The 57,671-nt window shown below is 57.3% G+C and carries 44 protein-coding genes and 11 tRNA genes (1 of these 55 running past the window's edge); 34 read left to right on the top strand and 21 right to left on the bottom strand.

Annotation, left to right across the window (positions count from 1 at the left end; genetic code table 11):
- From csrA to argH, 20 genes are all read left to right on the top strand, one after another.
- Positions 1–101: the 3' end of a carbon storage regulator CsrA gene (csrA, locus tag ACSEXW_RS17115; protein WP_438447383.1), read on the top strand. 142 nt of this gene lie to the left of the window's left edge; 101 of the gene's 243 nt are visible here — the last part of the coding sequence; its start codon lies off the left edge, out of view; the stop codon is at positions 99–101.
- A 192-nt stretch (positions 102–293) separates the two neighbouring features.
- Positions 294–2,003: a flagellin N-terminal helical domain-containing protein gene (locus ACSEXW_RS17110; protein WP_438447382.1), complete on the top strand. Its 1,710-nt coding sequence runs from the start codon at positions 294–296 to the stop codon at positions 2,001–2,003.
- Positions 2,004–2,082: 79 nt separating this feature from the next.
- Entirely contained in the window at positions 2,083–2,460 is a 378-nt protein-coding gene (locus tag ACSEXW_RS17105; protein WP_438447381.1) for a DUF8042 domain-containing protein, read from the top strand.
- Between the two features lie 69 nt (positions 2,461–2,529).
- The gene (gene fliB, locus ACSEXW_RS17100; protein WP_438447380.1) at positions 2,530–3,774 is read left to right on the top strand and encodes a flagellin lysine-N-methylase; all 1,245 of its coding nucleotides are present in this window, start codon (positions 2,530–2,532) and stop codon (positions 3,772–3,774) included.
- Between the two features lie 150 nt (positions 3,775–3,924).
- Positions 3,925–4,314 carry a flagellar protein FlaG gene (locus ACSEXW_RS17095; RefSeq protein WP_438447379.1) on the top strand — a complete coding sequence of 130 codons (390 nt, stop codon included), beginning with the start codon at positions 3,925–3,927 and terminating at the stop codon, positions 4,312–4,314.
- Between the two features lie 26 nt (positions 4,315–4,340).
- Positions 4,341–6,131 (top strand): flagellar filament capping protein FliD, encoded by a 1,791-nt coding sequence (gene fliD, locus ACSEXW_RS17090; RefSeq protein WP_438447378.1) that lies wholly within the window; start codon positions 4,341–4,343, stop codon positions 6,129–6,131.
- A 30-nt stretch (positions 6,132–6,161) separates the two neighbouring features.
- The gene (gene fliS / locus ACSEXW_RS17085; protein WP_438447377.1) at positions 6,162–6,545 is read left to right on the top strand and encodes a flagellar export chaperone FliS; all 384 of its coding nucleotides are present in this window, start codon (positions 6,162–6,164) and stop codon (positions 6,543–6,545) included.
- The gene (gene fliT / locus ACSEXW_RS17080) at positions 6,538–6,873 is read left to right on the top strand and encodes a flagellar protein FliT (protein ID WP_438447376.1); all 336 of its coding nucleotides are present in this window, start codon (positions 6,538–6,540) and stop codon (positions 6,871–6,873) included. Before fliS ends, fliT begins: the two co-directional genes overlap by 8 nt.
- A 358-nt stretch (positions 6,874–7,231) precedes the next feature.
- Positions 7,232–7,429: a cold shock domain-containing protein gene (locus ACSEXW_RS17075; protein ID WP_438447375.1), complete on the top strand. Its 198-nt coding sequence runs from the start codon at positions 7,232–7,234 to the stop codon at positions 7,427–7,429.
- A 207-nt stretch (positions 7,430–7,636) separates the two neighbouring features.
- Positions 7,637–8,188, top strand: a complete 552-nt coding sequence (gene hpf / locus ACSEXW_RS17070; protein WP_438447374.1) for a ribosome hibernation-promoting factor, HPF/YfiA family — start codon at positions 7,637–7,639, stop codon at positions 8,186–8,188.
- Between the two features lie 185 nt (positions 8,189–8,373).
- Entirely contained in the window at positions 8,374–10,875 is a 2,502-nt protein-coding gene (gene secA, locus ACSEXW_RS17065) for a preprotein translocase subunit SecA (RefSeq protein ID WP_438447373.1), read from the top strand.
- A gap of 116 nt (positions 10,876–10,991) precedes the next feature.
- A protein-coding gene (gene prfB / locus ACSEXW_RS17060) for a peptide chain release factor 2 (RefSeq protein WP_438447372.1) occupies positions 10,992–12,117 on the top strand; the annotation gives its coding sequence in 2 pieces (ribosomal slippage) (positions 10,992–11,063 and positions 11,065–12,117; 1,125 coding nt in all).
- Positions 12,118–12,252: 135 nt separating this feature from the next.
- Positions 12,253–13,155, top strand: a complete 903-nt coding sequence (locus tag ACSEXW_RS17055) for a YitT family protein (RefSeq protein WP_438447371.1) — start codon at positions 12,253–12,255, stop codon at positions 13,153–13,155.
- A gap of 184 nt (positions 13,156–13,339) precedes the next feature.
- Positions 13,340–14,392, top strand: coding sequence for an N-acetyl-gamma-glutamyl-phosphate reductase (gene argC / locus ACSEXW_RS17050; protein WP_438447370.1), 1,053 nt, complete (start codon positions 13,340–13,342; stop codon positions 14,390–14,392).
- A gap of 27 nt (positions 14,393–14,419) precedes the next feature.
- The gene (argJ, locus tag ACSEXW_RS17045) at positions 14,420–15,640 is read left to right on the top strand and encodes a bifunctional glutamate N-acetyltransferase/amino-acid acetyltransferase ArgJ (protein WP_438447369.1); all 1,221 of its coding nucleotides are present in this window, start codon (positions 14,420–14,422) and stop codon (positions 15,638–15,640) included.
- 19 nt (positions 15,641–15,659) lie between these two features.
- A complete protein-coding gene (gene argB / locus ACSEXW_RS17040) occupies positions 15,660–16,469 on the top strand; it encodes an acetylglutamate kinase (RefSeq protein WP_438447368.1) in 810 nt (269 codons plus the stop codon).
- 38 nt (positions 16,470–16,507) lie between these two features.
- Positions 16,508–17,704, top strand: a complete 1,197-nt coding sequence (gene argD / locus ACSEXW_RS17035) for an acetylornithine transaminase (protein ID WP_438447367.1) — start codon at positions 16,508–16,510, stop codon at positions 17,702–17,704.
- A gap of 77 nt (positions 17,705–17,781) precedes the next feature.
- A complete protein-coding gene (argF, locus tag ACSEXW_RS17030; protein WP_438447366.1) occupies positions 17,782–18,732 on the top strand; it encodes an ornithine carbamoyltransferase in 951 nt (316 codons plus the stop codon).
- Positions 18,733–18,841: 109 nt separating this feature from the next.
- Positions 18,842–20,080, top strand: a complete 1,239-nt coding sequence (locus tag ACSEXW_RS17025) for an argininosuccinate synthase (RefSeq protein ID WP_438447365.1) — start codon at positions 18,842–18,844, stop codon at positions 20,078–20,080.
- Positions 20,081–20,212: 132 nt separating this feature from the next.
- Positions 20,213–21,628 (top strand): argininosuccinate lyase, encoded by a 1,416-nt coding sequence (gene argH, locus ACSEXW_RS17020; protein ID WP_438447364.1) that lies wholly within the window; start codon positions 20,213–20,215, stop codon positions 21,626–21,628.
- A gap of 114 nt (positions 21,629–21,742) precedes the next feature.
- On the opposite strand, the gene ACSEXW_RS17015 is transcribed toward argH, so the two are convergent.
- The 3 genes from ACSEXW_RS17015 to ACSEXW_RS17005 all read right to left on the bottom strand — a co-directional run bounded on the left by ACSEXW_RS17015 (position 21,743) and on the right by ACSEXW_RS17005 (position 24,818).
- Entirely contained in the window at positions 21,743–22,627 is an 885-nt protein-coding gene (locus tag ACSEXW_RS17015) for a DUF4097 family beta strand repeat-containing protein (RefSeq protein WP_438447363.1), read from the bottom strand.
- Between the two features lie 3 nt (positions 22,628–22,630).
- Positions 22,631–23,182: an HAAS signaling domain-containing protein gene (locus tag ACSEXW_RS17010; protein WP_438447362.1), complete on the bottom strand. Its 552-nt coding sequence runs from the start codon at positions 23,180–23,182 to the stop codon at positions 22,631–22,633.
- A 103-nt stretch (positions 23,183–23,285) separates the two neighbouring features.
- Positions 23,286–24,818 (bottom strand): VanW family protein, encoded by a 1,533-nt coding sequence (locus ACSEXW_RS17005; RefSeq protein WP_438447361.1) that lies wholly within the window; start codon positions 24,816–24,818, stop codon positions 23,286–23,288.
- Between the two features lie 273 nt (positions 24,819–25,091).
- Between ACSEXW_RS17005 and ftsE the strand changes: the two genes are divergently transcribed.
- The 5 genes from ftsE (at position 25,092) to ACSEXW_RS16980 (ending at position 30,971) form a co-directional block, all read left to right on the top strand.
- Entirely contained in the window at positions 25,092–25,778 is a 687-nt protein-coding gene (ftsE, locus tag ACSEXW_RS17000) for a cell division ATP-binding protein FtsE (protein ID WP_438447360.1), read from the top strand.
- Positions 25,768–26,685, top strand: a complete 918-nt coding sequence (gene ftsX / locus ACSEXW_RS16995; protein ID WP_438447359.1) for a permease-like cell division protein FtsX — start codon at positions 25,768–25,770, stop codon at positions 26,683–26,685. Before ftsE ends, ftsX begins: the two co-directional genes overlap by 11 nt.
- Positions 26,686–26,758: 73 nt before the next feature.
- Positions 26,759–27,976, top strand: coding sequence for a murein hydrolase activator EnvC family protein (locus ACSEXW_RS16990; protein WP_438447358.1), 1,218 nt, complete (start codon positions 26,759–26,761; stop codon positions 27,974–27,976).
- 80 nt (positions 27,977–28,056) lie between these two features.
- Positions 28,057–29,514, top strand: coding sequence for a S41 family peptidase (locus tag ACSEXW_RS16985; RefSeq protein WP_438447357.1), 1,458 nt, complete (start codon positions 28,057–28,059; stop codon positions 29,512–29,514).
- 173 nt (positions 29,515–29,687) lie between these two features.
- Positions 29,688–30,971, top strand: a complete 1,284-nt coding sequence (locus tag ACSEXW_RS16980) for a PDZ domain-containing protein (RefSeq protein WP_438447529.1) — start codon at positions 29,688–29,690, stop codon at positions 30,969–30,971.
- A gap of 54 nt (positions 30,972–31,025) precedes the next feature.
- Here ACSEXW_RS16980 and ACSEXW_RS16975 read toward each other — a convergent pair whose 3' ends face one another.
- Complete coding sequence (locus ACSEXW_RS16975; RefSeq protein ID WP_438447356.1) at positions 31,026–31,811, bottom strand: flagellar motor protein MotB; 786 nt, start codon at positions 31,809–31,811, stop codon at positions 31,026–31,028.
- Positions 31,795–32,589, bottom strand: a complete 795-nt coding sequence (locus ACSEXW_RS16970) for a flagellar motor protein (protein WP_438447355.1) — start codon at positions 32,587–32,589, stop codon at positions 31,795–31,797. Before ACSEXW_RS16970 ends, ACSEXW_RS16975 begins: the two co-directional genes overlap by 17 nt.
- A gap of 277 nt (positions 32,590–32,866) precedes the next feature.
- On the opposite strand from ACSEXW_RS16970, the gene uvrB reads away from it, so the two are divergent.
- The 4 genes from uvrB (at position 32,867) to ACSEXW_RS16950 (ending at position 40,377) form a co-directional block, all read left to right on the top strand.
- On the top strand, positions 32,867–34,864 hold the full coding sequence (gene uvrB, locus ACSEXW_RS16965) for an excinuclease ABC subunit UvrB (protein WP_438447354.1): 1,998 nt from the start codon (positions 32,867–32,869) through the stop codon (positions 34,862–34,864).
- 50 nt (positions 34,865–34,914) lie between these two features.
- Positions 34,915–37,800, top strand: a complete 2,886-nt coding sequence (gene uvrA / locus ACSEXW_RS16960; protein ID WP_438447353.1) for an excinuclease ABC subunit UvrA — start codon at positions 34,915–34,917, stop codon at positions 37,798–37,800.
- A 496-nt stretch (positions 37,801–38,296) separates the two neighbouring features.
- The gene (locus ACSEXW_RS16955; RefSeq protein ID WP_438447352.1) at positions 38,297–38,470 is read left to right on the top strand and encodes a carbon storage regulator; all 174 of its coding nucleotides are present in this window, start codon (positions 38,297–38,299) and stop codon (positions 38,468–38,470) included.
- 230 nt (positions 38,471–38,700) lie between these two features.
- Positions 38,701–40,377: a flagellin N-terminal helical domain-containing protein gene (locus ACSEXW_RS16950; RefSeq protein ID WP_438447351.1), complete on the top strand. Its 1,677-nt coding sequence runs from the start codon at positions 38,701–38,703 to the stop codon at positions 40,375–40,377.
- A gap of 47 nt (positions 40,378–40,424) precedes the next feature.
- Here the strand turns inward: ACSEXW_RS16950 and ACSEXW_RS16945 are convergent, their stop codons facing one another.
- Together ACSEXW_RS16945 and ACSEXW_RS16940 are read right to left on the bottom strand one after the other, a co-directional pair.
- Positions 40,425–41,477 (bottom strand): aldose 1-epimerase family protein, encoded by a 1,053-nt coding sequence (locus ACSEXW_RS16945; RefSeq protein ID WP_438447350.1) that lies wholly within the window; start codon positions 41,475–41,477, stop codon positions 40,425–40,427.
- A gap of 140 nt (positions 41,478–41,617) precedes the next feature.
- Positions 41,618–43,228, bottom strand: a complete 1,611-nt coding sequence (locus ACSEXW_RS16940; protein ID WP_438447349.1) for a nitrite/sulfite reductase — start codon at positions 43,226–43,228, stop codon at positions 41,618–41,620.
- Between the two features lie 312 nt (positions 43,229–43,540).
- Between ACSEXW_RS16940 and ACSEXW_RS16935 the strand changes: the two genes are divergently transcribed.
- Positions 43,541–43,750, top strand: a complete 210-nt coding sequence (locus tag ACSEXW_RS16935) for a DUF2759 family protein (RefSeq protein ID WP_438447348.1) — start codon at positions 43,541–43,543, stop codon at positions 43,748–43,750.
- Between the two features lie 148 nt (positions 43,751–43,898).
- On the opposite strand, the gene ACSEXW_RS16930 is transcribed toward ACSEXW_RS16935, so the two are convergent.
- Positions 43,899–44,867, bottom strand: a complete 969-nt coding sequence (locus ACSEXW_RS16930; protein WP_438447347.1) for a sugar phosphate isomerase/epimerase family protein — start codon at positions 44,865–44,867, stop codon at positions 43,899–43,901.
- 327 nt (positions 44,868–45,194) lie between these two features.
- Complete coding sequence (locus ACSEXW_RS16925) at positions 45,195–46,580, bottom strand: phytase (RefSeq protein WP_438447528.1); 1,386 nt, start codon at positions 46,578–46,580, stop codon at positions 45,195–45,197.
- Between the two features lie 181 nt (positions 46,581–46,761).
- On the opposite strand from ACSEXW_RS16925, the gene ACSEXW_RS16920 reads away from it, so the two are divergent.
- Positions 46,762–47,622, top strand: a complete 861-nt coding sequence (locus ACSEXW_RS16920) for an AraC family transcriptional regulator (RefSeq protein WP_438447346.1) — start codon at positions 46,762–46,764, stop codon at positions 47,620–47,622.
- 64 nt (positions 47,623–47,686) lie between these two features.
- Here the strand turns inward: ACSEXW_RS16920 and ACSEXW_RS16915 are convergent.
- The 11 genes from ACSEXW_RS16915 to ACSEXW_RS16865 form a co-directional block, all read right to left on the bottom strand.
- Positions 47,687–47,757, bottom strand: a tRNA-Gly gene (locus tag ACSEXW_RS16915).
- An 8-nt stretch (positions 47,758–47,765) separates the two neighbouring features.
- Positions 47,766–47,844, bottom strand: a tRNA-Leu gene (locus tag ACSEXW_RS16910).
- A gap of 15 nt (positions 47,845–47,859) precedes the next feature.
- Positions 47,860–47,931: transfer RNA gene (locus tag ACSEXW_RS16905), tRNA-Gly, on the bottom strand.
- A gap of 9 nt (positions 47,932–47,940) precedes the next feature.
- Positions 47,941–48,025: transfer RNA gene (locus ACSEXW_RS16900), tRNA-Leu, on the bottom strand.
- Between the two features lie 126 nt (positions 48,026–48,151).
- Positions 48,152–48,224 (bottom strand) — tRNA-Lys (locus ACSEXW_RS16895).
- 4 nt (positions 48,225–48,228) lie between these two features.
- Positions 48,229–48,304 (bottom strand) — tRNA-His (locus ACSEXW_RS16890).
- Positions 48,305–48,325: 21 nt separating this feature from the next.
- Positions 48,326–48,408, bottom strand: a tRNA-Tyr gene (locus tag ACSEXW_RS16885).
- Between the two features lie 16 nt (positions 48,409–48,424).
- Positions 48,425–48,497: transfer RNA gene (locus ACSEXW_RS16880), tRNA-Thr, on the bottom strand.
- Between the two features lie 14 nt (positions 48,498–48,511).
- A tRNA-Asp gene (locus ACSEXW_RS16875) sits at positions 48,512–48,588 on the bottom strand.
- Positions 48,589–48,632: 44 nt separating this feature from the next.
- Positions 48,633–48,706: transfer RNA gene (locus tag ACSEXW_RS16870), tRNA-Met, on the bottom strand.
- Between the two features lie 13 nt (positions 48,707–48,719).
- Positions 48,720–48,808: transfer RNA gene (locus ACSEXW_RS16865), tRNA-Ser, on the bottom strand.
- A gap of 236 nt (positions 48,809–49,044) precedes the next feature.
- Here ACSEXW_RS16865 and ACSEXW_RS16860 point away from each other — a divergent pair.
- Positions 49,045–51,543, top strand: a complete 2,499-nt coding sequence (locus tag ACSEXW_RS16860; RefSeq protein WP_438447345.1) for a U32 family peptidase — start codon at positions 49,045–49,047, stop codon at positions 51,541–51,543.
- Positions 51,544–51,615: 72 nt separating this feature from the next.
- On the opposite strand, the gene ACSEXW_RS16855 is transcribed toward ACSEXW_RS16860, so the two are convergent.
- Entirely contained in the window at positions 51,616–53,202 is a 1,587-nt protein-coding gene (locus ACSEXW_RS16855) for an MDR family MFS transporter (RefSeq protein ID WP_438447344.1), read from the bottom strand.
- Positions 53,203–53,371: 169 nt separating this feature from the next.
- Here ACSEXW_RS16855 and ACSEXW_RS16850 point away from each other — a divergent pair, with 169 nt between their 5' ends.
- Together ACSEXW_RS16850 and ACSEXW_RS16845 are read left to right on the top strand one after the other, a co-directional pair.
- Positions 53,372–56,569, top strand: a complete 3,198-nt coding sequence (locus tag ACSEXW_RS16850) for an efflux RND transporter permease subunit (protein WP_438447343.1) — start codon at positions 53,372–53,374, stop codon at positions 56,567–56,569.
- A gap of 17 nt (positions 56,570–56,586) precedes the next feature.
- Positions 56,587–57,492: a TetR/AcrR family transcriptional regulator gene (locus ACSEXW_RS16845; RefSeq protein WP_438447342.1), complete on the top strand. Its 906-nt coding sequence runs from the start codon at positions 56,587–56,589 to the stop codon at positions 57,490–57,492.
- Positions 57,493–57,671 lie beyond the last annotated feature (179 nt).

The following is a 57,671-nucleotide window of genomic DNA, read 5'->3' as shown; positions in this document are numbered from 1 at the left end:
ACGAGGCCATCCAGCAATCCAATCAGGAAGCGGCGAAGAGCCCTCTGAATTTAAGCGCGTTGAGTGGAATTCAACGAAAAATGAAGGAAAACGGGGAATAATGATAGATACGGCCCGAATGGACGAGGTAACCTTCGTCTATTCGGGCTTTTTGGCGTTTTTTGCGGTTTAATATAGGGTGATAGAAGGACGATATAGTTAATAGACGCTAATCGAATAGGGCGGCCGACCTACGAATAGCTAAACCACATGGATGTGGGAATCTTACTTAACTTCAGGGAGGAAGAAAGAACATGAGAATCAATCATAACATCGGTGCGTTGAACACCCATCGTCAGTTGGCTACCAACACGGCGAACCAATCCAAATCCATTGAGAAGCTGTCTTCCGGTCTCCGCATTAACCGTGCGGGCGACGACGCTGCAGGTCTTGCGATCTCCGAGAAAATGCGCGGTCAAATCCGCGGCTTGGATCAAGCGGCTCGTAACTCCCAAGATGCTATCTCTTTGATTCAAACCGCTGAAGGCGCGTTGAATGAAACTCATTCCATCCTGCAGCGTATGCGTGAGCTGGCTGTTCAATCCTCTAACGATACGAATACAGAAGACGACCGTAAGGAAATCCAGAAGGAAGTTAACCAACTGACTTCTGAGATCAACCGGATCGGTAACACCACGGAGTTTAACTCCAAGAAGCTGCTCGACGGTTCCCGCTCGATCACCATGACACCGGTTGCTGCTACTACCATCACCGTTGCGAAGTCTGCTACTTACAACCCGACACATGCGAAGGGTGTTACCTTCACCGGTACTGGCACGGCTCCGACTCTTACTTCCGCTGATGGTTCCAACACCGTAGCGTTCACCGGCTCCGCCGGCGCGTTCGACTGGAACAGCTTGAAGAACACCGTCTCCAACAAACTGACCATTACCAAGGTCGGCACTGAGATGACGGTAGACTTCTCCGGCGAAGATTCCGCGGGCGATAAGCTCTTGATCAATGCCGACAAACTGGTATTTGATACATCTGCTAACAAGTTTACTTATAACAACAACGGCATTCAGTTCGAAGTATCCAAAGCGGACTTCGACGCAATGGCCAACAACGACAAGATTGATATCGAACTCGGCACTGGCGGTGCAGCACTGACTGACGCCACCGGTACTGTAGGAACCAAGAACGACTGGACAACCAACACCAGTGCAGGCGTTAACGCGGCTGTAACGGCTTCCGGTATCCAGGTAGACAATACCTCCGCGAAGTACTTGGCTGACGTATCCCAAATCACCATTACAGGTGCAGGCCTTGGTGCAGCAGCTGGTACCATCCAAGTCGACCTGAAGAACGCAGGTGGAACCACTCTTATCTCCGAGAAGTTCACCTTCTCTGCTTCCCAAGCGAACCAAACCTTCACCTATGACAACAACGGCGTGAAGTTTGGTATCGACATCAAGGACGCAACAGCATTCGCCTTGACCCAGAAGTTCGCTACAGAGTCCAAGACCGTAACTCCTGCTTCGACAACTGTTGCTTCTGACAAGTCCCTGTTGTTCCAAATCGGTGCGAACCAGAACCAATCCATGTCCCTGGACATCAACGACATGCGTTCCGGCGCCCTGGGCATTACCGGTACAGGTGCTGGCTTCTCTGGCTCCAACAATGTAACAGACGGCACCAACAACGCTGCAGTTGAGAAGGCACTGGATGTAACCACTTCCGCTACTGCTGCTGCTGCCGCCATTACGAAGATCGACGCTGCAATCGCGAAGGTCTCCAGCGAGCGTTCCAAGCTGGGTGCGAACCAGAACCGTCTGGAGCATACCATCAACAACCTGAGCACTTCCTCCGAGAACCTGACTGCCGCTGAATCCCGTATTCGCGACGTAGACATGGCGAAGGAAATGATGGAGCAGACCAAAGCTTCCATCTTGGCTCAAGCTTCCCAAGCGATGCTGGCACAAGCCAACCAACAGCCGCAAGGCGTACTGCAATTGCTGCGTTAATCCTTACCCGCTTATTAGAGACCTTAGCTTGCCTAAGGTCTCTTTTTACTAAAATAAGAAAATGACATGGAGCAATCCTATGGAGAGATATATCGATATGCTTCAGAGAACGCTGGAACTTTCGGACACATGTCTGGAAGGTTTTTTATATGTTAAGGATCAGCTGGACGGAATCTACCAGGAACAGGCAACGATTCTTCTTCAAGATGCAGTGGAAGCCTTCTATAAGATGAAATTCGCGCTGGACATTATCGAAAATCAGCTTGAGGAAAATGCTCTTGACGATTATACCTCCGACATCTCCCTGGTCATGGAGCATGTTATTACGAGTCTGGAGCAGAACAACCCGGAGCTATGCGTGTATTTGTTGGAGAGCTCCGTTATCCCTGCTTTCATAACGTGGAAGAAGGAGCTTGATCGGCTTCTCCTTCCGATCTGCCATCAGTATTTACATTAGATGCTGTTATGTACCATTGAACAAGATGTCTCCGGGAAGGTACAATTCATATAAACGTGAATAAAGGAAGTGAGAGATTTGGAACGGAAGCGAGTCGTACTAGTTCCGCAATATATGCATCAGTTTTCTTGTATCGGTAGTGAATGCGAAGACAGCTGCTGCAGCGGATGGCGGGTTGAAATAGATGAAGCGACCTATAAAAAATACAATCGGATCTCGGACCGGGAGCTTTCGGCACTTGTCGATAAGAATGTGACCCGAAACCGTTCCAATTCCAACACGTTTCGTTATGCGAAGATCGTTCTGGACGAGAAGCAGCGTTGTCCTTTCTTGGATGAACAGAGCTTGTGCCAAATTCAGCTGAAGATGGGGGAAGATTATCTATCCCACACCTGCGCTACTTATCCGAGAACAGTGAATAAGGTCTATGGCAAATGGGAGAAAGCTGCAACCGTTTCCTGCCCCGAAGTTGCGCGGTTGGCACTCTTAAATCCCGATGGCATTGAGTTCGATGAGATCGAAGAGCCGATGGATCCCCGTAATGTGGTACAGCATGAAATTGCACTAAGCACGAAAAGTGATTCCATCCAGACGTACTTCTGGGAGCTCCGGATCTTCACGATCCAAACCTTGCAGAATCGAACTTATTCATTGGCGGATCGTCTGGTCATTCTGGGATTCTTCTTCCAAAAGGCACAGCAGTATGTGAATGAAAAGCGTGTAAACGAAATTCCCGCTCTGATCGCCAAATACACCAACTATATTGAAGAAGGTATTTTTGGCGAACAGCTGAAGGACATTCCAGTAAATTACGCTGTCCAAATGCAACTGCTGAAGGAGCTTACAGATATTCGGTTTGGTCATCAAATCACCAGCACCCGTTATATCGAATGCTTTAGTGAGGCTCTTTTTGCAATGGGTTATACAGCCGAGGCGACGGTTGAGGAAATTACTGAGAAGTACAAAGTATGCTATGACCAATATTATTATCCCTTCTTCAAGGATAAGGAATACATCCTGGAGAATTACCTGGTCAATCATGCCTACAAAAAGCTGTTCCCCTTCACCGTGAAGGGAAGCCTGTTCGACAATTATGTGATGCTCGTACTGAACTATGCGCTAATTAAACTCCAACTGATTGGAATGGCCGGGTTCTATAAAGAGAACTTCAACTTAGAGCACGTCATTAAGCTAACTCAATCTTTTGCCAAAGTGGTCGAGCATAACAGCCAGTATCTGAATACGGTTAAGGATGTTTTGTCGGAGCTTGAATTTACCACGCTTGCTTATATGTCGATACTGATTAAGAATTAATATGATGGATCAGACTCCGGGCCCCCGGGGTCATTTTTTTTTATGAATTACAGAGGATAGATGGTTGTTGAATTTGCTTCTAAAGAAAGTGTGTGGGTTGACCGATATAAAAAGTAACTAGTACCTATTTTATTAAGCGGGGGTAATTCCATGGCTGCAGACTTTTCTGTCGGGGGAATCGGATCTTCTCGGGGATTTGATTTCAAACCGAAACCAAATGATGCTTCCACACAATCAGACCAAGCGCCGTTACATAAAACGTCCACCATCAGGGAGCTGAAATCCGCCGAGCATAACGGCGAAATTCTCTCGATCAGCGATGAGCAGCTGGTCAAAGCAGTCGAAAAGGCGATTAAAGCTTTGGAAGGGCCATACACCAGCTTCGATATCTCGGTCCATGACGAGACGAAGCAGCTCATCGTGAAGGTCATGAACAAGGAAACAGGCGAAGTAATCCGGGAAATCCCGAACGAGAAGACATTGGACATGGTCGCCAAAATGATGGAAGTGGCCGGCATTCTCATAGACGAACGCCGATAAAGGAAACATAGGGGAGGACATTCACAATGGTTCAACGCGTAGGCGGCTTGGCCTCCGGGATCGATACGGACTCGATTATCAAAGAACTCATGACGTCTAGACGAGCACCGGTGAATAAGCTGGTGCAGAAGAAGCAGGTTATGGAATGGCAGCGTGAAGACTACCGTTCCATGAACTCGAAGATTCTGGAGTTCCGGAACAGCAAGGTGTTCGACTTCAAGAAAGAGGGCACGGTCTCGGAGAAGAAGGTGGCTGCATCGGGAGCAACCGGAGTCGTAACCGCTTCTGCGAATGCAAGCTCCGTCACGGGCACCTACAATATAGAAGTCAGCCAATTGGCTACGACGACGACCAGAATCGCTGACCCGGCATGGGAAACCACCCAAGACTCGAGTGCCTTCTTGAGTGCTGGACTGCCCACACTGATCACGGGAAGCGACAACAAGGTCAAAATCAAAGTGAACGGTACGGAGTTCACCTTCGATAAGGCGACGGATACATTGGATTCGGTTATCAGCCAGATCAACAGTAATCCGGCTGCCAAGGCAACGCTGTATTACGATTCCGCCGCGCAGAGGATCTCCGTCACATCCAAGGAAACGGGGAGCACCGCGGGCGTTATCATCGAAGATGTGAGTGGCGGCAATCTGGCTCAGCTTCTCTTCAACAAATCCTTTACAGTGAAGCCTGTTGTTGCGGATGGGTATGCAGCCGGCAATCCTCTTAAAAGCGGAGTTCTCGGTCTTAACGGCGGAGATGCCGGGAATTACACGATCAATGTGAACGGAGCCGACGTGGTGGTGAGCGAGAACGACACCATGACGGACCTGATTACGAAGATGGCCTCCCAAGGGGTTACGATGACCTATAATGCCGCAAGCAAGACCATCTCCATCGACGGTGGAACAGCGGCTATCAAGGACGTCAAAGGCAATCTGGCGGCCAAGCTTTTTAACAGTACCGGTCAGGATGCATTGGTGAAGATTAATGGAATCAGCTCGGTTCAGTCCAGCAATACCTTTAAAGTAAACGGTCTGGATCTGACACTGAACGGGCTTAGCCCATCGAACGGTTCCGGCGGAGTTGTTGCTTCCACCATTGAAGTCAAGTCCGACGTAGACAAGATTGTGGAGAACATCAAGAACTTCATCGAGGACTACAACTCCATACTGAAGACCTTGACCGATAAGATCAACGAGAATAAGTACCGCAGCTTTACTCCGCTTACAACGGAACAAAAAGCGAATATGAAAGACAAAGAAATCGAATTGTGGGAAAGCAAGGCGAAGAGCGGACAGCTGAAGAATGACAGTATCCTGTCCCAACTGGTAAATGAAATGCGCAATGCGGTTGTAACATCCGTTAACACCGGGAGCACGAAATATAAAACCTTGAGCTCCATCGGGATCACGACCGGCACCTATCAAGAAAACGGGAAGCTATACCTATCCGACGAGTCCAAGCTTCGGGAAGCGCTCGAGAAGGAGCCGGAAGCGGTCAAAGCGCTGTTCACGGTAGATGATGACGGCGCTCAGCATAAAGGTTTTGCCGAGAAGCTGTACGACATTACGTTTAATGCAATCAGCTCCATCTCCACTAAGGCGGGGACTTCGAAGTATTCCTCCTCCGATACGTTCAAGCTGAACGCCGACAGCTTAATGGGCAAGGAGCTTACGTCTCTGGATAAAGAGATCACCAACTGGAACAAGCGCTTGGTGGACATCGAAGACCGGTACTACAAGCAATTTACCGCAATGGAGACGGCGATTAATAAATATAACTCTCAGTCTACGTACCTTTCGAATAGCTTAAAATAACCAGTTAGACAAACGACAGGAGGTCGCAGGATGATTCCCTCTCCTACTAACAAATACTTGGAAACAACGATTCAAACCGCTACACCGAACCAGCTTCTGATTATGTTGTGCGACGGAGCGATTCGTTTTTGCCGTCAAGGTATTGATGCCATCGAGAAGCATGATGTGGAGGGGGCCAACCGCAACCTGTGCAAGGTGCAGAATATCGTGTCGGAGTTCGCGTTGACCCTGGATCGAAGCTCTCCCGTTGCAGAGAATCTCCTGAAGCTCTACGAGTATTTCAATGCACGCCTGATTGAGGCGAACATCAAGAAGGATCCGGAGCCGGCTAAGGAAGTACTGGGGTACCTGCTGGAGCTGAAGGAAACCTGGATGCAGGCGGCGCTAACAGCACGGGCGGCATCTCATGGATGAGCTGTTGAAGGATCTGGAGGAGCTTACGCTCGAGATCGCAGAGAAGCTGCAAGAGCTGGAATTTGAAGACCTGCTAGAGTTCGTGGACCAGCGCGAGGAGCTGCTCACGCAGCTTCGCGAGGCGGACAACGGGCAGCAGCCTCTTGCCGGGTATCAAGACCGGATCCGGAGGCTGCTAAGCCACGACGATGCGATTCTGGCCCGCATGCTGGAGCTCAAGAACGAAGCTTCCGCAGGATTGGCCAAGATCGAGCAGGGCAAACGCCAAAAAAATCGATATGAGTCCGCCTATGCCGCGGACAGCTATTTCTTTGATCAGCGGAAGTAACATCATCCGGCCGGTTCTATTTCCTATGGAGATAGAATCGGCTTTTTTTCTATGATTCTCTTAGAATTTCTGTGTATAACTAGCAGAATGTGTACATTTAACCCACACGGAACCTGTGGATAATGTGTATAACTCTGTGGATAGTCAATGAAATCAAGCTTTCTTTCCATAACCCCATGTGAATATATGGAGGATAATGTGTTTATACCGGAATTTTAAGAAAATTTAGCCGAAATCGTCTTCTTTTGTCGAACGTGCCATGGTTAGATTTATTACAATTGACATCGGTTACATCCGGTGGTATAGTCAGGTTGTGAGCAAGACTCACAGTCATTTGAACACGAAGGGAATGTTCTGCATGCAAGGTAAAGTGAAATGGTTCAACGCAGAAAAAGGTTATGGCTTCATCGAGCGTGAAGACGGTGGCGACGTATTCGTTCACTTCTCCGCTATCCAATCCGATGGTTTCAAGACCCTCGAAGAAGGCCAAGAAGTTGAATTCGACATCGTCGAAGGCGCTCGCGGTCCGCAAGCAGCTAACGTGGTAAAACTGTAATCAACCGATCCGTTGCGATCGATTGAATAGATGGTACCATAAGCAGGGAAGCACCCCGATAAGAATCGGGGTGCTTTTCTGTCCACACGAAAATGTATCCGTTTACAACCTTCACATTCCGTTCAAGAATTATTTACCGGATGGTAAAGGAATTTTGAACGGGGCGGCGAATTACAATATACTAGAGAGAGAAAGGAGGAGTTATCCATGAAATTTAACATCAGAGGCGAACGCATTGAGGTAACGGAAGCTCTACGTGAATACGTGGAGAAAAAGATTGGCCGGCTCGAGAGGTATTTCGAAGCTCCCCCTACTTCTGAAGTAAGTGTCACATTAAGCGTCGTACGCGACAAGCAAAGCGTGGAAGTCACCATCCCGTTCCCGGGCATGCTGCTTCGCGCAGAGGAGAAGGCTGCTGACATGTACGCCTCCATCGATTTGGTGGTGGACAAGCTGGAGCGCCAGATCCGTAAGCATAAGACCAAGGCCAACCGCAAGGTCCGCCAAGAAGCAGGCTACAAGAACCTCTTCAAGGAAGACATTGTTACCCCGGCCCATCTCTTGGAGGATGAAGACGACTACGAGGTGGTTCGGACCAAGCGCTTTACCCTGAAGCCCATGGATGTGGAGGAAGCCATCCTGCAGATGAACATGGTGGGACACAGCTTCTTCGTATTCGCCAACTCCGATTCCTCGCAAGTCAACGTAGTATACAAGCGTGCCGACGGGAAATACGGTCTGATCGAACCAGCCCGCTAAACCATACGAAACCTGCAAAGGCTGAGCCCGGAAGGGCTGAGCCTTTTCTTCTGTTTTGGGGTATAATGAAACTTTAATGACGGCAATCCGTATAAAGAGTGGATTGTTGCGACCGTGGTGTGAAACTGTTACAATTTCTGTATGTGTGTCCGTTGACTAACTGGATTGTTGAAAGGGGTAAACCCATGCTGGGACTCGTAAAGAAGATTTTTGGCGATGCGAATGAGCGTGAAATCAAGCGCATGTTAAAGACGGTGGAGGAGATCAATGCGCTCGAGCCGAAATATGAGGTCATGTCGGACGAGCAGCTGCGGGGCCAAACCGACGAGTTCAGAGCCCGGCTGGCCCAAGGCGAAGAGCTGGACGACCTGCTGCCTGAAGCATTCGCCGTGGTGCGTGAAGCCGGCAAGCGGGTATTGGGCATGCGGCATTTTGACGTTCAGCTGATCGGGGGTATGGTCCTTCACAGCGGACGGATCGCGGAGATGAAGACCGGTGAAGGCAAGACGCTGGTCGGTACGCTGCCGGTCTATCTGAACGCGCTGACAGGCAATGGCGTCCATCTGGTCACGGTGAATGATTACCTGGCCACCGTAGGCCATGACATGATGGGTCAAATCTATAACTTCCTGGGCATGAGAGTCGGTCTGAACCTGTCCCAGATGAGCCATGAAGAGAAGCAAATGGCGTATGCCTGCGATATAACGTACGGAACCAATAACGAATTCGGCTTCGACTACCTCCGCGACAACATGGTGCTCTACAAGGAGCAGATGGTTCAGCGTCCGCTGAACTACGCCATCGTGGACGAGGTGGACTCCATCCTGATCGACGAAGCGAGAACCCCGCTGATCATCTCGGGACAGGCCGCCAAATCGACGGAGCTCTACGTGATTGCGAATCGGTTCGTACAGACGCTGAAGGAAGAAGAAGACTACAACATCGATGTGAAGCTGAAGACCGTTACGCTGACCGAGCCCGGTGTGGCCAAGGCGGAGCGAAGCTTCGGCATCGAGAACCTGTTCGACCATGCGAACGTCACGATCAACCACCATGTGACCCAAGCGCTGAAGGCCAATGCCATCATGAAGCGCGACGTAGACTATGTGGTGCAGGAAGATGAAGTCGTCATCGTCGACGAATTCACGGGCCGTCTCATGGTCGGCCGCCGCTACAGCGACGGTCTGCACCAAGCCATCGAAGCGAAGGAAGGCATTAAGATCCAGAACGAGAGCATGACGCTGGCGACGATCACCTTCCAGAACTACTTCCGGATGTACAAGAAGCTGGCCGGCATGACCGGTACGGCGAAGACCGAAGAAGAGGAGTTCAAGAAGATCTATGGCCTCGAGGTCGTCATCGTGCCGACCAACCGTCCGATGATCCGCAAAGACATACCGGACGTGGTCTACAAGTCGGAGGCGAGCAAGTTCCGCGCCGTCGTCGAGGAGATCGTCCAACGGCACAAGAACAACCAGCCGGTGCTGGTGGGTACGGTGTCCATCGAGAACTCCGAGAAGCTGTCGGATATGCTGAAGAAGAAGGGCGTCAAGCACCAGGTGCTGAATGCCAAGTATCATAAGGAAGAGGCCGAGATCGTGGCCAAGGCGGGCCAGCCCGGCGCCGTAACCATCTCCACCAATATGGCGGGCCGCGGTACGGACATTTTGCTGGGAACGGGAGTGGCGGAGCTTGGCGGTCTGCATATCATAGGTACGGAGCGTCACGAGAGCCGCCGGATCGACAACCAGCTCCGCGGCCGTGCGGGACGCCAAGGCGACCCGGGTTCATCCCAGTTCTACCTCTCCATGGAGGATGAGCTGATGCGTCGCTTCGGCTCCGAGAACATCATGGGCATGATGGACCGTCTGGGCTTCGAGGAGGATATGCCGATTGAGAGCAAGCTCATCTCGAAGGCCATCGAATCCGCCCAGAAGCGCGTCGAGGGCAACAACTTCGATACCCGCCGCGTGGTCCTTCAATATGACGACGTCATGAATCAGCAGCGGAATATCATCTACAAGCAGCGCCGCGAGATCCTCGAGTCGGAGAATCTGCGCGAAGTGGTCTTGGGTATGATCGAGGAGACCATCGAGCGGATCGTCAACGCCCATTGTGCCGACGATGTGATTCCCGAAGAGTGGGATCTGGACGCTCTGGTGGAATTCTGCAACCGGACCTTCCTCCACGAAGGAACCATCACTCGCGATACCATCTGGGGCAAGGAAAAGGAAGAGATCATCGAATATCTCAAGGAGCTGGTCCAAACCCTCTACGCGGCACGCGAGGAGCAGTTGGGCGAGCTGATGCGCGAGTTCGAGAAGGTGGTCGTGCTCCGTGCCGTCGACTCCAAGTGGATGGATCACATCGATGCCATGGATCAGCTTCGCCAGGGCATTCACCTCCGCGCTTACGGCGGTACCGATCCGCTTCGTGAGTATCAGTTCGAGGGCTTCGAGATGTTCGGCGAGATGATCCACGCGATCCAGGAGGAAGTATCCACCTACGTCATGAAGGCGCATGTGGAGGCCAACATCGAGCGTCAAGCGGTGGCCGAGGGCCAGGCGGTGGATCCGAGCGGTGAAGCAGCTTCCCGTCCGGTGAAGGTAGCCGAGAAGATTGGACGCAACGAGCTGTGTCCTTGCGGCAGCGGCAAGAAGTATAAGGCGTGTCATGGCGCCAGCTAAATAAACGGCATAAGGTGGGGGCCGGCAAGGGTCGGCGGCGCGATGCGCTGAGACGATGCTTGCCCAGGCTCCTTCGCCGTGTGAAGACCCAATCTTAACAACGAGGTGGATGAAGCATGTTGGAGCCCGAAATCAAGCAAGACCTCCGCAATATTGCGGAGCGATTAACGAATCTTAGGGGGTCTCTTTGACTTAGATCTCAAAGAGGAGCAGATTGCGGACTTCGAGGAACGGATGTCCGCCCCCGATTTTTGGGATGATAATGACCGGGCTCAGAAGATCATTGCCGATATGAACGCGATCAAGAGCGTAGTGGAGGACTTCCGGGCCTTGAACAGCCAGTACGAGGACCTGGAGCTGACCAAGGAGCTGTACGAGGAGGAGCCGGACGAGGGTATGGCCGCGGAGCTGACCCAAGGCGTGGCGGGCCTGCTCAAGAAGCTGGAGGACTACGAGCTGCAGCTGCTCTTGAATGAGCCGTACGATAAGATGAATGCGTACCTGGAGCTTCATCCGGGCGCTGGCGGCACCGAATCCCAGGATTGGGCGGAGCTGCTGTTCCGGATGTACCGGCGTTGGGGCGAGAAGCGGGGCTACAAGGTGGAGACCGTGGATTACCTGCCGGGGGATGAAGCGGGGATCAAGAGCGTCACGCTGCTCTTCAAGGGGCACAACGCCTACGGCTACCTGAAAGCGGAGAAGGGCGTGCACCGGCTGGTCCGGATCTCCCCGTTCGATGCCTCGGGACGCCGGCATACCTCCTTTGTCTCCTGCGACGTCATGCCGGAGATCGACGAGACCATCGAGATCGAGATCCGCTCGGAGGACCTGAAGGTGGATACGTACCGGTCCAGCGGCGCCGGCGGCCAGCACGTCAATAAGACGGAATCGGCCATCCGGATCACTCACGTGCCTTCCGGCATCGTGGTGGCATGCCAGACCGAGCGCTCCCAGATTCAGAACCGGGAACGGGCCATGAATATGCTCCGCTCCAAGCTCTACGAGAAGAAGATCGAAGAGCAGCAGAAGGAAATCGCCAAGATTAAGGGCGAGCAGATGGACATTGCCTGGGGCAGCCAGATCCGCTCCTACGTCTTCCACCCGTACAGCATGGTGAAGGACCACCGGACCGGAGCAGAAACCGGGAATATCGGCGCGGTGATGGACGGCGAGATCGATTTTCTGATCGACGCGTATCTCCGCGGTCAGATCAATACCAGCCAAGACGGTGACAACGAGTAACGATCATAATAGACGGCTGACAGGATCATCCTACATGAAGAAGTCCGAACCCTGCTCCAGTGGGAAACGGAGGTCGTGTGGGATGATCTTTTTGTTCAGAATGAAGCGCGATATTGGGGAGGCAGCTAAGACAGCATGGCACAACCACGAGATCCGAACTACGTGAATACGAGAAAAAGAGAGCCGGCCATCAAGAAGGGCACGCCGGCGCATTACCTCTATGAATATACCCTTCTGGTGGCGGGATCGCTCTTGATCGCGCTCAGCTTCAACTTGTTCCTGAAGCCCAATCAGGTGGCATCGGGAGGAGTGACCGGCATCTCCGTCATCGTGCTGGAGCTGTTCGGCTTCAACACGGCACTGACCCAGTGGGCGCTGAACATCCCCCTCTTCCTGTTGGGACTGCTGTTCCTGGGCAAGCAGTTCGGCTTGAAGACGGCGGTAGGGTCCTTTGTCCTGCCGTTATTCGTTCTGATCACGCAGCACTTGGAGCCTCTGACGCATAATCTGCTATTGGCCACGATCTACGGAGGAATCGGAATCGGGGTAGGCCTGGGCATTGTATTCCGGGGGCGGGGCTCCACCGGCGGGCTGGACCTGGCCGCTCAGCTCGTGCACCGGCTCTCGGGAATCAGTCTCGGAATTGCAGTGGCCATGCTGGACGGCCTCGTTATTCTGACGGCAGGGCTGGTATTCGACGCGGAGAAGGCACTGTTCGCCCTAATCGGTCTCTATGTAACGAGCAAGACCATCGACGTGGTGCAGCTGGGCTTCGGCTATGCGAAGGTGGCGTACATTATCTCGGAGGAAGCGGAAGCGATTACGGAAGCCATCCTGCACGACCTGGACCGGGGACTGACCCGCCTGAACGGCGCTGGGGGCTATACGGGAACGGAGCGGACGGTGCTGATGGTGGTGGTCAGCCAGACGGAGGTCAGCCGCTTGAAGGAACTGGTCCGGAATGTGGACCCGTCGGCCTTCGTCATCATCAGCGAAACGCGTGAGGTGTTGGGCGAAGGCTTCAAGCTGCATACCTGACGGCGGGAGGCGGCAAACGGCTTGATTCGAGTCCGGGTGCCGTCTTCTGCTATACCGGGACTGGCGCGGAAGAAGCGAATGATGTGCTGAAAAAAACGTAGAAATATTCGTTGAATTTTCATACAACCGCACGTATAATAATACATATCTTTTTTATGGTCGGAAGGAAAGGAAGGGTTCCAACATGAGTGCTACCCCATGCAGAGTCGCCATCGTCGGCTCCACCGGCTACGGCGGTGTCGAGTTAATCCGTCTAATCTTGCAGCACCCGCTGGCACGCATTACCTCCGTTATCTCATCGTCGACCTCCGGGGTGCCGGTATCCGACGGATATCCCCACTTGAATGAGATTATCGTCGATAAGCTGGATGCGGTCGATGTAGGCCTCATCAAGGAGAAGGCGGATGTGGTCTTCACCGCCACGCCTTCCGGCATCAGCGCCAAGCTGGCTCCGCAGCTGCTGGATGCGGGGCTGAAGGTCATCGACCTGTCGGGGGACTTCCGGTTGAAGTCCGGCGAGCTCTACGAGCAATGGTATAAACATACGCCCGCGGAGGCCGCCTACCTGGAGCAGGCCGTCTACGGCCTTGCCGAGGTCTACGGGGACGATGTGAAGGGCGTACCCTTCATCTCCAACCCGGGCTGTTATCCGACGGCCACCCTGCTGGGACTGATTCCGGCGGTGAAGGCCGGCTGGATCGATCCGGCGACGATCATCATCGACGCGAAGTCCGGAGTCTCCGGCGCAGGCCGGGGCTTGTCGCTCAACGTGCATTATTCGGAGATCAACGAGAATTTTATGGCCTACAAGGTCAACAAGCATCAGCATATTCCGGAGATTGAAGCCGTCCTTGCGCGTGTGACGGGACGCGATATCCCCGTGACCTTCACGACACACCTGGTTCCGATGACCCGGGGCATTCTGTCCACCATGTATGCCACGCTGCAAGGCAAGTACAACGAGGACGATTTCATCCGGTTGTACCGGGAGTTCTATCAGGACCGGAGGTTCGTCCGGATCCGGAACAAGGGCAAGTGGCCGGCTACGAAGGAAGTATGGGGATCGAACTATTGCGACATCGGGTTTGCTGTGGATGAGCGGACCGGGCGGGTGACCATCCTGTCGGCCATCGATAACCTGATGAAGGGCGCTGCAGGGCAAGCGGTGCAGAACTTGAATCTGATGATGGGCTGGGACGAGGGCACGGGCTTGGCGTTCACGCCGGTTTATCCATAATACCGAGGCACTGGGGGAGAAGAAACGATGACGGAGCTGTTCGCCGTTGTGGAAGGCGGGGGAATTACCACCCCGAAGGGGTTTAGGGCCGGTGGCCTGCATTGCGGCTTGAAGAAAACGGAGCGCCACGACTTGGGCATCATCGTCTGCGATGTGCCGGCTGCGGCGGCGGGAGTCTACACGACCAACCAGTTCCAGGCGGCGCCGCTCAAGGTAACCCGGGAGAGCATCGGCCAGGACGGCAAGCTGCAGGCCATGCTGGTCAACAGCGGCAATGCCAATGCGTGCACCGGCAAGCAGGGCGAAGCGGACGCTTATGAGATGCGGGCGCTGGCGGCGCAGGCTTTTGGCGTGGAGCTCCATCATGTAGGCGTCACCTCGACGGGCGTCATCGGCGAACTGCTTCCCATGGAGAAGGTGCGCAAGGGCGTAGCGGGACTTCCCGGTGCGGTGAGGGCGGACGGCAGCTACGATTTCTGCCAGGCCATCCTGACCACGGACCTGGTTCAGAAGATGACTTGCGTCCGGGTGAAGGTCGGCGGGCGCGACATATACATCGCCGGGGCGGCAAAAGGCTCCGGCATGATCCATCCCAACATGGCCACCATGCTGGGCTTCATCACCACCGACGCGGAGATCAGCGGGGCGGAGCTGCAGAAGCTCCTGAGCGAAGTGACGGATACGACGTTCAACATGATCACGGTCGATGGGGATACGAGCACCAACGACATGGTGGTGGCTATGGCAAGCGGCACGGCTGGAGGCGGAGAGCTGACGGCCGCTCACCCGGACTATGAGGCGTTCGCAGCCGGCTTCCGCTACGTTGGAGAGTACCTGGCCAAGGCGATTGCCAAGGACGGCGAAGGGGCGACGAAGCTCATCGAGGTGAACGTGGCCGGGGCGGAGACCCAGGATGCGGCAAGGGCCATCGCCAAGACGGTCATCGGCTCGTCGCTGGTTAAGTCGGCCTGCTACGGCGCAGACGCCAACTGGGGCCGCATCATTGCGGCGGTAGGCCGCGCGGGCTATCCGGTGAACGTGGAGACCGTGGACATCCGCCTCGGAGACATCGTCACCCTCGAGCAGTCCCGTCCGGTCCGGTTCGACGAGGAGAAGGCGCTGGAGTACCTGAAGGGCGACTTCGTCCAGATCTTTGTCAGCCTGCATATGGGCAAGGAAGCGGCGACGGCGTGGGGCTGCGATCTGACGTATGAATACGTGCGGATCAATGCAGCTTACCGGACATAAGAAGGAGCGGGAGCAGGAGATGGGGAACCACAAGGCGGAGCCATCCGCATACGTGATGAAATGCGGGGGCAGCACGCTTGCGGCGCTGCCGGACCGTTTTTTCGAGGATATGAAGAACTTGGCGGAGGAAGGGTACACGCCGGTCATCGTGCATGGCGGCGGACCCGCCATCTCGGATACGCTCGGCAAGCTGGGCATTGAGACGGAGTTCGTCGGCGGACTCCGGAAGACCAACGAAGCGGTGCTGGACGTGGTGGAGATGGTGCTGGCCGGCAAGATCAACAAGGAGATTGTCCGGCGGATCCAATTGTCCGGCGCACAGGCAGCCGGGCTGTCCGGCGTGGACGGACGCCTGATCCAGGCGGTGCCGGTAGCCAACGCCCACGAGATAGGCTTGGTGGGAGACGTCTCCCATGTGAATGCGGAGCTGATCCGAGGCATCGTGAACCTGGGCTACATCCCGGTGATCGCGCCGATCGGCCTGGGAGAAGACGGCGGGCAGCGGTACAACATCAACGCCGATACGGCGGCAGGGGCGGTGGCTTCCTATCTGGGTGTGCCCCGTTTAGTGGTCGTCACCGATGTTCCTGGCATCCTGAAGGTGCAGGAGGACGGCTCCAAGAAGGTGCTGCCGGTGGTGACCGTGGCGGAGATCGAAGCGATGATCGCGTCGGGCGACATCTACGGCGGCATGATCCCGAAGGTGCGGGCGGCCATCCAGTGCATCCAAGGCGATGTGCAGGAGGTCGTCATTGTAGACGGCTCCGAGCCCGAAGTATTGAGTAAGGCCATCAAGACCGGTTCCGTTGGAACCCGGATCATCCGGTAAGGCCGTTTAGGCCCATCAATGGAAGGAGAGTGAACGAGATGAACGGACAAAGTGCGATTTTTCCCTCTTATGCACGTTACCCCATCACGATCGTTAAGGGTGAGGGCAGCCGGCTGTGGGATGCGGACGGCAAGGAGTATCTGGACCTGATGAGCGGTCTGGCGGTGACCAACCTGGGGCACTGCCCGCAGCGGGTGAAGGAGAAGCTGGTGGCCCAGCTTGATGTGCTGTGGCATGCCAGCAACCTGTTCCATACCCCGAACCAGGAGAAGCTGGCCGGGATGTTGACGGCGAACAGCTGTGCGGACTACGTGTTCTTCTGCAACAGCGGCGCCGAGGCCAACGAGGCGGCCATCAAGCTGGCCCGCCGGTACAACAGCAAGGTGCTGGGCAACGAGCGCTACGAGATCATCACGTTCCACCAGTCCTTCCATGGCCGGACGCTGGCCACCCTGACCGCCACCGGACAGGATAAGGTGAAGGAAGGCTTCCACCCGCTGCCGGAGGGCTTCGTCTATGCGCCCTACAACGATGTGGCGGCACTGCGCTCCTATATCAGCGATAAGACGTGCGCCATCATGCTGGAGATGGTCCAGGCAGAGGGCGGGGTCATTCCGGTGCAGCAGGATTTCATCGATGAGATCGTCAAGCTGTGCAAGGAGTTCGACCTGCTCCTGATCGTGGATGAGATCCAGACGGGAATGGGGCGGACCGGCAAGCTGTTTGCCTATGAGCATTACGGCATCGAGCCGGATATCTTCACCCTGGCCAAGGGGATTGCAAGCGGCGTTCCCATGGGAGCCATGCTGGGCAAGGCCAAGCTGCGCGACGCCTTCACGGCGGGGGCCCACGCCTCCACCTTCGGCGGCACGCCGCTGGCCACCTCGGCGGCCATCGCGACCCTGGAGGTCCTGCTGGAGGATCGTCTGCCGCAGCGCGTCCAGGAGATGGGCGAGTATACGGTGGCGAAGCTGCAAGAAGGCACGGCCGGCAATCCGCTGGTGAAGGAAGTGCGCGGCTTGGGCCTGTTGATCGGTGTGGTCTGCACCCAGCCCGTGGCGGACGTGATCAAGGACATCCACGCGGCAGGCGTGCTCGTGGTTCCGGCGGGGCCTAACGTGGTGCGCCTCCTGCCGAATTTCCTGGTTACGAAGGAAGAGATCGACAAGGGAACGGCCGTGATCTGCCAGGTTCTCGCGAAGCATGCGGAGAAGGCGGCGGCGGTGCAGTCCTAAGGCGGAGCCACTCGGCACCGCAACCGAATGACGAAATGGAAATAACAGACTCTATATGACGAAAGGGGCTGCACCCGTTGGCGCAATCCTTGGAACAGAAATTCGTATTCACCGGCCGCGACTTCCTCGATCTGGACGATTACACCAGTGAAGAGCTGCGCTATCTGCTCGACCTGGCCATCGACCTGAAGAAGAAGCAGAAGGCCGGAGAGGTGTACCACCCGCTGAAGGGCAAGACCCTGGGCATGATCTTCGAAAAATCCTCCACCCGGACCCGCGTCTCCTTCGAGGTGGGCATGTACCAGCTGGGCGGCCATGCGCTGTTCTTAAGCCGCAACGATCTGCAGATCGGCCGGGGCGAGCCCATCTCCGATACGGCTCAGGTGCTAGCCCGTTACTTGGACGGCATCATGATCCGGACCTTCGCGCACACCACTTTGACGGATCTGGCAAAGTATGCTAACATTCCGGTCATCAACGCTTTGACCGACTGGTCCCATCCGTGCCAGGCCATGGCCGACTATCAGACCGTGCTGGAGGAGAAGGGCCGTCTGGAGGGCCTGAAGATCGCCTTCGTCGGCGACGGCAACAATATGGCCCACTCCCTGATGATGGGCGCGGCCAAGTTCGGCATGACCTGCGCCATCGCCTCTCCGGAGGGCTACTGGCCGGCGGACGAGATGACGAAGAAGAGCCAAGAGGTGGCTTCCCAGACCGGAGGCCATATCCTGGTGACGGCCGATCCCAAGGAAGCCATCGCCGATGCCGACATCGTCTATACGGACGTATGGGCCAGCATGGGCATGGAAGAGGAGCAGAAGATCCGGGAGAAGGCCTTCGCCGCCTACCAGGTGAACGAGGAGCTGGTGCGCTACGCCAAGCCGGACTACATGTTCCTGCATTGCCTGCCCGCCCACCGGGGCGAGGAAGTCAGCGCAGGCGTCATCGACGGCAGGAACTCCCGCATCTTCGACGAAGCGGAGAACCGCCTGCATGCGCAGAAGGCCATCATGGCCGCCATCATGTAAGGCTGCAAGGAATGCCAGCATCACATCACCATCATGCCGATAACGTCTTGGCCCCCGGGGCAGGCTTATCGGCTTTGACATGAATATATGGAGAGGGGAACACCGTACCATGGCTAAGCAAAAAATCGTCCTCGCCTACTCCGGCGGACTGGACACCTCCGTCATCCTGGCATGGCTCAAAAACACCTACGACGCCGAAATCATCACCTTCACCGCCGACATCGGCCAGAAGGACGAGCTGGACGGCCTGGAGGAGAAGGCGCTGAAGACCGGCGCGACCAAGGTGTACATCGACGACCTCCGCGCGGAGTTCGCTCAAGACTTCATCTACCCGATGTTCCAAGCAGGAGCCATGTACGAAGGCCAATATCTGCTCGGTACCAGCATCGCCCGCCCGCTGATCGCCAAGCGCATGGTGGAGATCGCCCGTGCAGAGGGCGCTACCGCCATCGCTCACGGCGCCACCGGCAAGGGCAATGACCAGGTGCGCTTCGAGCTCACCGCGGCGGCTCTGGCACCGGAGCTGGAGGTCATCGCGCCATGGCGTCTGGACGAGTTCCGGGAGCAGTTCCCGGGCCGCGCCGAGATGATCGCCTACGCGGAAGCGAACGGCATCCCGGTTCAAGCCTCCGCGGCCAAGCCGTATTCCACGGACCGCAACCTGCTGCACATCAGCTTCGAGAGCGGCATCCTGGAGGATCCGTGGTTCGATCCGAGCGCCGAGTCCAACGAAGGCATGTACGTGCTGTCCGTCTCCCCGGAGCGGGCGCCGGACCAGGCGGAGTACATCGAGCTTACGTTCGAGAAGGGCGACTGCGTCGCCATTAACGGACAGAAGCTCTCTCCGCTGGAAGTGATGGAGACGCTGAACGAGCTGGGCGGCAAGCACGGCATCGGCCGCGTGGACATGGTGGAGAACCGCTTCGTCGGCATGAAGAGCCGCGGCGTGTACGAGACCCCGGGCGGCACCATCCTGTTCACCGCCCACCGCAAGATGGAGTCCATCACCATGGATCGCGACGTCATGCATCTGCGCGACTCCCTGATTTCCAAGTATGCCTCCTTGGTATACAACGGTTTCTGGTTCGCACCGGAGCGTCTGGCGCTGCAGGCGCTCGTCACCGAGAGCCAGAAGAACGTCACCGGCACCGTCCGCCTGAAGCTGTACAAGGGCAATATCATCGGCGCCGGCGTGAAGAGCCCGGTGAGCCTGTACAACCCGGACATCGCCACCATGGAAGCCGATCCGACCAAGGCGTACAACCAGAACGACGCTACCGGCTTCATCCGCCTGAACGCCCTTCGTCTGAAGGTGGCTTCCGGTGTGGAGCAGAACGCGAAGAAGTAAATGCGGCTTGGGGCTGGCAACGGCCCCGGCCTGAGAGAATCAGAAGCGACCGCGCCAGCAGCGGGCTGCCGGTTCATCCCGGCGGCTCGCTTTATGCCTATATTGGCGCATGATCAGGAGGGTCTAGAAACCGTGTCTAAACTGTGGGGCGGACGTTTTACGAAGAAAACCGACCAATTGGTAGAGGAATATACCGCATCGATCACCTTCGATAAGGAGCTGGCCGAAGAGGACATCCAAGGCAGCCTGGCCCACGTGGCCATGCTGGGCAAGTGCGGCATCCTGCCCTTGGAGGACGTGGAGAAGATCACCGACGGGCTGCATCTGGTGCTGAACCGGATCCGCCGGGGCGAGCAGGAGTTCTCCATCTCCGACGAGGACATCCACATGAACATCGAGAAGGCGCTGATCGACGAGATCGGCCCCGTCGGCGGCAAGCTCCATACCGGACGCAGCCGGAATGACCAGGTGGCCACCGACATGCACCTGTACCTGCGCAAGCGGGTCGTGGGCTTCGTCGGCCTGCTGGGCAAGCTGCAGGAGGCGCTGATCGGCCAGGCGCAGCAGCATCTGGACACCATCCTGCCGGGCTATACCCACCTGCAGCGGGCGCAGCCCATTCTGTTCGCCCATCACATGATGGCGTACGTCTCCATGTTCCAGCGGGACATCGAGCGCCTGCAGGACAGCTACAAGCGCATCAACGCTCTGCCGCTGGGCGCCGGCGCCCTGGCCGGCACCACCTTCCCCATCGACCGGCACTTCGTGGCGTCGAGGCTGGGTTTTGAGCGGGTGTATGAGAACAGCCTGGACGCGGTGAGCGACCGGGACTTCATCCTGGAGTTCCTCTCGAACGCCTCTATGATCATGATGCACCTGTCCCGCCTGTGCGAGGAGCTGGTGCTGTGGTCCAGCACGGAATTCGCTTTCGTAGAACTGGACGACGCCTTCTGTACGGGCTCCAGCATCATGCCGCAGAAGAAGAATCCGGACGTGGCCGAGCTGGTCCGCGGCAAGACGGGCCGGGTATACGGCAACCTGATGGGTCTCCTGACCGTGCTGAAATCGCTGCCCTTGGCCTACAACAAGGACATGCAGGAGGACAAGGAAGGCATGCTCGACACCGTGAAGACCTTGGACGGTGCCCTGCAGCTGTTCGCCCCGATGATCTCCACCATGAAGGTCAACAAGGAGCGGATGCGCCAGGCGGTGAACCAGGACTTCTCCAACGCCACGGACATCGCGGATTACCTGGTGAACAAGGGCATGCCGTTCCGACAGGCCCACGAGGTGATCGGCAAGCTGGTACTCTACTGCATCCAGAACAAGAAGTATCTGCTGGATCTGGCCATCAGCGAGTTCCAGGACTTCTCCAAGCTGTTCGGGGACGACATCTATACCGTGCTCCAGCCGGAGCATGTGGTGAATGCGCGCAACGTGTACGGCGGTACCGCCTCCCAGCAGGTGGCTGGCGCCATCGAGCGGGCCTCCGCCTCTCTAGCGGAGACGGTGAAATGGTTCGAGGACTATGTGGAGAAGAGCAAGTAAAGAAATGGCTGGATGAAATCAATCGAGCCGGCAACAAGAAGACCCTGATTCCGTCCGCAACCGGCGGAGGATCAGGGTCTTTCGTTGTGATCGGTCCAGGCTGGACCGGGCCGTCTACTTCACATTCAGCTGGATGCTGCCGGTGTCGGACCGGGCCTTAATGAGTGGGCCCCCGCCGTTCAGCTTGCCGAGGAGCCGGTGCTTCTCCTTCGACTGGTAGTCGAAGGGGCCGGAAGAGGCGGTGGCGTTGGTTCTCCCGGTGTCCGAGGCAAAGTCCACCGTGAGAGGCGCCGCTTGGGCCAGCGTCAGCTGAATATCGCCGGTATCGGTCCGGAGATCAATACCGCCTTTCAGCGCGCTGAGGTCCGCGTAGAGATCTCCCGTATCGGAGCTGAGATCCAGCTCCGCATCGATTTTGCGGAGGCGCATGGTGCCGGTATCGCTGGTAGCCGTAAGCCGCTTGCCGGTGTATTCCTCCAGTGTAATGCCGCCGGTGTCGGTCTTCAGGTCCAAGGTATCCGAACGGATGCCGGATAAGGTGATCGTGCCGGTATCGGTATGGACCTTCAAGGACCGGTAGGCGTGATCCGGAAGCTCCACCGTCACCTTCAGGTCGTTGTTGAACCAGGTCAGCACCTGGCCCACATCGATGCCCACATTGTAAGGCTTGGTGGTGCGGACCACCGCTTCCGCAGACGCGCCGTTGTCCCCGGCCGTCAAGGTTACATTCATGTACTTGGCATAGGATTCGTGGATCGTGCCTGTCAGATGAACGCGGATGTCGCCGGTGCTGCCTTTGACGAAGGTTACGTCCGGCGTGGTAGCCGTGATGGCGAAGGATTGGAGGGCGCTGCCGTCCAGATGCTCTTCGATATCGACGGGAACGGTCTCCTCCGTAAGGGCACCCTGCTTATGCAACAGCAGCAGGCCACCGGCGCCGACGACGACGCAGATCAAGGCGGCCAGTGCGAGCTTCTGCATATTCCATAGGATTCTCATGGCTTACTCCCCCTTAATCAGCTTCAGATTCAGCCGGATGTAACGTTGGGTCAGCTTCAGGAAGCCGCGGTTGATCTTCCAGAGGCCAATGCCCATCAGCACGCCTGCGCCGGTCAGCAGGAGGGCGGTGAACACCTCCGTCAGCAGCAGCGTCAGAGAGGTCGGGACTCCGGTGCCGAACAGAATCCAGATGGAGCTGAAGGTGAACAGGAACGAGAGCACGGAGAAGGTGAACAAGAGCGCCGCCACCGTAAGGAACGGAGCCAAGACCACGATCAGGTTGAAAAACAGGAGCGCCACGGTAGAGGCGACGGACCGTACCCCGTTCCGGGCGGTCAGCCCCAGGTCGGCGCCTATCCGGGAGGGCTCCGAAGCTTGGGGAGGCATGGGCACGGGCACGTAGCCCAGGGATTCGATAATCTCTCTCTCGGACTTGCCGCTCAGCTCTGCCTGGCGGAACAGGTCCTCATAGACGCGGATGATATTCTGCTGCTCCTCGTAAGGCAATCCTCTCAGCCGATCCTGCAGCTGGAGAAAGAAGGCGGCCTTTGACATGAACGATCCCTTCTTCTCATAGACGATAAAGTTGCTGTGAGTCAAAGATACACCAACTCAGTCACAAGAGACCAGTAACTGCGGTCATGTGACAGTCACAACTTCACCGGAAGCGGGGCTCTCCGACGCCGTCCTCCAGCACCCCAGGCCCTTCGGGCGCCCCCGGCTCGGAGGAGCCGCCGGCTGTTCCGCCTACTGCGATCAGCGAGGCTTGGGGCAGATAGCGGTCCCGCGAGATCCGCTCCTTGGAGAGGATGACGCCGTTCTCCAGCTTCGTGCGGTAGGTCTCCACCACGTAGCCGGGCTTGCCCTGCTGGAGGACTTCGCGGCGTCCGGGCTTCAGATTGGGGTTGACCACGGTTTTGACCGGGGCGGGAAGCTCCTCGAGCGTGACGGATTCGATCTCGTAGCGGACCGACTCCGGCATGCGGCCGAACAGCTTGACGGTCAGCTGGTCGGACTCGACGGCGGTGCGGATCAATAGATACGCCCCCGTACTGTTGCGGAAGCGGAAGTTGATGTTGCCGTCGCTGAAGGTGGCATCCTGCCCCAAGGGGGCGTAGCTCACCGGCAGGGAGTGGTTGCGCCGCTCCACGACGGCAAGCCCCGCCCGGAGGACGGCGTTGTATAAAGTGGTCGAGACCTGGCAGATACCGCCGCCGATGCCGGGCGTCAGCTTGCCGTTGAAGATGACCGGCGCCTCCCGGAAGCCGAAGCGGGTCTCCGCCTCCCGGATGGCGGGCGCGTAGTCGAACACCTCGTCCGGGGCCAGCAGCCGATCATGGACGGCCTTGGCGGCAGAGGTGATGTTGTGGAGGCGGCCGGGACCGCCGGGGGCGATGGCGGTCGAGAACTCCATGATCTTGCGGTCGATGCCCTGGGCGGCCAGCCGTTCGTAGGTATCGGGGGCCCGGAGCTCCGTAAGGGGCAGCTCGATATGGACGGGGCCGAGGGGCTTAGAGATCCGCGGCGCGGGAGCGGTACGGCCGTCATGGCTGACGCTGGGGCCGCCCTCTGGGCGCCGGTCCCCGCCAGGCTCCTCCGGCGCCGTTCCGGAGGCGCTCCACAGCCCCATCCAATCGGCGGCCAGGAGCCTGCCGCGGAGCGCCTCCAGATCGACGCGGTACACCGGCACGTCGGGAATGATGTGGACGCGGTCCTCCGCCGTAATGGTCCGCCGGGCCGGCACGGGCCTGGCGGCCTGCAGCTCCGCCCAGGAGGAGGCCACGTATTGGAGGTACGCGGCCTCCTCCAGCGAGAGCGCCGGGGCCGCATCCGTGCCGCGGAGCTGGAACCGGCGCCAGGCGCGGCGGAACGCGCCGCCCTGCTCCAGCCGGTCCAGCGCCGCTTCGGCGGCCGACAGGTCCCACCGCAGGCCCAGGCTGCGGAAGGTGCCCTCCCGGCCGGCGGCTTGCTCCCGGTTCGTGTCGAACCGGATCGGCACCGCCTCCAGGGCCAGGCTCCGCTCCCGCAGGCGCGCCCGGGCCTCGTCCAGCGTAAGGCCGGACAGCGGCAGACCGCCGGCCGTGAAGCCATCCGGCACCTTGGGGCTGAGCCCGTAGGCGCGGAGGCCCAAGGCGGCGGCCAGCAGCAGGGCGGCGCCGGCTGCGGTCATGAGGGTGAGGCGCTGCTGCATGGGGGCGCCCTCCTTTTTTTGTGCGGAACGGCTTGATCGTGCTTGTACTCGATGTATATGTGCGCGTCCGGGCGAATATATCAAGGTCGGTAAGGGATGCGGCAGAGCGGGGTGGACCCTGCCTGACGCCAATTGAGAAAAATGTGTAAAATGCAGGGAAATCGCGGGGGGAACGAAGGATTTTCACTTTTTGTGTCGAAGTTTTATAGGCTGATGATACCCGGAGGACTAGAGGAGCCGGGAGAACGATAACGACAGAGTGGATGTGATAGCGTGATCGAAATGCAGGACGTGTGGAAAACCTACCCGGACGGTACACACGCCATTCGAGGCATTAACCTGAAAGTGGACCGCAACGAATTCGTCTATGTGGTCGGCCCTTCCGGCGCCGGAAAGTCGACCTTCATGAAAATGATATATCGCGAGGAAAGACCGACCAAAGGGCAGATTTTTGTCAACGGGTTCAACCTCGCCAAGCTGAAGCAGCGAAAGATTCCGTACCTCCGCCGCAACATCGGGGTCATCTTCCAGGACTTCCGCCTGCTGCCCAAGCTGACGGTGGCTGAGAACGTGGCCTTCGCCATGGAGGTTATCGAAGCTCCGAAGAAGCTGATCCGGAAGCGCACCCTGGAGGTGCTGGATCTGGTGAAGCTCCGCGAGAAGGCGGACTCCCTGCCGACCCAGCTGTCCGGCGGCCAGCAGCAGCGGGTGGCCATCGCCCGCGCCATCGTCAACAATCCGTCCGTGATCATCGCGGACGAACCGACGGGAAACCTGGACCCCGAGACCTCGTGGGATATCATGAAGCTGCTGGAGGAGATCAACTACCGCGGCACCACCATCATCATGGCCACCCACAACAAGGAGATCGTCAACACCATCCGCAAGCGCGTCATCGCCATCGAGAACGGCCTGATCGCGCGGGACGAAGCGAGAGGGGAGTACGGCTATGAAGATTAGTACGATCGGCCGCCACTTCCGCGAAGGCACTCGCAGCCTCATCCGCAACGGCTGGATGACGTTCGCCTCGATCTCGGCGATCTCGATCTCGCTGTTCGTGCTGGGCATCTTCCTGCTCTTGGCCGTCAACGTGAACTACATGTCTTCTCAGGTAGAGAACCAGGTGGAGGTCAAGGTCTACCTGGACGTGAATCTGCCGCAGGAGAACGTTGCGAAGCTTCGGACGGAGATGGAGGCCATCGGCAACGTGGATGAAGTCATCTTCGTGTCGAAGGAAGAAGGTTTGAAGCTGATGCGGGAGCGGATGGGCGAGACCGGCGAGAAGGTGCTGGAAGGTATGGACGGCGAGAATAACCCGTTGAACGATGCCTTCACCGTACGCGTCAAGGACCCCCACGCCGTGAAGGAGGTGGCGGACGCCATCACCGCACTGAACAACGGCCGGACGCCGAAGCCCATCGTGAAGGTCAATTACGGCGCGGACATGGTCGAGAACCTGTTCAAGGTGACCTCGATGATCCGCAATGTGGGTCTGGTTCTGGTCGGGTGTCTGGCGCTGACCGCCATGTTCCTGATCTCCAACACCATCAAGCTGACGATCATGGCCCGCAACCGGGAGATCAAGATCATGAAGCTGGTGGGTGCGACCAACAGCTTCATCCGCTGGCCGTTCTTCATCGAAGGAGCCATGCTGGGCATCATCGGATCGGTAATTCCCGCGGCCATTCTCTCCCTGGGGTATTGGAAGCTCATCGAAACCAGCCGTTCGAGCATGGAGACGTTCATGATGGAGATGAAGCCCTTTGACGCCGTCTATCTGCAGCTGTCCGCCATCCTGATCGGGATTGGCATCGGCATCGGCATCTGGGGAAGCATGCTGTCCGTCCGCAAGTACCTGCGCGCCTGATCTTCCGCCCGGATGCGGGCGCCGCCGCAGGACAAGCCTATACCACGATAGAGCACGTAGGAGGAGACCGTTCGTGAAAAAAGGTATCGTCGCCCCGCTTATCGCCGTCACGGCGGCAGCCGGCCTGTTGCTTGTGCCGCTCCAGGGCTATGCGGGCGTCCAACAGGACCTGCAAAGACAAATCGACCAGATCGCCCAGCAGGAGGCCGCCAACCAGAGGAAGCAGCAGGAGGCGGACAAGAAGGCCGAGCAGCTGAAGGGCAAGATCGAGCTAGAGAAGAAGAATTACGCCCAGCTGAAGGCGGATATCGAGCAGCAGGGCAAGCAGCTGGAGGATCTGAACAAGCAGCTGGGGGATGTGAACAAGCAGCTGAACGACGCCGCCCAGAAGCTGGGTGAAGCGGAGAAGCGGGTCGAATCTCGTGACAGCATGCTGCGCTCCCGGGTGCGGCTTATGTATATGAACGGCTCCGTCTCTTATATGGAGGTTCTGCTCAGTGCGACAAGCTTCGGCGACTTCATCGAGCGCTTCCAGAACCTGAAGACCATCGTGACGAAGGATGAGGAGATTCTCGAGGCCAACATTCACGATAAGGAGACGATTGCGCTCGAGAAGAAGGAGATCGAGAAGAAGCTGTCGGAGGTTAAGGGCCTCTACGCCCAAGCCGAAGCCGTGAAGCAGAATCTGCAGAAGCAGGAGAAGCAGAAGGAGGTCGCCATCGCCAGCCTCTCCAAGCAGGAGAAGGACGCGGAGGAGATCAGCGAGGAAGCGGAGAAGGCCGTGGAGAATCTGGTCAAGCAGAAGCAGGCCCTCCGCAACAAACTGTTGGAGGAGCAGCGCAAGGAGGCTGCGGCCAAGTCCGGCAAAGCTCCGTCGTCGAAGCCGGCTTATTCCGGCGGCAAGCTGGCTTGGCCGGTGCCGGCCAGCACCACCATCACATCGGAATTCGGCTACCGGATCGATCCGATCGCCAAGGTTAACAAGCTTCACAAGGGCATGGACATCGCGGCGCCGAAAGGCACCACTATCGTTGCAGCGGATGACGGCACGGTGATTCTGGCCTCCTGGGTGTCCGGCTACGGCAATACCGTGGTTATCGACCATGATAACGGACTGGTGACGTGGTACGGGCACATGTCCGCCATTAGCGTCAGCGAAGGCGATACGGTGAAGCGGGGCTCCAAGGTGGGCGAGGTGGGCTCCACCGGGGATTCCACCGGCAACCACCTGCACTTTGAGGTGCGTACGGACGCCGGGCCGCAGAATCCGCGGCCTTATGTTGGGCTGTAAGCGGCGTACACTAATAATAAGACCTGGCTTGTCATATACTACCCAGAGTACGGCAGCAGAGTCAGAAGGTGGTGTTCGATTTGGTGTTTCGCGGAAGAACGGTATTGGCGTTCTTGCTGCTCGGCATGTTCGCCAGCAGCATCCTGACCCTGACGATCGTAGAACCGTCCGGATCCGGGATGGAGCAAGTGAAGGCCGTGGCCGCTCCGACCGCCGCCCCGGCAGAAGGCTTATCACAGGCGGATTTGAACAAGCTTTCTACGACGTACAGTCTGATCAAGTCCAAATATGTATCCGCAGTGGATCATGACAAGCTGTTGAACGGCGCCATCCACGGCATGGTGGAAGCGCTGGACGATCCGTTCACCTCCTACATGGACCCGAAGGAAGCCAAGCAGTTCGAGGAAACCATCAGCGCCTCCTTCCAAGGCATCGGCGCAGAGGTCTCGCTGGAGGACGGGCGGGTCACCATCGTGTCGCCCATGAAGGAATCGCCGGCGGAGAAGGCGGGAATTCGGGCCAACGACGTGATCCTGAGCGTCAATGGCGAGAAGCTGGAGGGTCTGACCCTGACCCAGGCCGTCATGAAGATTCGCGGGCCCAAGGGAACCCAGGCCAAGCTGTCCATCATGCGAAGCGGCACCACGGAGCCCGTGGAGGTCATCGTCGTACGGGATGATATTCCGGTGGAGACGGTCATCGGAGAGATGATCACGCCGACCGTCGGTAAGCTGGAGATCCGCCAGTTCTCCAGCAACACCGCGGTCCGCTTCAAGGAAGAGCTGAACCGGCTGGAGAGCAAGGGGATGAAGGCCCTTGTGATCGACGTCCGGAACAACCCGGGAGGCCTGCTTCCCGTGGTGGTCGAGATCGCGGAGAATTTCGTGGCCAAGGGCAAGCCCATCGTCCAGATCGAGGACCGGGACGGCAAGCGGGTACCGACCAATTCGGAGGCGGCTTCGGCGCCGAAGCATCTGCCGGTGGCCGTGCTGATCAACAAGGGTAGCGCCAGCGCATCGGAGATTCTGGCCGGCGTCTTCAAGGATACGGGCCTCGGCAAGCTGGTCGGGGAGACCACCTTCGGCAAAGGAACCGTCCAGGTAACCTTCGAGAAGGAGATGGGGGACGGCAGCAACATCAAGCTGACCACCTACAAGTGGCTGACCCCGAACGGCACGTGGATCCACAAGAAAGGCATCGACCCGGACGTGAAGGTGGAGCAGCCGGCCTATTACCAAGTGATGCCCTTCAGCAAGAAGACGGTGCTGAAGCCGGACATGAACCATGACGATGTGAAGAGCCTTCAGCTGATCCTGGAGGGGCTCGGTTATAAGCCGGACCGTACGGACGGTTACTTCAGCGAGAAGACCGCCGCCGTGCTGAAGGAGTATCAGCGTGCCAACGGGCTTCCCGTTAGCGGAGAGGCCGACAACGCAGTCATGGATAAGCTGGAGAAGGATATCGTGGTGAAGCTCCGGGATCCGAAGAGCGACCTGCAGCTGAATGAGGCGTTGAAGGTGCTGGGGGCCCAGCCTTAAGAAGGTTTGGGTTTCGGTGGAAAAGCAAGCGCAAGGCAGGAATCTTAGCCGCTGCGTCGAATGTATGGGAAGGTGGGGTTTTTGGGCCCTGCCTTCCCTTTTTTTTGCTGCTGAACGGGCCGTTACGGTCCTGTGATATGACCTCATGAATAAGGAGCTGATCGGTCTTGGACATGGCATGGACCCTGCTCACCGGCTTGGGAGAAGCGGTGCTCAGGCTCCTGATCCACCCCTTCTTCTATCTGGGCCTGGTTCTCATTCTCCTGCAGTACCGCAGGCAGATCCAACTGGAGCGCAAGCTCTTCCACGTGCGTCTGCATTATCTGTTCATAGAGGCTTGGCATCTCCTGCTGTGGGGTACTGCGGCGGGCCTCGGCGTTTCTCTGGTGATGGGCCTCCTGGGGGCAGCCGTCACGGCAGAGGCCGTGCTGCTCCTGTGGGGAATCTCGCTCGTGCTGATTCTATTCCGCATCCGTTTCTTGTGCATGGCCTACGCCGCCGGAATCCTGGGGGTGGTCCGGTGCATCCTCGATTGGGTGCCGGGCGGCTCCGGAAGCGAGGCGTTCGGCTGGCTGTACCGCTGGATGGACCGGGTGGATGTACCCGGGCTGCTGGCGTTAGCCGGCGTGCTGCATCTTGCGGAGGCTCTGCTCGTTCGCACCCAAGGCAGCCGCTCTGCAAGCCCCTTGTTCTATGACAGCAAGCGGGGCAAGCCGGTCGGGGGCTACCATATGTATGGGTTCTGGCCGCTGGCCCTGTTCCTTCTTGTTCCCGTGAGCGGGGGAGGAGGCTTCGAGCTTCCCTGGAGTCCCGTCTTCGGCTCGGAGCTGGCGACGGGCGGCTGGACCGTCATGGCCATGCCGGTGGTGCTGGGCTTCACGGAGCGGACCTTGTCCCGGCTGCCCAAGGAGAAGGCGCGGCGTAGCGCCGGCTTCCTGATGGCGTATGCGCTGGCTGTGACCGGCATGGCGCTCTTGGCCCATTGGGTGGCGGTGCTTCTGCTGCCGGCGGCACTTCTGACCATCGCGCTGCATGAGCTGCTGATCTGGTTCAGCGGCTGGGAGGAGAGCAAGCGCGCCCCCCTCTTCGTCCATGGGCTTCAGGGCTTGAAGATCCTAGCTGTTTTGCCGGGAAGCCCGGCGGCGGAGCTGGGGATCGAAGCCGGTGAAACCATCGAGAAGATCAATGGCGTCCGAGTCCGGACGCGGGAGGAGCTTCACGGCGCATTCCAGATCAATCCGGCATTCTGCCGGATGGAGATTCTGAACCTGGAAGGGCAGACGAAGTTCGTCAGCCGGGCGGTGTTCGCGGGAGACCATCATCAGTTGGGCGTGCTGCTCTGCCCGGATGACGACGCCCGGTACATCGTCGAAGAACGGCGGAGGGTCAGCCTGTTGTCCGTGCTGCTGCAGGCCTTCGGAGGACTGCAGGAGAAGAAGGGCTCCAAATCCGCATGAAACCAAAAGCGCTGTCCCACAGCCGGTTAACCCGGCGGGGACAGCGCTTTGTTGTTAATGCGGGATCGGTTCGCGGAGGACGATGATTTCGACGCGGCGGTTTTTGGCCCGATTGGCTTCGGAATCGTTGGGGGCTACCGGCATCGTGTCCGCGTAGGCGGCGGAGACGAACATGTCGTTGCGCATGCCCTCTACCGTCAGGAAGTGGCGGACCACCGAGACGGATCGGGCCTGGGAGAGCCCCCAGTTATCCCGGTACAGGGAGCCGGTCTGGAGCGGAAGATCATCCGTATGGCCCTCGATGCTGACCTTGGTGTTCAAGGTCTGGAAGAGGGAGGCCAGCTTGTTCAGGATCGGAAGAGCAGCCGGCTTCAGATCAGCCTTGCCCAAGTCGAACAGGATCAGGTCGTTCAGCTTGATGACGACGCCGCGCTGGCTGTTGTTGGCCGCCACCTGGGCCTCCAGATGGTTCTCGTTGATGTACTGGTTCACCTTGGTTAAGAGATCCCGGAGCTCCTGGTCCCGGATCTCCTGCTCCGAGGCTCCCGGAGTGGCTGCCGGGGTCGGAGTGGGCGTCTGCAGATCCTTCGAGTCGCCTTCCTCCCCCTTGCCGGTCTTCAGGTCGCCCTGGATGCCGTCGTTCTTCAGTATGATGGAATCGGCTTTGGTAAACTGAAGGTGAAGCGAGCGGGAGAGCTCCTCGTACTTGTTCATATCCACTTTACTCATGGCGTACATAATGACGAAGAAGATCAGGAGCAGCGTGATCAGGTCCGCATAGGTGATGAGCCAGCGTTCGTGGTTCTCATGACCCTTTTGCTTCCTATTTCGCCTCGACACGGCCGACACCTACTTCCCCTTGTCCCTTGATGTCCTTCTGATGAAGGAACGAGGTCAGCTTCTTCTTGATCAGCTGCGGGTTCTCGCCGGCTTGGAGCGCCAGAATGCCTTCCAGCATCAGCTCCATCTCGGAGATCTGCTCCTCGGAGCGCACCTTGATTTTGCTGGCGATCGGCAGATAGATGACGTTGGCGCTCATAACCCCGTACAGCGTGGCCGTGAACGCGACGGCGATGGCGGGGCCCAGGTTATTGGGATCGGACAGATTGCCGAGCACGTGGATCAGACCCATAACCGTCCCGATGATCCCCATGGTGGGGGCGAAGCCGCCGGCGGATTCGAACACTTTGGCATAGCCCTCGTAAGCGTGCTCCCTGGCGTCCATCTCCAGCTCGAGAATTTGGCGCGTCAGCTCGGGGTCAGTCCCGTCGACCACCATCATGAGCCCTTCTTTGACAAAAGGATTCGGATGCTCCTGCGCCTTCTGCTCCAAGGCGAGAACTCCTTCGCGCCGGGCGATGGTCGCCATCTCCACCAGCTCATCGATCGTCTGGATGGGGTTGCGGCGGGGCTCGGTAAAAGCGATTTTCAGCGCGGTGCCGACGCCCTTGAGCTGGGATAAGGGAAAGCTGATGATGACGGCACCGATGGTGCCTCCGAATACGATCAGCATGGCGCTGGGGACCCCGAGCGCGTCCAAATGGCCGCCGTCCCAGACATAACCGACGAGAAGGCCGGCGAATGCGACGATAAGTCCTAGAAGCGTTGTAATATCCATGATCAGACCACCTTTAAAGTATCGTGTATGAACCCGTTAAGAATCTGCACAAAGATGCCTCTTAAGTTTGCAACGGGAGGTCAAAACAGGTATAATGGACGGGAACAAGTATTCCCATTTGGCGAACACGCCTTGCTGGATTATGAAACCCTTACACTCCCAGGAAGACACAAAATTTGACACCATGTCAACTTCTATATCGGATGAAGTCGGATGATATTTTATAGGTATTCAAACCTATATGGGACCTGGAGTCCCGGTTCTGAAGGGGGATATCATGAGCGATTCAGGAATTAGCGGACGTACATTCGAATTGCGCTCGGACTTCGAGCCGCGCGGCGACCAGCCGGAGGCCATCGAGCAGCTGGTGAGAAGCATCGAGGCGGGCAAGCGGTACCAGACCCTTCTGGGCGCCACAGGTACCGGCAAGACCTTCACGGCCGCCCAGGTCATCAATCGGCTGAACCGGCCCACGCTGGTCATCGCCCACAACAAGACGCTGGCGGCGCAGCTCTGCAGCGAGTTCAAGGAGTTCTTCCCGAACAACGCGGTGGAGTACTTCGTCAGCTACTATGACTACTTCCAGCCGGAGGCGTACATTCCCTCCACGGATACGTATATCGAGAAGGACTCCAGCATCAACGACGAGATCGACAAGCTCCGGCACTCGGCCACCAGCGCGCTGCTGGAACGCCGGGACGTCATCATCGTCGCGAGCGTATCCTGCATCTATGGCTTGGGTTCGCCGCAGGAGTACAAGGACCTCCGGCTGTCGCTGCGTGTCGGCATGGAGCGTCCCCGCAACGAGATTCTGCACAAGCTGGTGGACATTCAATATCAGCGTAACGACATTGCCTTCACCCGCGGGACTTTCCGGGTTCGGGGCGACGTGGTCGAGATCTTCCCCTCCTCCCAGGGCGAGCATGCCGTACGGGTGGAGCTGTTCGGGGACGAGATCGAGCGGATTACGGAGATTGACGTGCTGACCGGCGAGATTCTGGGTGAACGGGCCCACGTCATGATCCCGCCGGCCTCTCACTTCGTCACTCATCAGGAGACGCTGAAGCGCGCCGTTGTCAATATCGAGCAGGAGCTGGAGGAACGGCTTGCGGAGATGCGGGCCAACGGCAAGCTGCTGGAGGCCCAGCGGCTGGAGCAGCGGACCCGATACGACATCGAGATGATGATGGAGATGGGATACTGCTCGGGCATCGAGAACTATTCGGCCCATCTGACGTTTCGCAAGCGGGGGGAGACGCCCTACACGCTGCTGGATTATTTTCCGGAAGACATGCTGTTCATCGTGGACGAATCCCACGTAACGCTGCCGCAGATCCGGGGGATGTATAACGGGGACCGCGCAAGGAAAGAAATGCTGGTGGAGCATGGATTCCGTCTCCCCTCCGCGCTGGATAACCGGCCGCTGCGCTTCGAGGAATTCGAATCGAAGATCAGCCAGATCCTCTTCGTCTCTGCGACGCCGGGTCCCATCGAGCTGGAAGCCTGCCCGGAGATGGTGGAGCAGATCATTCGTCCGACGGGTCTGCTGGATCCGATCATCGAGGTGCGGCCGACCCAGGGACAGATCGACGATCTGATCGCCGAGGTCCGGGACCGGATCGCCAAGGATGAGCGGGTCCTCGTGACGACCCTGACGAAGAAGATGTCGGAGGATCTGACGGACTACCTGAAGGAGATCGGCATCAAGGTCCGTTATCTGCACTCGGATATCAAGACCATCGAGCGGATGCAGATCATCCGGGATCTACGGTTAGGTACCTTCCACGTGCTGGTCGGCATCAATCTGCTCCGGGAAGGTCTTGACCTGCCGGAGGTGTCCTTGGTTACTATCCTGGATGCGGACAAGGAAGGCTTCCTCCGGTCGGAGCGTTCGCTGATCCAGACCATCGGCCGGGCGGCCCGGAACTCTAACGGCAAGGTCATCATGTACGCCGACAAGCGGACGGACTCCATGGAGAAGGCGATCCGCGAGACAGAGCGCCGCCGTGCCATCCAGGAGGAGTACAACCGGCAGCACGGCATCACTCCACAGACGATCCAGAAGCGGGTTCGCGACGTCATCGAAGCGACGAAGGCCGCCGAGTCCAAAGCGGAGTATCTGACCGAGGTCAAGGGCTCGAAGATGACCAAGAAAGAGCGGAAGACCCTGATCGAACGCCTCGAGCAGGAGATGAAGGAAGCGGCGAGAAACCTGCAGTTCGAGAGGGCGGCCGAGCTCCGCGATGCGGTCCTGGAATTGAAGTCGCAGGATTAATCCTCTTAAGATATGGTGATTTTTGAATAGAGAAGGGTGGAACCTCTACTGTGGCAAGTGAAGCGATCGTCGTCAAAGGAGCCCGCGCCCACAACCTGAAAAATATCGACGTCACGATCCCGAGGGATCGCTTCGTCGTTTTGACGGGATTAAGCGGCTCGGGCAAGTCGTCATTGGCATTCGATACCATCTATGCGGAAGGGCAGCGGCGCTACGTCGAATCTCTATCCGCTTACGCGCGGCAATTTCTGGGGCAGATGGATAAGCCGGACGTGGACTCCATCGAGGGTCTGTCTCCGGCCATCTCCATCGACCAGAAGACCACGAGCCGCAACCCCCGGTCTACCGTGGGCACGGTGACGGAGATCTATGACTATCTGCGTCTCTTATTCGCTCGGATCGGCCGTCCCCATTGTCCGGAGCACGGCATCGAGATTACCTCCCAGACCGTCGAGCAGATGGTGGACCGGCTCATGGAATACCCGGAGCGCACCAAGCTGCAGATTCTGGCGCCGGTGGTATCCGGGCGGAAGGGCGAGCATACGAAGCTGCTGGCCGACATCCAGAAGCAGGGCTTCGTCCGGGTGCGGATCAACGGGGAGCTGCATGAGCTGTCCGAGAAGATCGAGCTGGAGAAGAACAAGAAGCACAGCATTGAGGTGGTCGTGGACCGGATCGTGGTGAAGGCCGATGTCCAGGCCCGGATGGCCGACTCCCTGGAGACCGCTTTGAAGCTGGCGGAGGGTAGGGTCATCGTCGATGTAATGGACCATGAAGAGCTGCTGTTCAGCCAGAACCTGGCCTGTCCAGAGTGCGGCTTCAGCATCGACGAGCTGTCTCCCAGGATGTTCTCTTTCAATAGCCCCTTCGGAGCCTGTCCGGAGTGCGACGGCCTCGGCATCAAGATGATCGTGGATCCGGACATGCTGGTGCCGAACCAGGGCCTGTCCATTGAGGAGGGGGCCTTCGAAGCGTGGGCCGGCGGAACCTCCACCTACTACCCGCAGTTCCTGGCTTCGGTATGCCGCCACTACGGCATTCCCCAGGATGTGCCCGTGAGTGAGCTGTCGCCGGAGCAGATGAAGCTGATTCTGTACGGAACAGGCGGAGAGAAGATCCGGTTCCAATACGAGAATGACTTCGGTCAGCGCAGGGATGCGATGGTTCCCTTCGAGGGAATCGTGAGGAATCTGGAGCGCCGCTACCGGGATACGGCTTCAGACGGCATCCGGGAGTTCATCGAACAGTTCATGAGCTCCAAGCCCTGCGGCAAGTGCAAGGGTCACCGCTTGAAGCCGGAGACGCTGGCTGTGACAATTAATGAGAAGAACATCGCCTACTCGACGGATCTGTCGGTTGGGGATGCTCATGAATTCTTCGAAGGGCTGAAGCTGACCGAGAAGGAACTGACTATCGCCCACCTGATCCTGAAGGAGATCAAAGCCCGGCTGGGCTTCCTGGTCAACGTCGGTCTGGATTACCTGACCTTAAGCCGGGCCGCCGGAACGCTGTCCGGAGGAGAGGCCCAGCGGATCCGGCTGGCTACTCAGATCGGCTCCAGTCTGATGGGCGTTCTCTATATTCTCGACGAACCCAGCATCGGTCTCCATCAGCGGGACAACGACCGGCTGATCCAGACTTTGGTGCACATGCGTGATCTGGGCAATACGCTGATTGTCGTCGAGCACGACGAAGACACCATGCTGGCCTGTGACTACATCATCGACATCGGTCCTGGCGCCGGAATCCACGGCGGGCAGGTCATCGCTCAGGGCACACCGGCCGAGGTGATGGAGAATACCGATTCCCTGACAGGCCAATACTTGAGCGGACGGAGGTTCGTGCCGGTTCCGTTGACCCGCCGCAAGCCGAATGGCAATTGGCTGGAGATCAAGGGAGCCAAGGAGAATAACCTGAAGAACGTCAACGTGAAGATCCCGCTGGGTGTGTTCTCCTGCGTGACGGGTGTATCCGGAAGCGGCAAATCTACGCTGGTGAACGAGATTCTCTATAAGACACTGGCGCGGGATCTGAATGGGGCCAAGGTTCGACCGGGCGAGCACAAAGCGATTACCGGTCTGGAGCATATCGAGAAGGTCATCGACATCGATCAATCGCCGATCGGTCGGACTCCGCGCTCCAACCCAGCCACTTATACGGGCGTATTCGACGATATCCGTGATGTCTATTCCGTTACCAATGAAGCTAAGATCCGGGGGTACAAGAAGGGGCGCTTCAGCTTCAATGTGAAGGGCGGGCGCTGCGAGGCTTGCCGCGGAGACGGCATCATCAAGATCGAGATGCACTTCCTGCCGGATGTCTACGTTCCTTGCGAGGTGTGCAAGGGAAACCGCTATAACCGGGAGACCCTGGAGATCAAGTACAAGGGCAAGAGCATTGCGGAAGTGCTGGAGATGACGATTGAGGATTCGGTGGAATTCTTCAAGAACATTCCGAAGATCAACCGGAAGCTGCAGACGCTGCTGGACGTAGGCTTGGGCTATATGAAGCTGGGTCAGCCAGCCACCACGCTCTCAGGCGGCGAGGCCCAGCGGGTGAAGCTGGCGGCCGAGCTGTACCGCAGAAGCACCGGCAAATCCATCTACATTCTGGACGAACCGACCACAGGTCTGCACATCGATGACATCGACCGGCTCTTGAAGGTCCTGCACCGTCTGGTGGATAACGGAGAGACCGTACTGGTGATCGAGCACAACCTGGATGTCATCAAGACGGCCGATTATCTGATCGATCTGGGTCCGGAAGGCGGCAACCGCGGCGGCACGATCGTGGCAACCGGCACGCCCGAGGATATTACAAAGGTGGAGCTCTCCTACACTGGCCGCTACCTGAAGCCAGTTTTGGACCGCGACCGGGAACGGACTGTGAAGCGTCTGGAGCAGGAGATGCCAGAGGAAGAGAAATCGGTCGTATAGGACCAATAGTGGAGATAATCATGAACCGCTGTCCGGATATTCATTCCGGGCAGCGGTTTTTGTTCGTTTAGGACTTTATATGCAGCAGAATTATAACCTTGGGCGTGGTAAAAAAGGCGGAGTATTCATCAAAACGTAGTCAAATCTAATTCCTATTACCTAGAGGACTACAGGCATATTTTGGAATTAAATATAATGGTATATTATGGATCATGTTGTTGGTTCTACATAATATGACGGAATATACGATGATTAGACATAATAACCATTTTAAGTTAATAGTTACTATAAAGTTTTGTTCGAAAAAATTTTATCAAATGCTATAAACTAATGGGTCCCCATTGTCGATATAAGTAATAAGCAAGCAGGACGCTTGCTCCATTACATAACGACACCAGTCAAGGATGACTGATTTGGACCCATGACCTTCGCAGGACGCGAAAGGGCTTGGGAACGATCAGTCATCCTTTTTATTATGTTCAAGGAGGAATGAAACATGTTGGTAGTAGGCAGGAAGCCCGGTGAGTATGTCATGATTGGCGAAGAGATTATGGTGAAGGTCGTGAAGAGCGAGGACGGCAATCTGCGTCTGGCCATCGACGCACCGAAGGAAGTGCGCATTGTGCGCGGGGAGCTTTACGAGGAACAGAACAACAAGTGGAAATCGTAATGTCGTAAGGTAAGAGGACGAGCTGAATACGGATCTCATGGACGAGACTATGTGTTTACTTTCAACATTCGGTAGGGAAACCGGCTGTTCAAAGTGGATAAATAGGCTCGTCTTTTTTGTTTTGGTAATAGGTCTGCCGCTCATTCTAGGGCCCGGTGAGCTGCAGCTTGTTATATATCAGGGTGGGAAAGGAAGCCCGCCTACAACCATTCCAAGGAGGAAGAATAAACATGAGAATCAATCACAACATCGGTGCATTGAACACCCATCGTCAGCTGTCTGCTAACACTGCTAACCAATCCAAGTCCATCGAGAAGCTGTCTTCCGGTCTTCGCATTAACCGTGCAGGCGACGATGCCGCAGGTCTTGCGATTTCCGAGAAAATGCGCGGTCAGATCCGCGGCCTGGACCAAGCTTCCCGTAACGCTCAAGACGGAATCTCTCTCATTCAAACGGCTGAAGGTGCTTTGAACGAGACAAACTCCATCCTGCAGCGTATGCGCGAGCTGGCTAACCAATCTGCTAATGGAACCAATACGGGCACTGACCGTGCAGCTATTCAAGACGAGATTAACCAGCTGACCTCTGAGATCAACAGAATCGGAAATACGACGGAGTTCAATACTCAGAAGCTGCTTAATGGCGGAATGGGCTCCACCGATGGTGCAAAAGTTACTCAGGCTACAAGTGCTAAGATTGAGTTGGGTGCGGTAACTGGTGGTAACCTCGCAGCCGGTACTTTCATTAAAGTGGATGGTCAAACCTTCAACCTGGGTGGTTTAACTACAACGGGTAATGATGCTGCAACGGCAACCTTGCTGGGCAATGTCACCTCCGGTGGCACCAAGCTGTCTGATCTGGTTGATATCACAAATGGTACTACAGGTCTGGTCTTCACAGCAAAATCTCAGGGCGTTGCAAGCAAAATCGAGTTTAGCCAAGTAGCTGAAGCTGGAATCGGTTTGGGTGCGACACAGGCAGCTACAGTTGGAAGCCCGACCACTGTCGAACGCGCTGGTATTCAGGGTACTGCAGCAATCGGAGCAGCAGCTGATACATCTATTGCTGCAGGTGCTAGCTTCAAAATTACCGTAGGAACCGAAAGTGCAGTAGAAATTAAATTGAACGAAGGCACTGCAGCGAAGGTTTATGATACCTTCAACGCAGATTCGAATATTGCGAATGCCGCTAGACAAGATTTTATTAAGGATATTAACGCCGCTCTCCAAAAGGCCGGTCTGGATGGAAAAGTAACCGCATCGTTAGCCGCCGACAACAAAATCCAGTTCATCTCCGAAACCGGTAAGGATATCTCCCTGGCCGACGGAACTGGAACTCCTCTGGCGGCAGCAACTGGCCTTGCCTTTACAACCGCATCCGACATGACAACAGCTAAGAATGTACAACAAGTTGTCGGTGCTGGTGTTCAAGGCGCTGGCTTTACAACCAAGTTCCAAATCGGTGCAAATGCTGGTCAATCGATGTCCTTGTCCGTGAACGACATGCGTTCTGCAGCATTAGGTATCACCGGTAACGCCGGTCAAGCCGGTTTTACTACAACTAATACTGTAACTAACGGAACCAATGACATTAAAGCAGAGGCAGCTCTGAATGTTCTGACTAAAGAAGATGCTTCCAAAGCAATCACCATTATCGACAAGGCTATCACTTCTGTATCCGCTGAACGTGGTAAGCTTGGTTCCGTTCAAAACCGCTTGGAGCACACCATTAACAACCTGCAAACTTCTTCCGAGAACCTGACTGCCGCAGAATCCCGTATTCGCGACGTAGACATGGCGAAGGAAATGATGGAGCAGACCAAGAACTCCATCCTGGCTCAAGCTTCTCAAGCAATGCTGGCCCAAGCCAACCAACAGCCGCAAGGCGTACTGCAGTTGCTGCGTTAATCCGCAAGCTAAGCAGAAGAGACCCTGGACACTCCAGGGTCTTTTTATTATTCCTCCACCACCAGCTCCAGCCGGTAGGTGACCGTCTCACCAGGCGCCAGGTAGCGCAGCGTGCCTTGGTCTGCTTCATGCTGCAGACCGGATACCGCGCAGTTGGAGGGCTCCAGGCCCAGAACGTGAACCCCTGCGCCAGGCATCCGCCATTGCACCAGATTCGGCAGGGTGCGGGCGTCCCAGCGAAGACGGACGGAGAGGGGGCGCGTGCCACCGACCCCAAGTGGAAAAGACGGCTGTCGAATTACGGCCTCTGCCATACCGTCCGCATCTGAAGGGGCAGGCTGAGGCACCTCGTGATAGTAAACCCGCTCCGATGCGTCCGGGTCAGGCTTGGCCCAGCGATCATAGCCGTCCATAGGTGTTCCGACATCGCGTGGAGTCAGGCTGCGACCGGGGAAATGAACGGTGGTTTCCTCCGTCAGCAGCGGGAACCCGAAATTAAAATGATACAGCATCATATGGGGGCATATCTGAAAGCCGATATTCTCGACCCGGTCCACCAGCATGATTCGATTCTCCCCCAGCCGGCTATGAAGGGTCCGCTTCCAGCGGAGGGAGTGTCCGAAGATGAAGGTCTCTTCCATAATCCCGCTGATCCGCATCTCATAGTGATCCTGCAGCCATTCTCCCTCGGCGCAGATGTGGCGGGCAGGGGTATGATGGGCGCGGCCATGAAGCCCGTAGGATGCCCCTCTGAACTCACTAGGGGAACCGACGTTTATGGGACCGCAGGTCATCAGAAGCCCGCCGGAAGCCGAGCGAAGCCATTCGAGCCCCTCTGAACGATAGTATGCCGGATGCACATCCCCGTTGGTTGATTGCCAGGACAGGGGGACACCGGCAAACTCGGTTAAGGAAAGGTCCATTCCCTTACCGGGAAGCACCTCGTATGCAAGGCCGGAGCCCGTTCGGACTTGAATGATTTCATTGCCTGCCTCCGGCCCCTCGGTATAAGCGAACCTGCGGATGCCTCCGAGCTGCTCCAACCGTCCAGCTCGGGCTTCCATATCACGGCGGCTCCATTCTTGACCATATAGCTTCATGGCTACCATACTCCCTTTCGGAATAACTTTCACGTGAAAGTGCAACTTCATCATACACACTTTCAAGCCTATTGGGAAGTAGGCTCATGGACAAAAATAAAGCCCCGGCACGAAGCCGGGGCGCATATCGATCCATCCGTTTAGGAAGCCAGGATGGTATTGAGACGGTCTTGAAACGCCGGAACGCCGACGCGGTTCACAAATTGGTTGAAGGTCTCGTCTTGGCTGCGGTTCTCCTTGTAATAGAGGACCAGCTGGGCCAGAACCGGCCCGACGTTGTCGCCGACAACACGGCCCTTCAGGACGGTGTTGAACTGGGCGCCATGGCCGAGAGTACCGCCAACGGCGATGTCGAAGGCGTCGACCATGCCTTCCGGAGTTTTCACCAATGCGCCTTGCAGGCCGATGTCTGCAATGTGCTTTTGGCCGCAAGCGTTGGGGCATCCGACGAAGTGAATCCGGATCTCGCTGTCCAGCTCTACATGCTGATCCAAGTATTCGGCCACCTTCACCGCACGAATCTTCGTCTCGACGACAGCCAGGTTGCAGAACTCGTTACCGGTGCAGGATACGGTGCGGCTGGTGAACTTGTTCGGATTCGGAGTCAGGCGCTCCAGCACCTTCTCCTTCAGAAGGGCATCCACCTTGGCGTCCGGTACTCCGGACAGGAGGATGTTCTGGGACATGGTGGTGCGCAGCTGCCCGTTGCCGTAGACGTCAGCCAGGCGGGCCAGCTCCTCGAATTCTTCGCCGGTTAAGCGGCCGACCGGAACATTCAGACCGACGTAGTTCAGGCCAGCTTCCTTCTGCGGATGAACACCGTCGAAGTAAGCGGCATTCCATCCTACGGTCTTGTCTTCGCCCAGGGCGGGCAGCTCGCCGATGATCTCAGTCAGCTTGGCCAGGAACTTCTCGGCGCCCCAATCGGCAACCAGGAACTTCAGGCGGGCATGGTGGCGCTTCTCCCGATAGCCGTAATCGCGGAAGATGGTGCAGACGCCGATGGCGACCTTCAGGACATCCTCCGGGCGGGCGAACAGGTCCAGCTTCTGAGCCAGGTGGGGCTTCGCGGACAAGCCGCCGCCTACCCACACATGGAAGCCGATGACCTCTTGGCCGTCGATGACTTTGACAGCCGGTGTGAAGGCCAGGTCATTGATCTCCGCATGGGCGGTATTATAAATATTGGCGGAGATGGACATTTTAAATTTGCGGGGCAGGTTGGAAAAATCCCGGTTCAGCAGGAAATAATCGTTAACCTGATCCACCAGGGCCCGGGTATCCATCAGCTCGTTCGGATCGATGCCGGCCAGCGGGTTGCCGACGATGGTTCGCGGGCAGTCGCCGCAAGCTTCAAAGGAGTACAGTCCGACCGATTCCAGACGCTTGAATATGTCCGGCATATGCTCCACGCGCAGCCAGTGGTACTGCACGGCCTGGCGGGTGGTGACGTCCATCAGGTTGCGGCCGTAATCCTTGGCGATGCCGGCCAGAACACGGGCTTGCTCGGTGTTCAGAACACCGGAGTTGATGCGTACGCGCATCATGAAGTGCCCATCCTTCGGCTTCTGCTCGTAGACGCCGGCCCACTTGAAGCGGTTCAGCTCATCCTCGGGAATGGCTTCGTAACCCTCTGCGGCGTATTGTTCAATAATGGTGCGGATGACGTCCAGTCCATCCTTCTCCAGCTTCAGCAGCTCCACTTTATTTAATTTCGACGTGTCTTCCGCCCAAATCGGTTGGTAAGCCATGGTGTGTGAACACCCTCCTCGTTCGATAGAAATCCGATTAAAACAGTCTGAATTCATTAAGGCTATACTACCATATTTGGTGTCCACCGTAAACGTTTGACGGTATAAAGCTTTATTATAAAACAAACCTTTTTCCATAATAAATAAAAGAAAACGACATATTTCTTGTGCTACTCGCGTAAAAATCAAGTCCATACCGAGGCTAAGTTTGAAAATATTGTGCCAAATCCATTACAATACAACAAAAGACTTGCGTAAGCGACCACTACAATATAACATATAACATGATAATAATTAAAAGGAGGGGTCTCGATGTTTTTGGCTGCAGAGGAAGCTGCTACCAGCGGTGGCCACATCGATGTGTTTGATTTCTTTGTTATCGCCTTTACCATCCTCATCGCCATCGGGGTGATCCGTTCTCTAACGGCAAAGCAGAAGAACCTCTTTGCCATCGGATTCGGGCTGGTAAGCCTATTGGTATTCCTGATCATGGATTATGGCATGCTGAAGACTTGGTTCTGACAGCCTGCTTGACCATACCGTAATGAATGACGAGAGCCTTTCGGCTGCGGAGACGCACCGGGAGGCTTTTTTGGCCTATCCGGATATGCAAAAAAACCCCGGGCGTCGCCGTTGACGCGCCCGAGGGCTTACTCCAGATCAGATCGTACTACACCCACCACATTTCGCCAAGAGGCTCGCGGATCAGAACCTGCTGCAGGTTCTGGACCGCCTTGGTGAAGCCCTCTTCGACGGACATAAGGCCATCCTCGTGCTCGATGCTCACGACGTAATCATAGCCGACCAAGCGCAGAGCGCTCATGATGTCCGCCCAGGTCTTCAGATCGTGTCCGAAGCCCACGGAACGGAACTGCCAGGCGCGGTCCAGCATATTGCTGTAGGACTGCATATCGGTCAAGCCGTGCTTGTTGACGTTGATCGGGTCGATGGACGTGTCCTTCGCATGGAAGTGGTGAATGGCGCCGGCACGGCCCAGGATCTGAACGGCTTGAACCGGGTCGATGCCCTGCCACCACATATGGCTCGGATCTAAATTTGCTCCGATCGCTTCGCCTGCTGCCTCGCGCAGTCGGAGCAGGGTGCCCGGAGTATGGACGGAGAAGCCTCCGTGGAGCTCCAGGCCGACCTTGACGTGATGGTCGGTTGCGAACTTGCCCATCTCGGTCCAGTAGGGAATGACCTTCTCCTCCCACTGCCACTTCAGGATGTCTTGGTAGTCGTTCGGCCAGGGAGCAACCGGCCAGTTCGGGTACTTGGCATCCTCGTGGTCGCCCGGGCAGCCGGAGAAGGTGTTAACCACCGGCACCTCCAGCTTTTCGGCTAATTGAACGGTCTTCACGAACGTATCATGGAACTCCTTGGCGATGGGCTTCTGGGGATGAAGCGGGTTGCCATGGCAGGACAGGGCGCTGATGATCAGGCCGCGCGATTCGACGGCTTGCTTAAACGCTTTCAACTTGCCCGCATCCTCCAGCAGCACGTCCGGATTGCAATGGGCATTGCCGGGATAAGCACCGGTGCCGATCTCAACGGCCTGCAGACCTTTGGACGCAACGTAATCGAGCATCTCTTCGAACAGCTTCTGGGCGAATAATACCGCGAACACACCTAATTTCATGGAAAACTGCACCTCCATAATTGGTCGAAATGGTCAGTAACTTCCCTCTTGTTCGGATCCGTCCTGCTGGACGGCCTCTCTACACTTCCTATTGTAGGCAATAGGGGGAAGGTTATCTATATCAGAAGTTGCATTGTTTGTATCCTTTTTTGGTCAGTAGCCATCTGCCCGATGCGCGATCCATAACAAAACCCCTGAGGGCGATCCTGCCGGATGACGGGGACCTTCAGGGGTTGGGGGTTACTCGATGAATATCATTTTTTCGACGACCACTTTGTTGTTTTTGGCCCTTGGAACGCTCAACCGAATCGGGCAAAGGTAGAATTATTACTTATTCCGATTAATCAGCTCTCGCGGGTTGACGGTGTTGTCCAGCAGCAGCTTCGAGGCCGCACCTTCCGCAATCCGCTCCCAAGGCACGATCTTGAAGTTCTGGTGGAGCTTCTTGCCGTTCTCGTAGTTGGCGTCATCCTGGCTGACGAAGATCCCGTACGGGTAGGCTTGTCCCAACCCGAAGCCCAATACGTCGATTCCGTCGGTTTCCGAGGTTCCGTCCACTTTGGCTCCGTCGGCAATGGTGAAGCTGGTGATGAAGGTGTTGGCGGCTTCCCGCTGATAGATGGCGTAGCTGTTGCTGCCTTGACTGGAGGCGATCAGGTAGCCCTTTCCGTCCTTGCCGTAGTACAAGGTCAAGCCTTCAATGTCATCCTGCAGGCGGCGTCCGTCGGCGATATCGACGGTGGACAGGGGGTCGCTGCCGGCATCCGGCTCAGCGCCGTACTTCCAGATGGCGGCATCCTCTTCGGCAATGTACATCAAGCCGTACTCGTCATCAGCGACCAGGCCTTCGGATTGGGTGGCCAGCTTGAACTGGCGGACCAGCTTGCCGTTGACCTTGCCTTGGCCGTTGTCGGCGAGCTCGTATTGCTCGAACTCTCCTTTTTTGCCGAGGACCAGGGCGTAGAACTTATCCGTCTTCAGGCTGTGGTAAAGGCTGAACCCATACACCTCTCCCATCTTGGACTTGATCGGCTCTCCGGCAATGCTGCTCAGCTCGCCCGTATCCCCGTTGACGGCGAATACGTCAATGGTATTGGTGGTCCGATTGGTGGCCGCGACGATGTCTACCTTTTTGCCCCCGAGAGGGAAGCTGTAGCGCAGGTCAATATTGTTCATTTTGCCGAGCTTGTAGGATTGAAGCTGCTTGCCGGCCAGGTCATAGACCAGGATGCCGCCCGCTTTGTTCGTGGCGATCAGCTTGCTGCGGGAGGGATCCTTCGGATCCAGCCAGATGGCCGGATCATCCGCGGCATCATCGCCGGAATCCACGGCTTCCGTCTCGGCCGAGGCTTGTACCGCGAACGTCGGGATAGCGTCCTTGGGATCCTGGTACTTGGCCTGTTCATCCCGGATGCTCTGCAGAAGGGAGGAGGGAACCTGGGTGCGCTCGTTCACCAGCTTGACGGGTGCCGGAAGCTTGCCCGTTTTGCCTGCCAGGCGGTACTCGCTCTTATCGACGGCTACGAACCCTACGATGCCGTTGCCCAGCTTAAAGGTGACGGTTTGGTCCTTCTCGTCCCAGGTTATCTTGGCGCCCAGCTTCTCCAGCTCCGTCCGAAGGGGCACATACCCCGAATCGGCGGCATAGGCGTTCGTCCCCAGAAGGGCGAGCAGGGCGGATGCGGTTACGGTTGTTACTAGAATGGTTTTCAAATTCACGGTGATCGGATCTCCTTTTGGTAGCGATTTGCTCTATCATAAGGAGGAATGGTTTTCCCCGTGTTAGAGGGATGTTAAGATATTCCAAAGAAAGACCTGACTTGGAATGGCCCCCAAATGCACGGAACCCCTGGAACGGATCCGATATAGTAATGAAGCGAGAGGATGTGAAGGGATGGATTGGGTTGCCCGAATGAATGCGGCCATCGATTATATGGAGGAGCACCTGACGGAAGAGATCGCATACAGGGACATCGCGAAGGCGGCTTGCTGCTCGGAGCACCATTTTCAGCGGATGTTCTCCTTTATGACGGATATGTCCCTGTCGGAGTATATGCGCAGGAGGAGGTTAACCTTGGCGGCCTTCGAGCTGTACGGGAGCACGGTCAAGGTGGTGGATCTCGCGCTGAAGTACGGATACGATTCCCCGGAGGCCTTCACCCGCGCATTTCAGAATATGCATGGGATTACTCCCACGGCGGCACGGAGCTCAGGAGCAACGGTCAAGTCCTATCCCCGCATGTCCTTTCAACTCACCATAAAAGGAGTGACGGGAATGGACTATCGGATCGAAGTTACGCCAGCCTTTCAAGTACTGGGGTTCAGCCACCGGGTATCCATGGAGATGGCCTTTGCCGCGGTGCCGGGGATCTGGTCAAAGGCTCAGGCGGATGGGATTTTCGAGAGACTGTGGGCAGTGGGCAAGGCGGAGCATCCGCTGAGCGGACTCCTCGGTGTCTGCGCAGGCGGGCAATGGGGAAAAGGAGAGGCGTTCGATTATGTCCTCGCCGTGGTCTCAGAGGATTCGGCGACGGATGGGATGACCGAATGGACGTTTCCTGCAACCACCTGGGCGGTCTTCAACGCGCCGGGCCAGCCGGAAGGGCTGCAGGATATCTGGAGGCGCATGTACGCGGAATGGCTGCCGGCGTCCGTGTACGAGCCGGGTGATCTCCCCGCCATAGAGCGTTATTTGCCGCCGGACATGAACCGGAATGAACTATGGATCCCAGTCGTGAAGAAGAGCTGCTCCTGAACAGCAGGAACAAAAAGAAAGACCACAAACCTGACGGTCTGTGGTCTTACTCTGCTTGCCGATAAGCGGGTGATGGGAATCGAACCCACGCTATTAGCTTGGAAGGCTAAAGTTCTACCATTGAACTACACCCGCATGCATGATACCGGTGAGAGGACTCGAACCTCCACGGTTTCCCTCTCGATTTTGAGTCGAGCGCGTCTGCCATTCCGCCACACCGGCATAGAAATAAAAAAAAGCGGACGAAGGGATTCGAACCCTCGACCCTCGCCTTGGCAAGGCGATGCTCTACCACTGAGCCACGTCCGCATAAGATAATGGTGCGGTCGATGGGACTTGAACCCATACGAGCAAAGCTCACTACCCCCTCAAGATAGCGTGTCTGCCATTCCACCACGACCGCATGTAGGTGATCCAATACCAAGATACGCGCTGTAAGGCAAGAGGTGCGTCTAATGCGTATCAAGTGAGGGCAAAATTGATTATACCTCGAAATCGCTTGCGATTCAACCGTTAAATAAATGAAACATGAGCCATGTAGGACTCGAACCTACGACACCCTGATTAAAAGTCAGGTGCTCTACCGACTGAGCTAATGGCTCACAATGGGGCGATCGAAGGGGATCGAACCCTCGAGTGTCGGAGCCACAATCCGATGCGTTAACCACTTCGCCACGACCGCCATGAAATAAGGGTAAAACAATGGAGGGCGATGGATTCGAACCACCGAACTCGTCAGAGAACAGATTTACAGTCTGCTGCGTTTGGCCACTTCGCTAGCCCTCCAAAAAAAGAAAACCAGTGCCGGCTAGAGGACTTGAACCCCCAACCTACTGATTACAAGTCAGTTGCTCTACCAATTGAGCTAAGCCGGCATAAGAGAAAATAATGGCGGAGCCGACGGGATTCGAACCCGCGGTCTCCTGCGTGACAGGCAGGCATGTTAGGCCTCTACACCACGGCTCCGCGATGTCCCGCAGAGCCGGAGCGGCTGCTGCGGGGTCAAACTATTGCGGGGGCAGGATTTGAACCTGCGGCCTTCGGGTTATGAGCCCGACGAGCTACCGGGCTGCTCCACCCCGCGTCATTAGGAAGTACGGAGAGAGAGGGATTCGAACCCTCGAGACGCTTGTGACGCCTACACGATTTCCAATCGTGCTCCTTCGACCAACTCGGACACCTCTCCATAAAAGGCGAACGTTTGATATTGTAACCGATCCGTGGAGAAATTACAACTGGTAATTTGTTGCCCCCAAGTTGGCTCCGAATCAGTCCGTCGCTTGTCGAGCGGCCGGAAGATCAATATATCATGGCCGTCCCCCAAAAGCAAGTTGCGACTTTGTGGAAAAGGCGGTCTGAATGGATTTGGATAAGTCCGCATGATAAACTAATACCATTCCAAGATGGAAAGGAAATCGGTCAATGCCAAAGGTGCGTAAAGATGAAGTGGAGCTTCTGGCTCCCGCAGGGGATTGGGACTGCATGCGGGCCGCCGTCGCCAACGGGGCGGACGCCGTTTATTTCGGGGTCGAGAAGTTTAACGCCCGGGCAAGGGCCAACAATTTTACAACGGACGAGCTGCCGGACATCATGTCCTTTTTGCATAGCTATGGAGTGAAGGGCTTCTTGACCTTCAATATTCTCGTCTTCGAGGACGAGCTGCAGGAGGCGAAGGAGCTGATCGAGGCCTGCATCGATGCCGGGGTGGATGCGGTGATCGTGCAGGATCTGGGGCTGGTCAAGATGATCCGGGACATTTCTCCCGACTTCCCGATTCACGGCTCCACCCAGATGACCATTACCTCTCCCGAAGCGGTGGAATTCACCAAGCCCTTCGAGATGGAGCGGGTGGTGCTGGGCCGGGAGAACAACCTGAAGCAGATCAAGACCATTGGGGATCAAGCGAAGCTGCCGATGGAGATTTTCGTGCATGGGGCAATCTGTGTGTCTTATTCCGGGCAGTGCCTCACCAGCGAGATGTGGGGGGGGAGGTCGGCGAACCGGGGCGAATGCGCACAGGCCTGCCGTCTTCCCTACGACCTGGCGGTGGACGGAATCGTCAAGCCCATGGGGGATGTGGCCTACCTGCTGTCTCCGAAGGACCTGGCGGCCCTGGAGCTGGTGCCGGAGATCATCGAAGCGGGAGTCACCTCCTTCAAGATCGAGGGCCGGATGAAAAGCCCGGAATATGTGGCCAACGTGGTCAGCAAGTACCGGGCGGCCATCGACCGTTATCTGGAGGACCGAAGCGTCAAGCCTTCCAAGGAAGAGATTCGGGAGCTGGAGCAGAGCTTCTCCCGGGGGTTCACCTATGGCTTCCTGAAGGGAACCAACCACAAGCAGCTTCTGGACGGTACCTTCCCCAAGAGCCGCGGCGTCTACTTGGGACGGGTGAAGGAAGTGCTGCGGGATGCGGTTCTCTGTGAGCTGGAGTCGCCTTTGAAACGGGGAGACGGCATCGTGTTCGACGCCGGAGACCCGACGAAGAAGGAGGAAGGCGGACGGGTCTATGACCTGCGCAAGCAAGGCCGCAAGCTGGAGGGCGAGTTCCCGGGAGGAACAGTGGAGGTGGTGCTGGGGCGCAATGACGTGGACCTGTCCCGCGTGAAGCCCGGCAACCGGCTCTGGAAGACGAACGATCCGCACCTGGACAAGCGGCTTCGCCAGACCTTCGAGACGGACAAGCCGTACCGGACCTTCCCCCTGGAGGTTCGCATTACCGGTTCGGAGGGGCAGCCGCTCAAAGCCTGGTGGACCGATCCGCAAACCGGACACACGGCCTATGTGGAATCCGAGGTGATGCTGGAGGCGGCCCAGAAGCGCCCGATGGACCAAGCTCTCTTCGAGGAGCAGTTCGGCCGGATGGGCGGCACCTTGTTCTTCCTGGCTAAGCTGGATCTCCATCTGAACGGCGAACTGATCGTGCCCATGAGGGAGCTGAACAACATGCGCCGCAAGGCGGTGGAGGAGCTGGAGTCTGCACGCCGCAAGCCGCGGGCCTATATCAAGCGCTCCGTGGACGTCTATGCGGACGCCATAGCGCCGGCACCTAGAGCGCCACACCCGGAGCTGACGGCTCTGTGCCGCTCGCTGGAACAGGTCAAGAGCGTCGCCCAGTCCGAGGTAAAGCTGATCTACGCGGACTTCGAATTCATCAAGCAGTTCCCCGCGGCCATCGAGGCGGTGAAGGCGGCCGGGAAGCGAATCGCGCTGGTGACGCCCCGGATCCATATGCCGGGAGAGAACGGCTACTTCAAGAACATCCTGAACTTGGAGCCGGATGCGGTGCTGATCCGCAATACGGGGGCCATGTACTACTTCATGCAGCACCGGATGAATCATCCCGGGGAGCACCAGCCGGAGCTGATCGGGGACTTCTCCCTGAACATCGCCAACCATAAGACGGCGGACTTGTTCCTAGCGGCGGGCTGCAGCAGGATTACCCCATCCTACGATCTGAATATCCAGCAGATGACGGACCTGCTCCGCCGGACGGATACGTCCCGGGTGGAACTGGTCATCCAGCAGCATATGCCCATGTTCCATACGGAGCATTGTGTGTACTGCACATTCCTGAGCGAGGGAACGGACTACACCAACTGCGGCCGTCCCTGCGAGGAGCATCGCGTATCGCTGAAGGACCGGGTCGGCTTCTCCCATCCCGTCCGGGTGGATGAAGGCTGCCGCAATACGGTCTACAATGCGGTGGAGCAGTCCGGTGCGGAATATCTCCAGCACTTCATCGATCTGGGCATTCCCTCCTTCCGGGTGGAATTCCTGGAGGAACCGGGGGAGAAGGTACGCGAGGTGCTTCGCCTGTACCGCCAGGCCATTGACGGCCGCATCAGCGGAACGGAAGTGTGGAAGACATTGAAGGCGACGAACCAATTAGGCGTCACCCGAGGCCAGCTGGTCCGATAGCCCATCCAAAAAAGCCTGAACCTAACGCAGCATAAACTGCGAAAGGTTCAGGCTTTTTGGTGTGCGAAGACGTTATTCCGCCATCGACGGTACGTTCTGCTGCTTCTCGCTGTCCCGCGCGATCTTGCCATTGCCGACGAAGAAGGAGGTCAGAACCCCAATGGCGATGATGCCGAGGCCCACGAGGAAGACATAGCTGAAGGCATCGGTCCATGCATGCTTGACGTAGGACACGATCACCTGCGTCAGCTCCGCCGGCATCTTCAGAGCTTCCGGGGCGATCATGATGCCGAACAGGCTGTCGGTATTCTCGGCCAGCTTCGCCAGCACGGTGTGCACAGTCGTATTCGCGGCCACATCCGGGTCCGTCAGAACTTGATTCATGTTGGTCGAGATGCTGTGGTTCATGACGACGTTTAACAGCGTAACCCCGATGGTGCCGCCAATGGAGCGGAAGAAGGTGGCCGCGGACGTAACGGTGCCCAACCGGTTCTTCGGGAATTCGTTCTGGACCACGATGGTCAGGGTAGGCATGACCAGGCCCATACCGACGCCCAGGACGATCATGAACAGATAGGTGGTCCAAGAGGTGGTGTTCACATCCATGGTACTCATCAGGTAGAAGCCCAGGGAAGCGATCAGCATGCCTCCGACCAGGACATTCCGGTATCTCGTCCGGAGCAGAAGCTGCGAGCCCAGGATGCTGGAAGCGATCATGGCGATCATCATGGGGGTCATGGTGGAGCCGGCCTTCGTCGGCGAGACGCCCATGATCGCCTGCATGAACATGGGAACGAACATGATGGCGCCGAACATGCCGAGGCCCAAGAAGAAGCCCAGGATGTTGGTGGTGGCGAACACCCGGTTTTGGAACAAGCTCAGATCCAGAATCGGCTCCGCTGCGTAACGTTCGATGAAACCGAAGATAATAAACAGGATCAGCGAGCCCCCAAAGATGGAATAGCTGGCTGCCGAATCCCAAGCGAACTTATCTCCGCCGAAGGTCAGGCCCAACAGAAGCAGGACCAGTGCCGGAACGAAGGTGGCGATGCCCAGGAAGTCGATGGGAGCGCCGGTGCGGCCTTGAACGGTTTCCCGCTTGAGACCGATGAAGATCAGGATACCGGACAAGAGGCCGAAAGGAACGTTAATGATGAAGATCCAGTGCCAGCTGATGGTATCCACCAGGAAGCCGCCGATAAACGGCCCGATGACGGAGCTCAAGGCGAACAGGCCGCCGAAGACGCCCTGCCACTTGGCCCGCTGCTCTGCGGTGAAGATATCGCCGACGATGGTCTGAGACAAAGGCATGATCATTCCGCCGCCCAAGCCCTGCAAGCCGCGGTAATACACGAGCTGCTCCATGGTGGTGGCCGTAGCGCACAGCCCCGAGCCCAATACGAAGATCAGAATACCCAGGAGGTATAAGAACCGTCTGCCGTATAAGTCCGACAGTTTGCCTACAATAGGTACGATGGTGGTGGATGTGATCAGATAGGCGGTCGTTACCCATGCGAAGATGGAGAAGCCGTTCAGATCTCCCACAATAGTCGGCATGGCGGTGCCTACGACGGTCTGCTCCAGGGCACTGAAGAACATGCCGAGGATAAGCCCGATCAGGACAAGCTGCCTGTTGATGCCGGGTTGCTCTTGACTCATTGTTTATCCCTCCGTTACTCCTTGTGACCAACTGGTCATCCTTAATCTGATGTTAAGAATTCCAGTGGTTCGTTGTAGTTTAACTTGTTTCCAACCGTTCGGTCAGGTATATTGTATACTGGGATGACCAGTCGGTCAATATGATAAAATGTGATGGGAGTGGCGAATATTGAGAGCGGTCATCCGGTTTTCCCTGAACAATAAGTTCGCATTGTGGATCCTTACGGTCATGGTGATTCTCGCCGGTACCTACTCCGGCTTCCGCATGAAGGCGGAGACCATTCCCAACATCGAAGTGCCGATCATGACGGTCACCACGGTTTTCCCGGGAGGGGCGCCGCAGGATGTGCTGGACAAAGCAACCAAGCCTCTGGAGCAGCGCTTGAAGGGGCTGGACGGCGTCAGCACGGTGAGCTCCAATTCTGCTGAAAGCTTTTCCTCTATCATTCTCGAGTATTCCTACTCCAAAAATATGGACGAAGCCGAGCGGGAGGCCCGTGAGGCTGTAAGCTCCGTCAAGCTGGGGACTGGTATTCAATCCCCAACCGTATCAAGAATAAATCTGAATGCCTTCCCAGTCTTGACCTTAAGTCTGACGGATGAGAAGCGGACCCAGGCCGAGCTGTCGGAGCTGGTCACTGCCGAAATAGCCCCGGCCTTCCAGAAGGTCCCGGGGGTGGCAGCCGTACAAGTCTCGGGGCAGATGGCCCAGGAGGTGGTGATCCAGCCTAATCCGGCCAAGATTCAAGCCCTCGGGTTGACCGTCGATACGGTGAAGGGCATCCTGCAGGGCTCGGCGGTAACCTTCCCGCTGGGGGTGTTCGAGATGGACAGGGCGGAGAAGGTACTCGTGCTGGACGGGAATGTCCATACGGTGGAGAGCCTGGGCCAACTTGCGCTTCCTCTGATGCCATCCGCGGCCGGAGCGGGTGCAGGGGCTGGCGCGGGTACAGGAGCTGGCGCACCCGCCGCTCCATCTCCGCAAGCAGGGAACGCGGGGACTCCAGCAGGTCCAGTCCCTGGACCTGCTGCAGGCGCAGTTGCTGGAGCCGGCTTCGGCCTGCCTACGGTAAAGCTGGGCGATGTAGCGGACATCAAAGTGGTGAATCGATCGGAATCCGTCTCCCGTACAAACGGCAAGCCGGCCATCGGCATCAATATCGTCAAGACACCGGATGGCAACACGCTGGATGTCGTCAACGAGATCAAGAAGGAAGCCGGGCTCCTTCAGTCCAAGTATGATGGCTTGAATGTAGTCGATACCCTGGACCAAGGGGAGCCCATCCAACGCTCCATCAGCACGATGCTGAGCAAGGCGGCGTTCGGCGCTCTGTTCGCGGTGGTGATCATCTTACTGTTCCTGCGGAACATTCGATCCACGGTGATTTCTATCGTCTCGATCCCCCTCTCGCTTCTCATCGCAGTTCTGCTGTTGAACGAGCTGGACATCACGCTGAATATGATGACCCTGGGGGCCATGACGGTAGCCATCGGGCGGGTGATCGACGACTCGATCGTCGTCATCGAGAACATCTACCGCCGCATGACTCTCGCCACCGAGCGTCTCACGGGCAAGGAGCTCATTCTGGAGGCGACGCGGGAGATGTTCGTCCCCATCCTCTCCTCGACCATCGTCACCGTGGCCGTCTTCCTGCCCTTGGCGCTCGTAACGGGGCCGATCGGGGAGCTGTTTACGGCTTTCGCCCTGACCATCGTATTCGCGCTGGCGGCTTCACTGCTGGTGGCGGTCACCGTCGTGCCGATGCTGGCTCACCAGCTGATGGGCAAGGGCATGAAAGGCAAGGTCCACCGGGAGGAGGAAGGCGGCCGGCTGGAGGGCTGGTACCGCAAGGCGCTCTCCTGGGCGCTGAATCACAAGCTCATCACCTTCCTGGCTCCCATCGTCCTGCTTATCGCCACGATGGTCGTCCTGGTCCCTGCCGTAGGGGTCAGCTTCCTGCCTTCGGAGGAAGAGAAGACACTCACCATTACCTATAGTCCGGCACCGGCGGAGCGCAAGCAGGATGTGGAAGCCCTGGCGCTGAAGGCGGAGGAGCTGCTTATGAAGCGCTCCGGCGTAGAGGTCGTGCAGTATTCCGTGGGGGGCAGCGGGAATCCCTTTGCCTCCGGCGCCTCCAAGTCCGCCTTGTTCATGGTGAAATATAAGCCGGATTATGAAGGATTTGCCAAAGAGAAAGAGAAGGTATTGGAGGACCTGCAAGCGATGGGCTCCACGGGTGAATTCAAGCACCAGTCCTTCGGAAGCGGCGGCGGAATGGGCGGCAGCAAGCTTTCCCTGTTCGTCTACGGTGACGACCTGAAGACGATCCAGCCGGCAGTGGCTCGGATCCTGGAGAGCATGAGAGCCAGCCCGAGCTTCACCAATGCGGATTCCAGCCTGTCCGAGAGCTACGACCAATACAAGCTGGTGGCTGATCAAGCCAAGCTGAGCCGGCTCGGCTTGACCGCCGCCCAAGTGGGCATGGAGCTAATGCCGGCCCGGGACCGTCCCGTCTTAACCACGGTGGAGAAGAACGGGAAGGACCTGAACGTCTATCTGGAGGTGCCCCGGACAACACCGGCCACAAGGGTGGAGCTGGAGGGCAGGACCATCCGCGCCCCGTTGGGAGTGGACGTGGCGCTGAAGGACATCGTGACGATCGAGGAAGGAAAATCGCCCAACACGCTCTCCCGGCGAAACAACCGGCTGTATGCCGAGCTGTCGGCCGACCTGACGGGGAAGGACGTATCCCAAGCCACACGGGAGGCCCGGGATATCGTGGAAGCTTTGAAGCTGCCTCCGGAGCTGGAGGTGCAATTCGGGGGCGTGACCGAACAGATCAACGAGTCCTTCCGCCAGCTGGGACTGGCCATTGCCGCGGCGGTGGCAATCGTCTATTTTGTCCTCGTGCTGACCTTCGGCGGGGCACTGGCGCCCTTCGCGATCCTGTTCTCGCTGCCCTTCACCGTCATCGGCGGACTGGCCGCCCTCTACCTGACAGGGGAAACCATCAGCGTCTCCGCCATGATCGGAGCCCTCATGCTGATCGGCATCGTCGTGACCAACGCCATCGTGCTGATCGACCGGGTGATCAAGAAGGAACGGGACGGCCTCTCCACGAGGGAGGCGCTCCTGGAGGCGGCGGCTACGCGGTTGCGCCCGATCCTGATGACCGCCATCGCCACAGTGGGAGCGCTGCTGCCGCTGGCGCTGGGCTTTGAGAGCGGCGGGGCGATGATCTCCAAGGGGCTAGGCGTCACCGTCATCGGCGGACTGACGAGCTCGACGCTGCTCACGCTGTTGGTCGTGCCGGTCGTTTATGAATTTATGCGAAGGCTCGGCCGCGGCAAGATAAGGGATGCTTAACGAAACGGGGGGATCATATGGCGGCGGATAAAAGGGAGCAGATCTTGTGGGCGGCGATCAAGCTGTTTGCCGAGAAGGGGTTCCACTCTACCTCCATACAGGAAATTGCGGATGCGGCAGGTGTCGCCAAGGGCTCGACCTATCTGTATTTCAAGTCCAAGGACGCGATTCTCTTGTCCGTATTCACCGATTATTACGGCAAGATGTTCGACGACATCATGAATGCGCCGGTGCCCGATCTGTCTCCGAGAGACCGGCTGAAGGCTCAGATCCGGATGCAGCTGGAGAAGTTCATCGAATTCAAGGATTTCCTCAAAATGCAGATGCGGGAGCAGTTCATCCACCAGAATGAGGATATCAAGAAAGCCGCCGTACAGATGCGCATCCGGGGCTTGCTCTGGCTGCAGGAGCAGATTCAGGGGCTGTACGGGGAAGAAATCCGTCCCTGGTCCCTGGATTGCACCAGTATGTTCCAATCCGTCATGAGCGGGTATATCGGCAACATGATCCTTCATGGGATCCCGCATGATCTGGATGAGCTGGCCGATTTCCTGATCGGCCGGTTGGACGATCTGGTCGCGGGATTGTTGAGAGATCGTCCCAAGCCGATGCTGGGGGGAGTGGACCTGCACGATTTCCTGCAGGAGAACCCGGCGGGGTCGCGGGAGGATAAGCTCCGCCAGCTGTTCCGGCAGATCCGGGAGCTGGCGGAGGCGGATGCCGGGGAGAGCGAAGCGGCGGAGGATCTGACCGCCTCCCTCCAGGTTCTGGAGGAGGAGCTGCAGAAGCCGAGGCCCAAGCGAGTCATCGTGCAGGGCATGGTGACACTCCTTCAGCAGAGCGGCATCTCCGGGATGAAGAAGCTGGTCAAGCAGCTTCAGGCAGAGACGGCCGCCGCGCTGGAGCGGGCGTCGGAAGGATAATCCTAAAACAGCGGCAGGCCTTCTAGGGCTTGCCGCTATTTTTTGTATAAGAAAACCCCCAGTTCGACTGGGGGTTCAGGAAGCTTATAGCTATGAGTAGTCAATCCTTTGAACTCGATGATAAAATTTTAGCCGGTCTGCCAACCGCTAAAAAGTATCGAAGGAGAACAAAGGATGGA

This window comes from Oryzibacillus soli (assembly GCF_051594765.1).
Taxonomy (GTDB): domain Bacteria; phylum Bacillota; class Bacilli; order Paenibacillales; family NBRC-103111; genus Paenibacillus_AR.
This window is presented reverse-complemented; position numbering and strand designations above follow the sequence as displayed.

Excerpts from the sequence above, each read along its gene's own strand:
- ACSEXW_RS17110 (WP_438447382.1), top strand. The coding sequence starts at position 294 with ATGAGAATCAATCATAACATCGGTGCGTTGAACACCCATCGTCAGTTG.
- ACSEXW_RS17105 (WP_438447381.1), top strand. The coding sequence starts at position 2,083 with ATGGAGAGATATATCGATATGCTTCAGAGAACGCTGGAACTTTCGGAC.
- ACSEXW_RS17095 (WP_438447379.1), top strand. The coding sequence starts at position 3,925 with ATGGCTGCAGACTTTTCTGTCGGGGGAATCGGATCTTCTCGGGGATTT.
- fliD (WP_438447378.1), top strand. The coding sequence starts at position 4,341 with ATGGTTCAACGCGTAGGCGGCTTGGCCTCCGGGATCGATACGGACTCG.
- fliS (WP_438447377.1), top strand. The coding sequence starts at position 6,162 with ATGATTCCCTCTCCTACTAACAAATACTTGGAAACAACGATTCAAACC.
- fliT (WP_438447376.1), top strand. The coding sequence starts at position 6,538 with ATGGATGAGCTGTTGAAGGATCTGGAGGAGCTTACGCTCGAGATCGCA.
- ACSEXW_RS17075 (WP_438447375.1), top strand. The coding sequence starts at position 7,232 with ATGCAAGGTAAAGTGAAATGGTTCAACGCAGAAAAAGGTTATGGCTTC.
- hpf (WP_438447374.1), top strand. The coding sequence starts at position 7,637 with ATGAAATTTAACATCAGAGGCGAACGCATTGAGGTAACGGAAGCTCTA.
- secA (WP_438447373.1), top strand. The coding sequence starts at position 8,374 with ATGCTGGGACTCGTAAAGAAGATTTTTGGCGATGCGAATGAGCGTGAA.
- ACSEXW_RS17055 (WP_438447371.1), top strand. The coding sequence starts at position 12,253 with ATGGCACAACCACGAGATCCGAACTACGTGAATACGAGAAAAAGAGAG.
- argC (WP_438447370.1), top strand. The coding sequence starts at position 13,340 with ATGAGTGCTACCCCATGCAGAGTCGCCATCGTCGGCTCCACCGGCTAC.
- argJ (WP_438447369.1), top strand. The coding sequence starts at position 14,420 with ATGACGGAGCTGTTCGCCGTTGTGGAAGGCGGGGGAATTACCACCCCG.
- argB (WP_438447368.1), top strand. The coding sequence starts at position 15,660 with ATGGGGAACCACAAGGCGGAGCCATCCGCATACGTGATGAAATGCGGG.
- argD (WP_438447367.1), top strand. The coding sequence starts at position 16,508 with ATGAACGGACAAAGTGCGATTTTTCCCTCTTATGCACGTTACCCCATC.
- ACSEXW_RS17025 (WP_438447365.1), top strand. The coding sequence starts at position 18,842 with ATGGCTAAGCAAAAAATCGTCCTCGCCTACTCCGGCGGACTGGACACC.
- ACSEXW_RS17015 (WP_438447363.1), bottom strand. The coding sequence starts at position 22,627 with ATGAGAATCCTATGGAATATGCAGAAGCTCGCACTGGCCGCCTTGATC.
- ACSEXW_RS17010 (WP_438447362.1), bottom strand. The coding sequence starts at position 23,182 with ATGTCAAAGGCCGCCTTCTTTCTCCAGCTGCAGGATCGGCTGAGAGGA.
- ACSEXW_RS17005 (WP_438447361.1), bottom strand. The coding sequence starts at position 24,818 with ATGCAGCAGCGCCTCACCCTCATGACCGCAGCCGGCGCCGCCCTGCTG.
- ftsX (WP_438447359.1), top strand. The coding sequence starts at position 25,768 with ATGAAGATTAGTACGATCGGCCGCCACTTCCGCGAAGGCACTCGCAGC.
- ACSEXW_RS16980 (WP_438447529.1), top strand. The coding sequence starts at position 29,688 with ATGGCATGGACCCTGCTCACCGGCTTGGGAGAAGCGGTGCTCAGGCTC.
- ACSEXW_RS16970 (WP_438447355.1), bottom strand. The coding sequence starts at position 32,589 with ATGGATATTACAACGCTTCTAGGACTTATCGTCGCATTCGCCGGCCTT.
- uvrB (WP_438447354.1), top strand. The coding sequence starts at position 32,867 with ATGAGCGATTCAGGAATTAGCGGACGTACATTCGAATTGCGCTCGGAC.
- ACSEXW_RS16955 (WP_438447352.1), top strand. The coding sequence starts at position 38,297 with ATGTTGGTAGTAGGCAGGAAGCCCGGTGAGTATGTCATGATTGGCGAA.
- ACSEXW_RS16950 (WP_438447351.1), top strand. The coding sequence starts at position 38,701 with ATGAGAATCAATCACAACATCGGTGCATTGAACACCCATCGTCAGCTG.
- ACSEXW_RS16945 (WP_438447350.1), bottom strand. The coding sequence starts at position 41,477 with ATGAAGCTATATGGTCAAGAATGGAGCCGCCGTGATATGGAAGCCCGA.
- ACSEXW_RS16940 (WP_438447349.1), bottom strand. The coding sequence starts at position 43,228 with ATGGCTTACCAACCGATTTGGGCGGAAGACACGTCGAAATTAAATAAA.
- ACSEXW_RS16935 (WP_438447348.1), top strand. The coding sequence starts at position 43,541 with ATGTTTTTGGCTGCAGAGGAAGCTGCTACCAGCGGTGGCCACATCGAT.
- ACSEXW_RS16930 (WP_438447347.1), bottom strand. The coding sequence starts at position 44,867 with ATGAAATTAGGTGTGTTCGCGGTATTATTCGCCCAGAAGCTGTTCGAA.
- ACSEXW_RS16920 (WP_438447346.1), top strand. The coding sequence starts at position 46,762 with ATGGATTGGGTTGCCCGAATGAATGCGGCCATCGATTATATGGAGGAG.
- ACSEXW_RS16860 (WP_438447345.1), top strand. The coding sequence starts at position 49,045 with ATGCCAAAGGTGCGTAAAGATGAAGTGGAGCTTCTGGCTCCCGCAGGG.
- ACSEXW_RS16855 (WP_438447344.1), bottom strand. The coding sequence starts at position 53,202 with ATGAGTCAAGAGCAACCCGGCATCAACAGGCAGCTTGTCCTGATCGGG.
- ACSEXW_RS16845 (WP_438447342.1), top strand. The coding sequence starts at position 56,587 with ATGGCGGCGGATAAAAGGGAGCAGATCTTGTGGGCGGCGATCAAGCTG.